This is a genomic window from Pseudomonas sp. LF-5 (assembly GCF_037626295.1).
Classification (GTDB): Bacteria; Pseudomonadota; Gammaproteobacteria; order Pseudomonadales; family Pseudomonadaceae; genus Aquipseudomonas; species Aquipseudomonas monsensis.
The window spans coordinates 792716-850386 of the sequence record NZ_JARKMT010000001.1; the positions used below are offsets into that span (position 1 = coordinate 792716).

52 protein-coding genes, 1 tRNA gene and 2 pseudogenes (1 of these 55 cut by a window edge) are annotated in these 57671 nt (G+C 58.7%); 24 read left to right on the top strand and 31 right to left on the bottom strand.

Annotated features, from left to right (window positions below):
- Positions 1-81: 81 nt before the first annotated feature.
- Positions 82-1371, top strand: coding sequence for a carbohydrate porin (locus tag PseuLF5_RS03660; protein ID WP_340132960.1), 1290 nt, complete (start codon positions 82-84; stop codon positions 1369-1371).
- A 74-nt stretch (positions 1372-1445) separates the two neighbouring features.
- Here PseuLF5_RS03660 and PseuLF5_RS03665 read toward each other — a convergent pair whose 3' ends face one another.
- From PseuLF5_RS03665 to PseuLF5_RS03680, 4 genes are all read right to left on the bottom strand, one after another.
- Positions 1446-2966: a sensor domain-containing diguanylate cyclase gene (locus PseuLF5_RS03665; protein WP_340132961.1), complete on the bottom strand. Its 1521-nt coding sequence runs from the start codon at positions 2964-2966 to the stop codon at positions 1446-1448.
- 174 nt (positions 2967-3140) lie between these two features.
- Positions 3141-5000 (bottom strand): ABC transporter ATP-binding protein, encoded by a 1860-nt coding sequence (locus PseuLF5_RS03670; protein ID WP_340132962.1) that lies wholly within the window; start codon positions 4998-5000, stop codon positions 3141-3143.
- Between the two features lie 169 nt (positions 5001-5169).
- A complete protein-coding gene (locus PseuLF5_RS03675; RefSeq protein ID WP_123468670.1) occupies positions 5170-5418 on the bottom strand; it encodes a hypothetical protein in 249 nt (82 codons plus the stop codon).
- 95 nt (positions 5419-5513) lie between these two features.
- Positions 5514-6101, bottom strand: a complete 588-nt coding sequence (locus PseuLF5_RS03680) for a TetR/AcrR family transcriptional regulator (RefSeq protein WP_185015825.1) — start codon at positions 6099-6101, stop codon at positions 5514-5516.
- A 148-nt stretch (positions 6102-6249) separates the two neighbouring features.
- On the opposite strand from PseuLF5_RS03680, the pseudogene PseuLF5_RS03685 reads away from it, so the two are divergent.
- The 6 genes and pseudogenes from PseuLF5_RS03685 to PseuLF5_RS03710 form a co-directional block, all read left to right on the top strand.
- Positions 6250-6375, top strand: a pseudogene (locus PseuLF5_RS03685) (alkene reductase); the annotation flags it as partial.
- 175 nt (positions 6376-6550) lie between these two features.
- Positions 6551-7339: an SDR family NAD(P)-dependent oxidoreductase gene (locus PseuLF5_RS03690; RefSeq protein WP_186745311.1), complete on the top strand. Its 789-nt coding sequence runs from the start codon at positions 6551-6553 to the stop codon at positions 7337-7339.
- A 40-nt stretch (positions 7340-7379) separates the two neighbouring features.
- Positions 7380-7478 (top strand): annotated as a pseudogene (locus PseuLF5_RS03695) (alpha/beta fold hydrolase); the annotation flags it as partial.
- 59 nt (positions 7479-7537) lie between these two features.
- Entirely contained in the window at positions 7538-8536 is a 999-nt protein-coding gene (locus PseuLF5_RS03700) for an NADP-dependent oxidoreductase (RefSeq protein ID WP_336346750.1), read from the top strand.
- Positions 8537-8912: 376 nt separating this feature from the next.
- The gene (locus tag PseuLF5_RS03705) at positions 8913-9449 is read left to right on the top strand and encodes a DinB family protein (RefSeq protein WP_336346751.1); all 537 of its coding nucleotides are present in this window, start codon (positions 8913-8915) and stop codon (positions 9447-9449) included.
- Positions 9450-9519: 70 nt separating this feature from the next.
- Complete coding sequence (locus tag PseuLF5_RS03710) at positions 9520-9822, top strand: hypothetical protein (protein WP_340132963.1); 303 nt, start codon at positions 9520-9522, stop codon at positions 9820-9822.
- Here PseuLF5_RS03710 and PseuLF5_RS03715 read toward each other — a convergent pair.
- Positions 9796-10653, bottom strand: a complete 858-nt coding sequence (locus PseuLF5_RS03715) for a DUF2971 domain-containing protein (RefSeq protein ID WP_340132964.1) — start codon at positions 10651-10653, stop codon at positions 9796-9798. The two genes, PseuLF5_RS03710 and PseuLF5_RS03715, sit on opposite strands and share 27 nt — an antisense overlap.
- A gap of 429 nt (positions 10654-11082) precedes the next feature.
- On the bottom strand, positions 11083-11619 hold the full coding sequence (locus PseuLF5_RS03720; protein WP_336346754.1) for a hypothetical protein: 537 nt from the start codon (positions 11617-11619) through the stop codon (positions 11083-11085).
- A gap of 371 nt (positions 11620-11990) precedes the next feature.
- Between PseuLF5_RS03720 and PseuLF5_RS03725 the strand changes: the two genes are divergently transcribed.
- Together PseuLF5_RS03725 and PseuLF5_RS03730 are read left to right on the top strand one after the other, a co-directional pair.
- Complete coding sequence (locus tag PseuLF5_RS03725; RefSeq protein WP_336346755.1) at positions 11991-12416, top strand: bleomycin resistance protein; 426 nt, start codon at positions 11991-11993, stop codon at positions 12414-12416.
- A gap of 404 nt (positions 12417-12820) precedes the next feature.
- Positions 12821-13102, top strand: coding sequence for a hypothetical protein (locus PseuLF5_RS03730; protein ID WP_336346756.1), 282 nt, complete (start codon positions 12821-12823; stop codon positions 13100-13102).
- Positions 13103-13514: 412 nt separating this feature from the next.
- Here the strand turns inward: PseuLF5_RS03730 and PseuLF5_RS03735 are convergent, their stop codons facing one another.
- Both PseuLF5_RS03735 and PseuLF5_RS03740 read right to left on the bottom strand, forming a co-directional pair.
- Positions 13515-13925: a hypothetical protein gene (locus PseuLF5_RS03735; RefSeq protein ID WP_336346757.1), complete on the bottom strand. Its 411-nt coding sequence runs from the start codon at positions 13923-13925 to the stop codon at positions 13515-13517.
- 153 nt (positions 13926-14078) lie between these two features.
- Positions 14079-14456, bottom strand: a complete 378-nt coding sequence (locus PseuLF5_RS03740) for an Ltp family lipoprotein (protein ID WP_336346758.1) — start codon at positions 14454-14456, stop codon at positions 14079-14081.
- 279 nt (positions 14457-14735) lie between these two features.
- Between PseuLF5_RS03740 and PseuLF5_RS03745 the strand changes: the two genes are divergently transcribed.
- The 3 genes from PseuLF5_RS03745 to PseuLF5_RS03755 all read left to right on the top strand — a co-directional run bounded on the left by PseuLF5_RS03745 (position 14736) and on the right by PseuLF5_RS03755 (position 18101).
- The gene (locus PseuLF5_RS03745) at positions 14736-16016 is read left to right on the top strand and encodes a hypothetical protein (protein ID WP_313872084.1); all 1281 of its coding nucleotides are present in this window, start codon (positions 14736-14738) and stop codon (positions 16014-16016) included.
- The gene (locus tag PseuLF5_RS03750; RefSeq protein ID WP_336346759.1) at positions 16017-17126 is read left to right on the top strand and encodes a hypothetical protein; all 1110 of its coding nucleotides are present in this window, start codon (positions 16017-16019) and stop codon (positions 17124-17126) included.
- Between the two features lie 645 nt (positions 17127-17771).
- Positions 17772-18101: a DHCW motif cupin fold protein gene (locus tag PseuLF5_RS03755; RefSeq protein WP_340132965.1), complete on the top strand. Its 330-nt coding sequence runs from the start codon at positions 17772-17774 to the stop codon at positions 18099-18101.
- Positions 18102-18301: 200 nt separating this feature from the next.
- On the opposite strand, the gene PseuLF5_RS03760 is transcribed toward PseuLF5_RS03755, so the two are convergent.
- The 3 genes from PseuLF5_RS03760 to PseuLF5_RS03770 form a co-directional block, all read right to left on the bottom strand.
- Positions 18302-18751 (bottom strand): hypothetical protein, encoded by a 450-nt coding sequence (locus PseuLF5_RS03760; RefSeq protein WP_336346761.1) that lies wholly within the window; start codon positions 18749-18751, stop codon positions 18302-18304.
- A 149-nt stretch (positions 18752-18900) separates the two neighbouring features.
- A complete protein-coding gene (locus PseuLF5_RS03765) occupies positions 18901-19644 on the bottom strand; it encodes an SDR family NAD(P)-dependent oxidoreductase (protein ID WP_340132966.1) in 744 nt (247 codons plus the stop codon).
- Between the two features lie 11 nt (positions 19645-19655).
- A complete protein-coding gene (locus PseuLF5_RS03770) occupies positions 19656-20066 on the bottom strand; it encodes a DoxX family protein (protein WP_186745302.1) in 411 nt (136 codons plus the stop codon).
- Positions 20067-20161: 95 nt separating this feature from the next.
- On the opposite strand from PseuLF5_RS03770, the gene PseuLF5_RS03775 reads away from it, so the two are divergent.
- Positions 20162-20542, top strand: coding sequence for a winged helix-turn-helix transcriptional regulator (locus PseuLF5_RS03775; protein ID WP_128614456.1), 381 nt, complete (start codon positions 20162-20164; stop codon positions 20540-20542).
- Between the two features lie 237 nt (positions 20543-20779).
- On the opposite strand, the gene PseuLF5_RS03780 is transcribed toward PseuLF5_RS03775, so the two are convergent.
- The 6 genes from PseuLF5_RS03780 to PseuLF5_RS03805 form a co-directional block, all read right to left on the bottom strand.
- Positions 20780-21640, bottom strand: coding sequence for a hypothetical protein (locus PseuLF5_RS03780; RefSeq protein ID WP_267794766.1), 861 nt, complete (start codon positions 21638-21640; stop codon positions 20780-20782).
- 185 nt (positions 21641-21825) lie between these two features.
- Positions 21826-23172, bottom strand: coding sequence for a glutamine synthetase family protein (locus tag PseuLF5_RS03785; protein ID WP_267794768.1), 1347 nt, complete (start codon positions 23170-23172; stop codon positions 21826-21828).
- A gap of 21 nt (positions 23173-23193) precedes the next feature.
- Positions 23194-23751: a helix-turn-helix domain-containing protein gene (locus tag PseuLF5_RS03790; RefSeq protein WP_123468651.1), complete on the bottom strand. Its 558-nt coding sequence runs from the start codon at positions 23749-23751 to the stop codon at positions 23194-23196.
- A 15-nt stretch (positions 23752-23766) separates the two neighbouring features.
- Entirely contained in the window at positions 23767-25056 is a 1290-nt protein-coding gene (locus PseuLF5_RS03795) for an NAD(P)/FAD-dependent oxidoreductase (protein WP_340132967.1), read from the bottom strand.
- A gap of 228 nt (positions 25057-25284) precedes the next feature.
- Positions 25285-26613 carry an ATP-binding protein gene (locus PseuLF5_RS03800; protein WP_267794772.1) on the bottom strand — a complete coding sequence of 443 codons (1329 nt, stop codon included), beginning with the start codon at positions 26611-26613 and terminating at the stop codon, positions 25285-25287.
- Entirely contained in the window at positions 26610-27317 is a 708-nt protein-coding gene (locus PseuLF5_RS03805) for a response regulator (protein ID WP_123469184.1), read from the bottom strand. The genes PseuLF5_RS03800 and PseuLF5_RS03805 overlap by 4 nt, the downstream gene beginning before the upstream one ends.
- Positions 27318-27483: 166 nt before the next feature.
- On the opposite strand from PseuLF5_RS03805, the gene PseuLF5_RS03810 reads away from it, so the two are divergent.
- From PseuLF5_RS03810 to proP, 3 genes are all read left to right on the top strand, one after another.
- A complete protein-coding gene (locus PseuLF5_RS03810) occupies positions 27484-27807 on the top strand; it encodes a hypothetical protein (RefSeq protein WP_123468646.1) in 324 nt (107 codons plus the stop codon).
- A 55-nt stretch (positions 27808-27862) separates the two neighbouring features.
- Complete coding sequence (locus tag PseuLF5_RS03815) at positions 27863-28513, top strand: DUF3313 domain-containing protein (RefSeq protein ID WP_429540956.1); 651 nt, start codon at positions 27863-27865, stop codon at positions 28511-28513.
- A gap of 190 nt (positions 28514-28703) precedes the next feature.
- Positions 28704-30209 (top strand): glycine betaine/L-proline transporter ProP, encoded by a 1506-nt coding sequence (gene proP, locus PseuLF5_RS03820; RefSeq protein ID WP_123468643.1) that lies wholly within the window; start codon positions 28704-28706, stop codon positions 30207-30209.
- Between the two features lie 148 nt (positions 30210-30357).
- Here the strand turns inward: proP and PseuLF5_RS03825 are convergent, their stop codons facing one another.
- Positions 30358-30963, bottom strand: a complete 606-nt coding sequence (locus tag PseuLF5_RS03825; protein ID WP_340132968.1) for a TetR/AcrR family transcriptional regulator — start codon at positions 30961-30963, stop codon at positions 30358-30360.
- Between the two features lie 158 nt (positions 30964-31121).
- Here PseuLF5_RS03825 and PseuLF5_RS03830 point away from each other — a divergent pair, with 158 nt between their 5' ends.
- From PseuLF5_RS03830 to PseuLF5_RS03840, 3 genes are all read left to right on the top strand, one after another.
- A complete protein-coding gene (locus tag PseuLF5_RS03830) occupies positions 31122-32504 on the top strand; it encodes an aspartate aminotransferase family protein (protein ID WP_336346767.1) in 1383 nt (460 codons plus the stop codon).
- A gap of 244 nt (positions 32505-32748) precedes the next feature.
- A complete protein-coding gene (locus PseuLF5_RS03835; protein WP_340132969.1) occupies positions 32749-34452 on the top strand; it encodes an amidase in 1704 nt (567 codons plus the stop codon).
- Between the two features lie 544 nt (positions 34453-34996).
- Positions 34997-36292: an OprD family porin gene (locus PseuLF5_RS03840; RefSeq protein ID WP_340132970.1), complete on the top strand. Its 1296-nt coding sequence runs from the start codon at positions 34997-34999 to the stop codon at positions 36290-36292.
- A 199-nt stretch (positions 36293-36491) separates the two neighbouring features.
- Here the strand turns inward: PseuLF5_RS03840 and PseuLF5_RS03845 are convergent.
- The 7 genes from PseuLF5_RS03845 to fdnG all read right to left on the bottom strand — a co-directional run bounded on the left by PseuLF5_RS03845 (position 36492) and on the right by fdnG (position 45563).
- Positions 36492-36587 (bottom strand) — tRNA-Sec (locus tag PseuLF5_RS03845).
- Between the two features lie 6 nt (positions 36588-36593).
- Positions 36594-38510: a selenocysteine-specific translation elongation factor gene (gene selB / locus PseuLF5_RS03850; protein WP_340133267.1), complete on the bottom strand. Its 1917-nt coding sequence runs from the start codon at positions 38508-38510 to the stop codon at positions 36594-36596.
- Complete coding sequence (gene selA / locus PseuLF5_RS03855) at positions 38507-39910, bottom strand: L-seryl-tRNA(Sec) selenium transferase (protein WP_340133268.1); 1404 nt, start codon at positions 39908-39910, stop codon at positions 38507-38509. Before selA ends, selB begins: the two co-directional genes overlap by 4 nt.
- A gap of 45 nt (positions 39911-39955) precedes the next feature.
- Entirely contained in the window at positions 39956-40882 is a 927-nt protein-coding gene (fdhE, locus tag PseuLF5_RS03860) for a formate dehydrogenase accessory protein FdhE (RefSeq protein ID WP_336346770.1), read from the bottom strand.
- Positions 40883-40885: 3 nt separating this feature from the next.
- The gene (locus PseuLF5_RS03865) at positions 40886-41551 is read right to left on the bottom strand and encodes a formate dehydrogenase subunit gamma (protein WP_340132971.1); all 666 of its coding nucleotides are present in this window, start codon (positions 41549-41551) and stop codon (positions 40886-40888) included.
- The gene (gene fdxH / locus PseuLF5_RS03870; protein ID WP_267794786.1) at positions 41548-42483 is read right to left on the bottom strand and encodes a formate dehydrogenase subunit beta; all 936 of its coding nucleotides are present in this window, start codon (positions 42481-42483) and stop codon (positions 41548-41550) included. The genes PseuLF5_RS03865 and fdxH overlap by 4 nt, the downstream gene beginning before the upstream one ends.
- A 14-nt stretch (positions 42484-42497) precedes the next feature.
- Positions 42498-45563, bottom strand: a complete 3066-nt coding sequence (gene fdnG, locus PseuLF5_RS03875; protein ID WP_222832939.1) for a formate dehydrogenase-N subunit alpha — start codon at positions 45561-45563, stop codon at positions 42498-42500.
- A gap of 357 nt (positions 45564-45920) precedes the next feature.
- Between fdnG and PseuLF5_RS03885 the strand changes: the two genes are divergently transcribed.
- The 4 genes from PseuLF5_RS03885 (at position 45921) to PseuLF5_RS03900 (ending at position 49976) form a co-directional block, all read left to right on the top strand.
- Positions 45921-47075, top strand: a complete 1155-nt coding sequence (locus PseuLF5_RS03885; RefSeq protein ID WP_340132972.1) for a MalY/PatB family protein — start codon at positions 45921-45923, stop codon at positions 47073-47075.
- 113 nt (positions 47076-47188) lie between these two features.
- Positions 47189-48046, top strand: coding sequence for a glucose 1-dehydrogenase (locus PseuLF5_RS03890; RefSeq protein WP_340132973.1), 858 nt, complete (start codon positions 47189-47191; stop codon positions 48044-48046).
- Between the two features lie 98 nt (positions 48047-48144).
- Positions 48145-49488, top strand: a complete 1344-nt coding sequence (locus PseuLF5_RS03895) for a cation:proton antiporter (protein ID WP_336346773.1) — start codon at positions 48145-48147, stop codon at positions 49486-49488.
- A 191-nt stretch (positions 49489-49679) separates the two neighbouring features.
- The gene (locus PseuLF5_RS03900; protein ID WP_123468620.1) at positions 49680-49976 is read left to right on the top strand and encodes a hypothetical protein; all 297 of its coding nucleotides are present in this window, start codon (positions 49680-49682) and stop codon (positions 49974-49976) included.
- Between the two features lie 56 nt (positions 49977-50032).
- Here PseuLF5_RS03900 and PseuLF5_RS03905 read toward each other — a convergent pair whose 3' ends face one another.
- The 4 genes from PseuLF5_RS03905 to PseuLF5_RS03920 form a co-directional block, all read right to left on the bottom strand.
- Positions 50033-50569, bottom strand: coding sequence for a hypothetical protein (locus tag PseuLF5_RS03905; protein WP_064118033.1), 537 nt, complete (start codon positions 50567-50569; stop codon positions 50033-50035).
- Between the two features lie 77 nt (positions 50570-50646).
- On the bottom strand, positions 50647-52566 hold the full coding sequence (locus PseuLF5_RS03910) for a hybrid sensor histidine kinase/response regulator (RefSeq protein ID WP_340132974.1): 1920 nt from the start codon (positions 52564-52566) through the stop codon (positions 50647-50649).
- A 5-nt stretch (positions 52567-52571) separates the two neighbouring features.
- Entirely contained in the window at positions 52572-54890 is a 2319-nt protein-coding gene (locus tag PseuLF5_RS03915; RefSeq protein WP_340132975.1) for an ATP-dependent DNA helicase, read from the bottom strand.
- Positions 54887-56539: a VRR-NUC domain-containing protein gene (locus PseuLF5_RS03920; RefSeq protein WP_340132976.1), complete on the bottom strand. Its 1653-nt coding sequence runs from the start codon at positions 56537-56539 to the stop codon at positions 54887-54889. The genes PseuLF5_RS03915 and PseuLF5_RS03920 overlap by 4 nt, the downstream gene beginning before the upstream one ends.
- Before the next feature lie 194 nt (positions 56540-56733).
- On the opposite strand from PseuLF5_RS03920, the gene PseuLF5_RS03925 reads away from it, so the two are divergent.
- The gene (locus PseuLF5_RS03925; protein ID WP_123468612.1) at positions 56734-56958 is read left to right on the top strand and encodes a YgdI/YgdR family lipoprotein; all 225 of its coding nucleotides are present in this window, start codon (positions 56734-56736) and stop codon (positions 56956-56958) included.
- Positions 56959-57041: 83 nt separating this feature from the next.
- Here PseuLF5_RS03925 and PseuLF5_RS03930 read toward each other — a convergent pair whose 3' ends face one another.
- Entirely contained in the window at positions 57042-57419 is a 378-nt protein-coding gene (locus PseuLF5_RS03930) for a hypothetical protein (RefSeq protein WP_123468610.1), read from the bottom strand.
- Between the two features lie 182 nt (positions 57420-57601).
- A protein-coding gene (locus PseuLF5_RS03935; protein WP_322374499.1) for a polyurethane esterase crosses the window boundary here: on the bottom strand, positions 57602-57671 show its 3' end. Its footprint extends 1784 nt past the window's final position; 70 of the gene's 1854 nt are visible here — the last part of the coding sequence; its start codon lies beyond the right edge, outside the window; the stop codon is at positions 57602-57604.

The following is a 57671-nucleotide window of genomic DNA, read 5'->3' on the forward strand; positions in this document are numbered from 1 at the left end:
GGGCACTTTCTTTTGCGCGCGGCACCTGAGGGTGCCGCGCCGCTTTGCGCTATCGCCCTAGATTTGAGCAGGAAGATCTCCATGTTTCGTTTTTCTCATACCGGCTGGCTCAACGGCGTGCTGTTGGGCCTGACCTGCAGCGCCACCCTGCCCGCCTTTGCCGACACCGATGCCAACCTCCTCAGCCGCAATACCCTGACCGGCGACTGGGGTGGCCTGCGCCACCAGATGGACGAAGACGGCATCAAATTCACCGGTGACTACACCGGTGAAATGGCCTACAACGCCGACGGCGGCCTGCATCGCTCGGGCCGTTACTCGCAGAACATCAAGCTCGGCGCACAGTTCGACCTGAGCAAGCTGTATAGCGTGGAGAACGCCGGCAAGGTCCAGTTGACCATCAACGACCGGCGCGGCAACAGCGCCTCGGAAGACCTGGTCGGCAACCGTCTGCCGATTCAGGAAAACTACGGCGGCCTCTACACCCGCCTGACCGAGCTCAGCTACGAGCGCAGCCTGTTCACCCCGGCGCTCAACGTGAAGCTGGGTTACATGGCCATGGGCAACGACCTTGGTGGCCTCGACAGCGGCATTCTCTGCAACTTCATGAACGCCGGCTTCTGCGGCCATCCGTTGAACATGTCCGGTGGCAGCGGCTGGACCAACTACCCCAATGCCCATCTGGGCGTGCGGGTGAAGTACGACCTGTCGTCGGCGTGGCAGTTGCGCGTCGCCGCGTTCAATGTCGATCCGCAAAGCAACGGCAATTCCAGTCGTGCCTGGCACTTGGGACCGAAGCATACCACGGGCACTGTGGTGCCGATCGAACTGGTCTACAAGCGCGCGGGGCAGTTGCCCGGCGAATACAAGCTTGGCTACTACTACGACAGCTCCGACGTGAAACGCATCGGCAGCGATAAAGAGGTGTCCGGCCGCGGCGGTCATTACCTGCTGATCGACCAGGCCGTGTGGCGTTCGGCATCGTCCGAGGGCCGCAGTCTGCACGCCTTCGGTCAATACTCGGCCGCCAGCGAAGCGGCTTCGCCGTTCAGCAAGTGGTACGGCACTGGCGTGGTGCTATACAAACCGTTCGAAGGGCGCCCGCGTGACACCCTCGCGCTCGGTTATGGCCGGGCCGTGCCGAACCCGCGCAGTCGTGACGTGCAGCAAGAGGCGGCGCTGGCCAACGGCGCGGCATTCCCGAACCTGGACAGTGCCGAACAGTTGATCGAACTCGGTTACGGTTACCAGGCCACCCCGTGGCTGACCTTGCGCCCCAATGTGCAATACATCATCGAGCCGGGCGCGTTTTCCGGGCAGGACATCGACAATGCATTGGTGTTTGGCTTGCAGGTAAAAGCGGCGCTCTAAGGCATTCGCAGCATAAAAAAACCGGCGCAAGGCCGGTTTTTTTATGCTCGACGATAAACCGAGGTCTGACGACGTTACCCGGATTCGCTCTCACTGCTACCCCGCACGAAACGGTTACGACCCTGCGCCTTCGCGCTGTACAACGCCTGATCTGCCATCTCGATCAACCCCTGCACATTGTCCAGTCGAGAACCGCTAGCGGTCGCCATGCCGATGCTCACACTGAGCCGGCCGAACGGACTGGTGTCGTGCGCAATATGCTCTTGCTGCAAACGGTCGAGGATCACTTGCGCCACCACGGCGGCACCGTCACTGTCGGTGTCAGGCATGATGATGCCCATCTCTTCGCCGCCATAGCGCGCCACCAGATCCGACGGCCGCCTGACACACGCTTCGAGAATGCGGCCCACCCTCTGCAGGCAGGCGTCGCCAGCCACATGCCCGAAGGCATCGTTAAAGCGCTTGAAGTAGTCGATATCAATCATCAGCAAGGCCAGCGTCGTGCCGTCACGCTGTGCTCGCCGGGCTTCCATCGCCAGGCTCTCATCAAACCAGCGCCGGTTGGCCAGACCGGTCAGGGCGTCTTTCATCGCCAGCAACTCAAGTTGCCGGTTTGACGACAGCAACTGCTGCTGAGCCCCGCGTAATTGATCCTCGGCCGCCGTGCGCCGGCGGATATCGAGGATCAGAAACCAGCCGATCAGCCCCGTCAGGCCGAGCAATCCGGTGACCACCACCGCCGACAGCAACGCCTCCATTCGCCACGCGGCGAGGGCTTCGCGCTTGCCGAGGGCGACGGTCGTGATCAGCGGCAGCCGGTCGCTCTTGCGAAAAGCGTAGAGCCTTTCCACGCCGTCCAGGCTGGAGGTGAACGACGCAGTGCCGACGGAACGATCAACCAGGTACTTGGCGTAGATGGGCGATTTGGAAAAGTTGCGGCCCATGTCCTGTTCGCGGAAAGGATAGCGAACCAGCAACGTGCCATCGGTATAGGACAAACCGATCGCGCCCTCCTGCCCCACATCGATTTTTCCAAACAGTCGCAGGAAGTTTTCCACCCCAAGGGTCACCGCCACCACACCGGCGAACTCGCCATCGGGACCATTGAAGCGACGGCTGACGGTGATCACCCATTCCTGATTGGAGCGGCTCTGGATCGGCGGACCGATAAACGTCTCGCGGGACGGATCGTCACGGTGATGGATGAAATAGACCCGATCACTGCTATTCGCGCCGGCTGGAATCTGCCGGCTGGAGGACATCAGCCAGCGGCCCTGAGTGTCGTAGATCGTGATGCCACTGAGCTGTGGCATCAACGATTCCTGGCGCTCGACCAATGCGGCCAGTCGCTGAATCTGCGCAGGACCGCTGCCTTCGGTCTCCAGGCGCTCGACGAGCCCGAGCAAAAGCAGCGAACTCTGGCGGACAATGCCCTCGGAGTAAGTCGCCAGCGCCTGGGTCAGGTTCAAGCCATGGACATTCACCTCCTCCAGCGCCCGCTCACGGGAGGCCAATACCTTCCACACCGTCAATGACGCGAGAGAGCAGCCAATGACCAACAGCAAAAGCACCACCAGGTGGGAATCACGCTTCACGTTACTACCTTAAGGAAAGTCCGGTTTTCCATTCCAGCAACATTGGGTCAGGGCAATAGCGGCAGCCATCCATCCTTCTTCTGGCCAAGAATACAAGCAGCGCTGAAACGATGCAGTAACTGAAAGGTACATTTTGCAAAGTAATCAGCTGAATTCACCCGCCGCGCTCCGCATTCACGCCGGGTCCACCGCCTCGATCACGCCCTTGTCCTCGCCAAGGAAGCCACCGCTTTGATGCGCCCACAGCCGCGCATACACGCCGTTTTTCTCGAGTAGTTCGCTGTGCGTGCCCTGTTCGATGATGCGCCCGTCGTCCATGACGATCAGCCGATCCATCGCTGCAATCGTCGACAGTCGGTGGGCAATCGCGATCACGGTCTTGCCTTGCATCATCTCATCGAGGCTTTCCTGAATCGCCACTTCGACTTCCGAGTCCAGCGCGCTGGTGGCTTCGTCAAGCAACAGGATCGGCGCGTTTTTCAGCATGACCCGGGCAATCGCAACGCGTTGCCGCTGACCGCCGGAGAGCTTGATGCCCCGCTCGCCCACCAGAGTGTCGTAACCGGTATGACCCTGACGATCGCTCAACTGGCTGATGAACTCATCGGCCTGCGCATTGGCCGCAGCGCGGCGCACTTGTGCGTCGGTCGCATCCGGTCGGCCGTAGGCAATGTTATCGCGAATGGAACGGTGCAGCAGCGAAGTGTCCTGGGTCACCATGCCGATGGCACTGCGCAGACTGTCCTGGGTCACGTGCGCGATGTTCTGCCCGTCGATGCGAATTTCCCCGCTGTCGACATCGTAGAAACGCAGCAGCAGGTTGATCAGCGTGGATTTGCCGGCGCCGGAGCGGCCGACCAGACCGATTTTTTCCCCGGGCCGGATGCTCAGGCTGAGGCCGTCGAACACCTGACGCTCGCCGTTGTAGTTGAAACGCACCTTATCGAACGTGACCGCGCCGCCAGTGGTCACCAGCACACCGGCATCCGGTGCGTCCTGGACTTTGGCGCCTTGGGTCAGCGTCGCCATGCCATCCTGAACAGTGCCGATGCTTTCGAACAGCGAAGTCATTTGCCACATGATCCAGTTCGACATGCCATTGATGCGTAACGCCATCGCGGTGATTGCCGCCACGGCACCTGCGCCGACGTCACCCTGGTGCCACAGCCACAACGCGTAACCGCCGGCGGACATGATCAACGCCACCACCAGAGCCTGGTTGACGATCTCGAACAGACTCACCAGACGCATCTGGCGAAAACCGGTCAACTTGAAATCTTCCATCGCCGCCCGGGCGAAGTGCGCCTCACGGTTGGAGTGCGAGAACAGTTTCACCGTGGTGATGTTGGTGTAGGCGTCGGAGATCCGCCCGGTCATCATCGACCGCGCATTGGCTTGCTCCTGCCCCACTTTGCCCAGACGCGGCACGAAGTACCACATGGCCAGCCCGAAAAACACGACCCACGCCAGGAACGGCAGCATCAGTTTCAATGCAAAGCCGCCGGCCAGCGCGATGATCGCAATGAAATACACACCGATGCCGGGCAGGATCTCGATCAGGGTAAACAGCACATCACGCACCGCCAGCGCGGTCTGCATGACCTTGGTGGTAACCCGGCCGGAAAACTCATCGGAAAAAAACGAAAGGCTCTGCCGCAGCATCAGCCGATGGAAGTCCCAGCGCAGGCGCAACGGCAGGTTAATCGCCAGAATCTGGTGCTGCACCATTGTGCGCAACGCCACCAGCCCGACACTGAACACCATGACGATGCCCATGCCCCACAACACTCGACTCTCCTGCACAGCGGCTTCACCGCCGGCCTGCCAGGTCGACAACAGATCCACGACCTGTCCAAGGAAGGAAAACAGCCACGCTTCATAAATCGACACGGCCGCACTGAGCAATGCCAGCGCCAGGACATAACCGCGCGCGCCGCGCGTGCAGGCCCAGAGAAAGCGGGCCAGTCCGTTGGGGGGTGGTGGGACCTCGTCAGGAGGAAAAGGGTCGAGTCTTCGTTCGAACACACGAAGCATGGTGGTCTCCAAAACTTTCAAGTTAAGGGGATTCTGCCATCGAATGGTTGCCGGGAGGTCTTTGTGAAAAAGTGTGAGTTTGCCAAGGGCCGGTGTCGGCGCACAGATCAATAGTCGTCGGCCACGGCCTGAGCAAGCCAGGGCGCAATGCCCTGGCAGATCAAAGTGGTCACTTTTTCTTTTTCGCGGTCTTTTCGGCCTTCTTCGGTTCCTTGGCCTTATCGGGTTTGCTATCGGCTTTTTTGGCAGATTTTTTCGGTTCGACGTCTTTTTTCTTGTCTTTCTTTTCGGAAGATTTTGAAAGCGCCGCAGCCGCCGCAGATTTCTTCGCCGGCGAGGCCTTTTTGTCTTTCAAGTCCTTGCTGGCTTTCGAAGCTTCACCTTTGCTTTTCTTTTCGTCTTTAGCCACGTTGACCACCTCTCGGAATGTGCCGGTATTGGCACGGTGCCTGCGCGATTAACCACAAGCTGATCATTAGGCGAGCACGTCCCTGAAGCGGTTCAAATTATTTTCTACACCGCCGTCTCGTCATCCACGGGCAATGAAGCCAGCATCTCGGCGCGGCACACCTGAAGAATCTCATCCGCCAGCGCGGAATCATCCGGACAGGCGCGCGACAGGATAATCGCACCGGCAGCTCGCGACAGCAGGTCGATCATTTTCCGCCGCCCCTCACCCGGCGCGGCATCCGGGCCTGTCGGGTATTTGTCGCCGAGGGTTTGCAGGGTGCGTTCGATGCCTTCGGCAAACGTCGCTTTCACAGCGTCCGGTTGCCGCGCCGCGTCGCCACACAACGCGGCCATGGTGCAGCCGCTGCTGCGTCCATCCCGATGTGCGCGGGTCACATAAACATCAATGAAGCCCGCGACATCGAGCGCTTCCGCGCCGGCCAGCGATTTGGCCAAACCGCAGGCCGAGGCTTCGGCCATCAGATCGGCCTTCGATCCGAAATGTTTGTAGAAGCCTCCGTGGGTGAAACCGGCCGCCGCCATGAGATCGGCCACACCGACACCGTCAAAACCGCGCTCGCGGAACAGTTCTGAAGCCGTTTCAACGATGTGCTCTCGATTGGCTTGCGCCTGGGCCTTGGTCACTCTCACGTGCAATACCTCGTGTCCGCTGGGAAATCCTGCGCCGATGATACATAGATGCTGGTCATAATCAAAACCGTTGACAGTTTAGATTTCGATCATCATCCTAATTGCACGCACCACCGATCTTCATTAACGGACACGGAAGAAACACCAGATGACCGAGCCGAAACTGTTCACCCCTTACACCCTCGGCGCGCTCACGCTGTCGAACCGCGTCGTGCTTGCGCCGCTGACACGCAACCGCGCCGGTCACGGCTTTGTACCCAGCGAGTTCGCGGCCCTGCGCCAGCGCTTCAAAAACACCTACATCGGCAACAACGGCTCCGACCTCGACCTGGCGACAGCGCGGCGGGGTACATCGACTACCCGACGCAGGCTGAATCGAGCACTGCCGCACGCTGAGCAATCCCTGATCGCGTTTTCTGTTTTTCCCATCCTGAAAGAGAGATGAACCCATGAACACTCGCCCTACTGTTTTGATCACTGGCGCCTCCACCGGCATTGGTGCCGTCTACGCCGATCGCTTCGCGCAACGCGGCCACGATCTGGTCCTGGTCGCCCGTGATTTGGCGCGCCTGGAGGCCCTTGCCACCCGGTTGCGCCGCGAGCACGACGTCGCCGTCGATGTGATTGCGGCTGACCTGACCCAAGCCGGCGATCTGGCCACGATTGAGTCCCGTCTGCGTGATGACGCCCGGATCGGCATCCTCGTCAATAACGCCGGCGCCGCGCTGTCCGGTCAGTTCATTGACCAAAGCACCGACAAGGTTGCGCAATTGGTCGCCCTCAACACCACTGCACTGGTGCGACTGGCCAGCGCCATCGCTCCACGCCTGGTCAAAGCCGGCGACGGCGCGATCATCAACATCGGTTCGGTGGTGGGTCTGGCGCCGGAGTTCGGTATGACGGTCTACGGTGCGACCAAGGCCTTTGTGCTGTTCCTTTCCCAAGGCCTGAGCCTGGAACTCTCGCCACAGGGCGTCTACGTGCAGGCCGTGCTGCCGGCCGCCACCCGCACGGAAATCTGGGATCGCTCCGGCGTCGACATCAACACCTTGACCGAAATCATGGAAGTGGGCGACCTGGTGGATGCCGCGCTGGCCGGTTTCGATCGTCGCGAACCGGTGACCATTCCGCCGCTGCACGAAGCCGAACGCTGGGATGACCTGCAGACCGCACGGCAGGCCCTGCTGGGGCAGATCCGCCAGTCTGCAGTCGCCCAGCGCTACCAGACGCCAGAGTGATCCCCAAGTAGCGAACACCCGTACCGGATTCGATGCAGCCAACGCACAACTGGTGATTTATGAGGATGCCGGCCACGGCGGGATTTTCCAGCAGCACCTTGATTTTGTGACCAAGGCGTCAGCGTTCCTCGGTGCCTGACAACGCGGTGCCGCGACACCGCAACTACGCTCCCTGCAACCGACAAGAGCCACACCGCAATGAAAGCATTTCTGATTGATCGCTATGGCCAGAACGGCGGGCGTATTGGCGAAGCACCGGCCCCTGTGGTGGGCGCCCACGACGTCCTGATCGAGGTGCACGCCAGCAGCATCAACGTGCTGGATTCGAAGATCCGCACAGGCGAATTCAAGCTGATCCTGCCCTACTCGTTTCCGTTGATACTGGGCAACGATCTGGCCGGCATCGTCGTTGACGTGGGTTCAGCGGTGACCCGCTTCAAACCGGGAGACGAAGTTTATGCTCGCCCACCAGAAACGCGGATCGGCACGTTCGCCGAATTAATCGCCGTGAACGAAGACGCGATGGCACTGAAACCTGCCAATACTCATATGGCACAAGCCGCGTCCATCCCTTTGGTGGCACTGACCGCCTGGCAAGTGCTGGTTGAAACCGCCCGACTGAAAAATGGTCAGAAAGTGCTCATCCATGCCGGATCCGGCGGCGTGGGCACCGTGGCCATCCAGCTCGCCAAACACCTCGGGGCCTTTGTCGCCACCACCACCAGCACCGCGAATGTCGCATGGGTGAAAGCGCTGGGGGCCGATCAGGTGATCGACTACACACAGCAGAACTTCGAAAGCGTCCTGCACGACTTCGACGTGGTATTGAACAGCCTTGGTGCCGATGTATTGGAGAAATCCCTCAAGGTGCTCAAACCTGGAGGCCAGCTAATTTCCATCTCGGGGCCACCCACTGCGCAGTTCGCCCGGGAGCAAGGGTTGTCCTGGCCTTTGCAACAAGTCATGCGCCTGCTGAGTTTCAGTATCCGGCGCAAGGCGCGCCAGCGCGACGTCAGCTACGCATTCGTCTTCATGCGGGCCAATGGCGCGCAACTGCAGCACATCACCGCGCTCATTGAGGCCGGCATCATCAAACCGGTGATTGACCGCACCTTCCCCTTCGAATCGACAGCTGAGGCGTTGCAGTACGTCGAGCAGGGCCGCGCCCAGGGCAAGGTGGTGGTGACGATGAAATGACCAGGCCGTGTGTTGATGAGCCAAGCGCAGAGGCCGCACAACGATTGCCGCTTCGGCCTTCGTCATCCGAAGCTACTTTGCCAGCGTTGAGTAAAAAGGAAGAGCAGCTACCGGAGGCGGTATCGGTTGAAGCACCGGTGATTCTCTGGCGCAGTCTGATGCTTGAACAATAGGTTCTGACCGTTCCCGAGTCGCTGTGAGACCTACACGTCGCGACGAGCAAACCTGCCGTGCCTTCGCATGAGTGGTCTGCGGGGCTGGATTCGCTCTGACGCATCATTGACTATAGCCATCGCTGGCGATGCCGTACCGACCGTTTAGAAGGGCTCGGTTTCACCCTGTACCAGGGCGCGTAAAAGAACCAAGGGCGAAAACAATGAATCGTACCGACCATGTCTGCTTGATGGCGACTTATAACGAATGGATGAACGCAAATATTTATGAAGCGGCCAAGCGCTTGTCAGATGAAGAGCTTTCACTGAATAGAAACGCATACTTTGGTTCTATTATCGGGACGCTGAACCACTTGGTGGCGGGAGACGTTATCTGGCTGCAGCGATTCGCCGGGCACCCAGCGAACTACTCGGCTCTGAAGCCGATTCAGCAACTTCCTGCCCCGAAAAGTCTCAACCAGCTGACGTTCTCAAACATCCGCGATTTGTCGGCTCATCGGATATGGCTCGATAGAGTAATTGTGGAGTGGTCTCGCTCCATTACAGAGGCACATTTAGATGACACCCTGAGTTACACAAACATGGCAGGGACGCCCGCAGACAAAAGTTTCTTTGGTTTGCTCATGCACTTCTTCAACCACCAGACTCATCATCGCGGGCAAGTCTCTACCTTGCTTTCACAAGCGGGTGTCGACATCGGCAATACAGATCTGGTTCTCCTCATTCCATCCGAACCCTGAATACAGTAGAGAGTCCAGGTGCTGTATCGGGTTTCGTCCCATTGGATCGGAACTGCCAAGCAGTGCGGCCATGCAAGATGGTGTCGAGTGCCGAGTGGCGGCAATCGGCCAAAATCGGACACTCATAGCGCTGAAGGAAGCAGTGGCTTTCCATATCCACCTCGTTCGATCAGGCGGTGGTGCTAGCCAAGCTTTGGTGCTTCGCTTCAGCCACGTCAGCAGCGCATACATCGCCATCGCCATCGCCATCGCCATCGCCATCGCCATCGCCATCGCCATCGCCATCGCCATCGCAAAACAGTACCCTTGCCTTTCGTTACCGTCACCTACAAAAATTAAACAAATATTATTTTTGATTTTCAAGTTTCTGTAAATCTATCAGCCGAGAGCCAAAACTAAACGTGCCGGGGATGTTAAAGGCTTTCTTCAGTCTCACATGAGCGTAGTCAGGGTTGGAAAGTAGCTCTCTAACTTTCCCCTCGTCAGCCTGCGATGTTTTAGCGCCAATAATAACCTCTACTAATGCAGTGCTCGGAAATGAGCGGTTTCCGGGGGCTGACGTCAACCTGAACTCTTTCTCATACCTCCAATCCTCTGATTTTGTGTACAACCCTATCTCAAGCATTGCGTCAACCTGTTTATTATAAAAATTCTTCCCTTGCTCCTCAGTAAAATGCAACCCGTCCCAAGGCCGGCAGAACTCACCGAACTCATCAGTTAGCTCCAAGAATTTTTCCATGTAGGGCGGATTAGGTAGGTACTTCACGTCCCCCGTACCAGTGACACCATCGATCTGTAAGATTTCCGAATTGAATCCGAGGCATACTCCTCGATGGCCGTCTGCGTAATGGGACCAAAGCAGCGCATCATGGGCAGTTTTCGACAGTGAAAGTACACCTCTAGTCTGCATGAATAGATAGAGGGCTCGGTTTAAATATATGTCCTTACCATTCTCATCCACCCCCTTTCTGATACTGTCAAGCATAGTAACTAGAAATGATCGACGCCCTTCGGGATGCGTATCTGTATTATAAACATGTACTTTCGCACGCTCATACTCAGACTGAATATCAATAGATACATCTAGAGGATCGTTCAGGTTCTGAGGTAGCGAGAAATACAATTCCCGATTAGTAATTATGTCCCAAGTCCTATTGAAGCACCCCCGATACTTGTAGTAGTTTAGCCCATGATCGTTACTCATATTCTAGCTACCTCCAATATATTTTATTTTACTACTTAAATAACACATCAAAGATCAAAAGCTTAGGCCGCAGGAATATCATAGGAAACGATAATTACGCAATAATAGGAAGATTACATATAAAGCTGCGCAAGACGGCATAGCTCTGTCTGAGCAGACACACCGGTTGTTGTACCCGCAGGACGCACGCATGATGCCGCTTCGATAGTCCACGGTCGGGATAGCATGAACAACCTCAAAATCAAGAGACCACTTCGGGTCGACTGCGGCCCTTCGCGACAGGCAGAAATCGGCTAAAAGGAGACAGTCAGACCCTTCTAGCAAATCAGGAACAATTCTGTTTTCCTATAACCTTTTAGTATGTCTGGAGCTTTTATCGTTAAGAGGTTAAATGATGAAAAAACTGCAGAAAAATCAAACAACAATAAATCATATAAAATCATCTTCGAGCTCAGATATATTGAAGTCTGTAAGTTTGGCATCAGAGATTTCTAAAATTACTTTTCTAGCGAAAACTTGGCAATCAGCTTGATCGTAACGAGGGTGCAGACTGTGGATTTTTTTAAAAGCCTTTATTACATCCTTGCACATGAACCCGCCCTTGCTACTAAAAGATTTTAGTGTGTTTGCGGTATAGCCATTGCCAGAGGTTTCGTAAGCTCCGATTTGGAATGTATCCTCACCATTCGTCCTGGATACTCTGATGTTCACGCCATTCACTAGTTTTATCAGAACCTCGTGATGGGTGCCAGTGATAAAAGAATCTCCCCTTAGAAGAATACCGTCCAGTTTTATTAGCTCAAAATTCTTGTAAAATTGTGGCTTAAGCCACTCTCTGTTTGTGTTGGATTTTTTTATTGTATTGGGAAGCATGAAATTCCTCACTTGGCGTGGCGTTGAAATGGAAGGATTAAGAGAATGCGTGAGCTCTTCATTTCTTAAAGACGCAGTTACGGATTCTGTCAAGCCATCTGCTTTGATCAGAGGTAGCTTTTGGCCCAGAGCGTGTAAAAACGCTTAGCCAAAATTGAAATGCGCGCGTCTACGTTAAATCTGAAATTTATCGGCACGTCAGCAGATGTGGATTTCGCATAGAAGCGCCATTTACAGTCCGGTTTTGAGTACCTCTCGCGCTCAAAAAGGTTTTTACACAGCCTCGGCCGTTTGCAGCCCTTCGTGACAGGCAGCAATCGGCCAGGAGCTGTCAGTCAACGCGACTCGATAATTCCCACCCGAGCGTGCATCATCGCGCTAGCCACGATCCCGTCGTGCATGGAAGCCATCAGTGCAGAACCTGCACGCCCGCAAAACGAGCCTTTTGAAATGGAAGTCATCTCATGTTCGAACGTAACAAACTGGTTCCGGAGTTAATGGTCACCAACCTAGATAGCAGTCTGGCTTTTTGGGTTTCTTGCTTGGGGTTCAAAATAGCTTATCAACGCCCGGAAGATGGATTTGCATACCTTGATTTGAATGGTGCTCAAGTGATGCTTGAGCAGGTTGATTCGGACGCGGGTCAATGGCTGACTGCGCCGTTGACTAAGCCGTTTGGAAGAGGCATCAACCTACAAATTGATGTTGAGGCTGTCGCACCCATCATCCAAAAACTTGCTCAGACTGGATTTTCACTCTATCAAGAATGCAAAGACACTTGGTATCGGGCTGAAAATGTAGAAGTAGGCCAGCGAGAATTCATCGTCCAGGATCCCGACGGTTATCTCGTAAGGTTGGTAGAGCGGTTGGGTGAGAGACCGGCTTGCTGAATCTGAAACGGAGCCAAGCCGACCGTCAACTTCCGGCCATAAGCGGACATCGGCACGCGACTGCTGACGGCCAAAAGCAGCCTGTCAAACGCCTCGAGAAAGTCAGGAAAACTCAGTCATGTGGCTACACTCTTGGGGTGCTGGCTTAAGTTTTAGCGATGTGTGCCGAAATAGGCTGAAGACTGTCGCCATGGAAATGGGGTCGGTGCCAATGTTTAAATAAGGACTGATACTATGTGGGCAAAAATCGTAGGCATTTTCTTGTCACTATTTGAAATGTGGTCAAAGCTACCCGACGAAACGAAAGACAAAATTATAGATTCGATTGTAGATATGTTTACAGACATATTTCGTCAGCAATACAAGTCATCAAGGGATGATTCAAACAAGGAGGAGAAGACAGCATGAGCGTAAAAGACTACTTGGTTACCAAAGCTAGCGCTCCAGTTCTAGCCAATGCACTGACAGGTGTGAAATCTGCGGTCGGATTGGCAACTGTTGGATCTTTAGGGAAAACAAAAGCCAGTGAGTTCGCTGAAGAGGTTGTAGCACTTGTAAGTAGCGAAGAGTTTGTCATTCAGCTAAGTGATGACATTGGCGAACCTACCGAACTTGAAACTGAAGAGCAATTCATAGCACGTGCTAAAAAAACCATGAAAGTTCTTTTGAAATCAAAATTGAAGTAGCCTTTTTAAGGCTGAGTTTCCTGAACAGAATCACACCTCGATTCTACAGGGTAAGGCAAAGTACGCAGAGTCAATGAAACTGGGCACTTCTTTATTTTGGAATGCCTGGATTACACTCTGTGGCTCGCCCCTTGTTTCATCGATACCGTGATCGGCCGGTCTGGGTCGATTTCTGCTCGTCACGACAGGCAGTAATCGGCCAAAAGCAGCCGCTCGGAAGTGTGGTCTTTCGACCAAAATCAGACATAGTCAACTTCATAAGCAGCCGAGCGGATGACTACATTACGCTCAAAGCTGTCAGGCGCATCGGGGTTATTATTGGACTGCATGCGGTCACCTGCTTGATCTTGGGCAGCGAAAAGCGTCCCTCTTTAAGACAGTTGTTTACCATGCGCTGTGCACGGTGCGGAGATTACAATTTAAAGACTCGATCTAGAAACTCCTCAGATGCCTTATCTTTCGAAATTTCCGAACGTGTAATACCTTGTCTTCTCCAACTACAAGATAACTGCTCGAAGTATAATTCCTCAAGCCTACCTGAATCTGCACCTTTAACTTTATCTAACTCCTCAATGAAAGCTGCCACTTTCACACACCTCAAATAATTATTAATATAATCAAGACTATTTAAAGGTAAATATGCAACTTCTGTATGAGACCAATACAACACGACGCCCTCTTCCCGAAGCCAAATACTCACTTCACCATCTTTTTTAGCCTTTAGCAACTCGATATGCTCTGCCGCTTTTTTTTGATGTCTATCTACAAGACTTTTGACATAATCTATAGTTAACATTATCCCCCCCATTTCCTGCTGGTTCACGTTGTCCGCAGCGGCACGAGCCAAATCGGCACGGGCAAACTATGCTTCGTGGTGGCATTGGTCAACATCTTGCTATTTCAGACCAACTGCCTAGAACGATGGTTGTAGGCAAATTCGATTCCAATGTGACTATCGTTTGAACCACGCCGTTTTTCAGCAACCATCTGCATGTTTTGCCCCGTAGGTTGCTTGGTCCACAGTGTATTTTTCTCCAGCACTCGAGGAAAGTTGCTTAATGAGGCCTTTGCACGAGAAGCCCATCATCTTGAGATACTGCTTCGCAGACCTCACCGCCTGCTGGTTCCAATCAATGTTCATGCTGTCCACCGCTATCGTAGCGTCAGAAACGTCGAAACCCTCTCCAGCATCAGATGAAAGCTGATGAATAAGCCCATTCCGTGAGAAGCCCGTCATGCTGAGATACTGCTTCGCTGATCTGATTGCATTATTTTGAGGTCCAGTCAAATCTCCAGCCCATGAGGGCCCAGCAGCAAAAAAAGTGACGGCGAATATTACTTTCAAAAAATTCATCGAGATATCTCCAGAACCCATGCAGCGCCTTTAACGGTCTTAACATTCTTGTCTTACGGGTTGGCTTTACATGACACGTCCCTTTGAGGGGGCTCAGCGAATTTCCTCGGCTTTCAAGCCCCTAAAAAGGATAGGGCCTTTGGTTCAGAAGGCCAGTTCAATTTGGGACTTGCGCGATCTAAGGAACTGTGGCGATATGCCATCTTCCGTTGATTAAAGCCCCCTGCTGATGCGAGCACAGGGAAGGCAGATCCCCCCGCATTTCCACAGGAATTCATCATGGATCGAAAAATAATTGTTGCGCGTTGCCACGAAATTCAGCTGGCAATGGGGACCAAGGATCACTCTCGGCTTGAGCGCATACCTGAAATGGGCATGGCCGTTCAGCTTGCTCTGCATATCCGTGGCTTGCCCCTGCTGGAATACTCACTTGTTAGGCTAGTAGCATCCAGTCTAATAGGAATTCCGACATTAGCTGTGGAGAGAGTCACGAGGCTTTTGGCTGAAATTGGCTTCGTCCGTCTGATGCAAGATGGAAAAAGCATCAAGTCAGTCTTGCCTACCGTTCCTTTTTTTGAAGAACTCTACGATGGACTCGGAGAGTATTTTGTGAACGAGTCAAAGGCTGACGAATTTGAGACGATGACCTTGCAAATCGTGGATAGGTTGGCAGGAGCCCCCCAAAATGCCGATTCGCTAGCATCCGCGCTGGGAGCCGCTCGCAAGGATTTTGACAACAGCATCGAACTGGGCACGAAGAGCAGTTATCTTTTAAAGCAGCGCCACCGTTCTCGCGACATCCTGATGAACCCTACCTACTTCACAGAGAATGCGGATATTTTTGCTGATCAGGTGGCCAAGTCGGGGGCAAAAACCGTTCAAAACACGCTGACGCTACTCAAACGCGCTCAAGGCTGGCCGCTTAAGCTTATTGAGGCGACCGGTGAGATTGGCGGCACAAAGGTCTCCGTCGATGAGATCGCGCTACTCAAACGTTTGGCGCAGGATGGTATGGTTAAGCCGCCTTCGATCGTCACCTCTCACGCCGGTACTTCAATGTTCATGTTCACGCCTACGCCTGGGCTAGTGAACATCAGTCCACTGAAGCGAGAGCAATATGAACGCGCACTGGCAATTGTATCTGCTGTGAGGCAGGGGGAACTGCTTCCTAATAAATACGCCATTCGAAATCCTGGCGCGCTGCTGTACAGACTGATGACCGACTTGGAGCTCAGACCGACAAGCGACTACGCCGAGCAATATCAGAATCTGGTGTTTTTACGGATTGCGAAACTTGAAAAACTGAGCAACGGCTGGCACCAGCTAAAAGTTATCGATACCCCTGAAAACCGGGAGTCATTACGAATCGCTCACAAGCTTGTTCAAGGTGACAAAATCTCTGATCTTGCCATCGACAAAGAGGCTGTAACGGCGATGACGGGCAGTCAGTCATATGTCGAATCGCTTGTAAGCGCCAAGGTTCTACGCGAACGTGAGACAATTACACTCTCTACTGAGACTCAAAATGAACTAGCCCAATTGCTCCTGGAGGGAATTTAGATGCTGAAGGACAGAGCTCAGAAGGCTACAGCACTTAAATTCTGCGTGTCTAAACGCTGGCTACCTCAGTTGGAGGTGGAGATTGAGCCAAACAATCGAATTGAGCGATCGCGATACTTGCTGACGGATCTTGATGTGCTGGCCATTTCTGCGTCCCCGGTCGGAATGCATAGTAAGCTCGTCTTTGACTGCAAGAGCGGCATGAGAGAATCTGCAATTGGCAGAGCATTTTGGCTGCGGGGTGTTATGTCCAAGGTTGGCGCAGACCATGGTTTTGTCGTGCTAAATGCCAACCTCAAATTGTCCCGCGATCATCGGGCCAGCGCATCTGAGCTTGGCGTGTCTCTGCTTCATGACACTGAATTTGAGGACTTGGCCCACGGTCTACAAGGTGCGATCCATCTACCAGAAAACTACTCACAAGTAGCCGAAATCGAAGCCTGGGAGATGTTTTTGGGTTTTCGCTCGAAGTCACCAGCATTTGCTGAGTACATGAGCTACGCCGCGAGTTCCTTCTGGACGATTAAAGACTATGGTGAGCAGTGTCGTAAAACTGTCGCACGCTTACGTATATTGAGGCCTGAGCTGGACCCTTCGAAAAGCGATCACGTCGCAATATTTGGCGACGCTCTATGTCTGTTTTTGACCTCGCTTTCCAGTCTCGCCAACAAGCTATTTCTGTTGCTAATGCGCCCATCAACAGCCGAAGACTTTTCATCTGCACTCCTCTCGTCCGTATATGGTGGGTATGAAAATCTGCAAACTGCAAAAAAAATAAGGCAGCTTGCTACGGGACAAAGCGACGACTCAGTAAGTATTTTTCCCGATATTGAGCGATTTGAGCAACTCGTTCGCGAGATTGTGCAGGCCCCTCAGCAAGCGCTCCCAGCCGCTTTGCTATCCAAGGAGATCGCCTTTGCCCACATGAGGAATATGCCAGAAACAGGACTGCAGATGGACATTGCTCGAGAGTCACCCTACGCGCCGAAGTTCGTCCTTTTGGCAGCAGAGTACTTACAGCGAGCGGTAAAACTCCCGCCAGAATTCTCAGCACTCTACGCGGACATCGCTTTCTCACTGATGTCGAGAGCGGTGCACAGAGTGATCTGAGAGTTCTAAAATGAAGATGCATTTACCAAGGCACCGGTGCGGTGCGCCTCGAAGGCTTTTTAGGAACGTCTCGACGTCACCGCCAAATCCATATCTAAGGTGGCAATAGTCCCGACTAAGTGGTCAATTTTGCATCAGCGACAACAGGTCAACATCTTTCGGTCTTTGACTCGTCGTGTGCTCGTCAAGTCAGATGTAAACGACAGCAAGGCAGAATGCAATTCTCCGTCGGGCCAGAACTGGCCAGCATCCGAGCCGAAGTTGGTTTCCGTTCTCATAAACCACTACATAAGCCGTTGATAGATTACCGGAGGGAGACGGACTAGGGGGTGAGATAGGGTTTGAATCGCCCCTGATTTCATAGGCGCGTTCAATGGTCTGACTTTTGCCAATTAGGCGGTTCTGAATGACGGAAGCGGGTCGGAACCGACTGACACGACCGGCGGCTTTTGGCCGGAAGCAGACTTAGGTGGGCGTACGCTATCGGCAAGAGCGGAAGTTTTGAGTCGAGAAATCAAATCCGTTCCCTTTTATCTCAAGGCTGTTTCCCCCTCCCTGTATCCCATAAATGCGGGCCGTCTGTATCTGTCGGCAGCATCGCCCGAATGATACGGTCTGCATTTATTGCATATCGATGAGGCAAAAATGGATCTCACTGCAATCCCATTTGGTATCACCGATTGGTCAACGATAGAGCCGGTGGCGCATGGCGGTCAGACAGGCACAGCCTATTGGCGTACCTGCCAGTTTGGATCAGCGCGTGTGCGGATGGTCGAATACAGCCCTGGATATTTGGCTGATCACTGGTGTTGGAGGGGGCACATACTGTTGTGCCTGGAGGGTCAGTTGCATACAGAACTGGAAGATGGTCGTCAGTTCTCACTGACGCCAGGTATGAGCTATCAGGTAGGCAATAATGCTGAGGGACATCGTTCATTCACCACGATCGGGGCGAAGTTGTTCATTGTGGATTAGTCGTGGGGACGACTTGTAAAACGCCCCCCTCCAATCCGTTGGCAGTTGAAGCTCCCGCAATCTGGGACCTGAAATATACCTATACCTGTGCGTACGACTGCTTCTGGCCGATTTCTGCCTGTCGCAAAGGGCCGCAGCCGACCCAAAGCAGTCATAACAGCACGCGTGGCGAGGTCATTAGAACGCTTGGCTTTCCCGGCCTAGTCACTGCTACTGCCCATCAAAATCCATCTTTTCCCACCATTCTGAATATCGAAAGCGAAGTCCCAGAACACCGGGTATGACGGATGGCCTTTGGTTAGCCAAAATGAGGTTATGGTGCTTGCTTGGTCGAGGCGCACATGTACGAATAGGTCTTCAAGAAGACTAAGGATTTCGGAGCGCTTAGCATTTAGGTCAAGTGGGCCGTAACCGCCATCCCCGACGTGCAGCAGTTGCTCGGTAACCTCGCCGCGTGCCTCGCTTGCAGTCACGCAGGACTGCCCGCCAATGATCACTTCGTTACCAGTGCAATGAGCGAGTTGCTCGTGGAGCGTTCTATTTAGGTCGAAGGGCCCGTAGGTGTTAACCCAGACCGAATAGTTGAAACCCTCCAAGAGATGCTCAAGCCTGAGAATTTCGTTTGCGCGTAAATCTTGGGTGATACGCATGCTGGCTCCTCGAATCAGTGCTTAGAAGCCTACCTGAATTGCCTCAGCTTTTGTTGATACTCGATGACCGCTTCTGGCCGAAAACAGTCTGTCGTGACCGGCAGAGATCGGCCCAATTTCCGTTGGGTCGTGGGGTTTGAACAGGACCGTTAGCGGGCGCTGTCGATGATTTGGCCTCCGTCCGGCGTGAGACTGTATCCCGTCAAGAACTGCGCATCCTTGCTAGCGAGAAACAACACCACCGGCGCAATATCCTCTTCCGGTGATCCATAACGGCCAAGTACGTTAGTGGGTGCAGGTACATCGACCGCTGCTTCCCAAGTGTCAGCGACCGGCATGACATTGTTGACAGTGATCTTGTCAGCGCCCCACTCCCTGGCCGCCGAGCGAGTCAAGGCACGTACCGCCTCCTTTGCCATGTTGTAAGGCGCGTAGCCCTGCATGCCAACTACACCAGCCAGAGAAGCGAAATTGATAACCCTGCCCTCACCACTGGCTTTGAGATGGGGATAGCACGCCTGCATCGTTCGCAGATAAGCAATGGGGCCCATTTCGAAATTACGCTGCAACTGCTCGGCTGACAGCTCGACCACCGATGAAAACACCACCGAGGGATCGAAAGCATTATTCACCAGTATGTCGATCCGCCCATAGGCAGTCATCACCTTGTCGACAGCGGCAGTAATTTGATCAGGGGCAGCGATGTCGCAAACGATTCCGAGGGCGGCGCCGCCAGCGGCCTGGATATCGGCAACCACCTGATCGACATTTTCAGCCGTGCGCGAAACGACCGCGACTTTCGCACCCTGCATCGCGAAAAGTCTGGCGGTAGCTCGGCCGATACCACGACCGGCGCCGACGATAATCGCAACTTTTCCACTGAGTCGAGTCATGGCGATCTCCATTATTTGAGAGTCGTCTGGACGACCGCTGACGGCGGTGCGTACGGCGACGGATATTCGCGAACAGCGTTTTGTGTCACGAAGGAGGTGGCCAGGAGAATGAGTCCCAAGGCTGCCGGGATAGAACCTTTGGGCTTGTGAACACCCAGGTGCGCTGAAGCTGAAAGCAGCAGGTGATAAAACATGCCGGCATAAGCGAGATCACTGAGTGCTGCATTGAAGCGCCACAAAATCGCGGCGGGCCCCAGTATCTTGACCACGATCATCAAAGGCACAAGGTGGGAGGCTGAATAGCCCAACTCCGCTTGTGCGCTTCGCACATAGTCTCCTTTGGCGATGTACATCAAGGCCGAGGCCAGATAGAGCAGCGAAAGCAGGACCGTGCTAATCCAGTAAATATAATGTTCGATCATGAGGTTTTCCCAAGCAGGTATTGTTACGTCGACTTAGGGCAAATATCTCGTCTAACATGAAAACCCACAAGTAGGATGAAAAGCCGGTACTTAGTATGGAAAACCAGACTAATGATGAAGAGCAGATCAATATGCACGAGGAAATGCGGCGTGCATTTTCGCTACTTTCAGGCAAGTGGAAGCTGGAAATAATGTGGCTGCTAAACCAGCGGATTTATCGTTTTGGGGAACTGCGAAAGGCGATTAACGGCGTCACCCAACACATGCTGACAGCACAACTTCGGGAGCTTGAGAACGATGGCCTGATCTCGCGAACAGTCTTCGCAGAAGTGCCCCCGCGTGTTGAATATGAAATGACAGCAAAAGCACGTGCACTCGGGCCGACGATGGAGGCGCTCGCTAAATGGTGGAGCGAGTACGGCAAAAGCGTGCCGGTGAAGCCTGCCTCACGCGGCCGCAAAGTAAAAAAAACCTAGGCGGGTCAGAGACGTATTTGAGTCGAACTTTGCTCAGCCTGAAAGGCTGCAATGGGTCCAGGCTGAGCATCTCTTCGGGACGCTCAAGCAATGGAGGGGTTAGCGCCGACGCATGGGCGGTGACGAATTTATCGTTCTACTGCCGGACCAGTTGTGTGACGAGGATGCTGTACCGGTGGCCGAACGCTTGATGGCCAGCATTACCAGCCCCAACGTGCCTCGTTCGATGGCGCTGCTCTACAAATTTCCGTTGTTTGAGTTGCATCGCCCTCGGCATGTCAATTCGTGCGCAGGGTTTACCGTCGGAGCAAAGGCAGGATATTGGTTGCGATAGGTATATTTTCTGTTTCCATACATTCTCGACAGAATATTTAAACCTTCGCTACCGGTATCCACTCTTACGGAATTCCGCAGTAAATGCCTGATCGTCGCGTCATAGGCACTCGCGTGCCACTCGGCAAGCCAGGCGGCGCGATGAGTGGCGCTGCAGCCAAGATCGTCGAATAACAACTGCGCCATTTCACCCGCCGGTTGTGTTTGTTCCACACCATGTCGCGCTTCAATCAAAGAAGGCAGGCTCCAGTACCTCACTGCTGTCACCTGGTCGCTGCCCGCGACATCCCATGAGTAATAGAACGTTGAAAGTTGCGACTTCAGTCTGACGATGTAGTACTGGCCATCTTGCGCCGCAACCGTTGTAGCCAGGGGCTGGATGCTCAGAATGTCGATCGGTTGCATGAGTTCTTCCCGGGCCTCTCGCTCGATGACTTGTTGATCCGTCTCCCGGACATAACCCAAGGCCGTTATTCGCAGATCTCTTGCTCCGCCGACGCAGATAGGAACAGGCAGTATATAAGCGCCAGCGTTGTACTGACGCCCGACAGGAACATAGATCCCGCATCCGTTGTTGGCTTCTATCACCCCATATACCCGGGGTGAGTTGCCCCCTTCGTAGGCTGCATCGAAGACAATTTCGCCGTTGACGTCATGGGCCTTGAACAGGCCCCATTTATTTCGGGAAAAGACGTTGGTGGGAACAGCGACCAGTGGGCACAGTCGTTGTTTCAATGCGCTGACATTGCAGAAATTCATGAGCATTTCCCGTCCTCCCTGACATGGCCGGTACAAACAGGGTAGTCAGCTTTTTCTCTATTTCAACTCCAGGTCAAAGGGCGAACAGGCTGCACTGCCATGTAAAGTCTGCTCCCGAAATCCAGTCAGGCTGTGGGAATGTGCGGTCTTGAAGCTATGACCGCAGACTCTCCCTGCATCGGCGCCACAACTTACAGATACCAGCGATACTCCCGCGCACTGATCTCTTGCATAAATGCCAGATGATCCTGCCGTTTGTTCTCGCAATACACATCGACAAACTCAGCGCCCAGCCCTTCGCGCAACTGCGCCTGAGACTGCATCGCCCTCACCGCTTCAAACATTTCCGTTGGAAAGCCGATCCCGCTGTTGCGATCTTCATTCAACGGTGCGATTGGCTCCTTGCCCGACTCCAGCCCATGCTCCAGTCCCACCAGAATCGCCGCCAACACCAGATACGGATTGGCATCTGCTCCCGCCAGTCGATACTCGATGCGCAGGTTCTTCTCGTCCGACTCGGGAATGCGCAAGCACGCATCACGGTCCTCGAATCCCCAGCTCGCTTTGGTCGCCGTGTTCACTGTACCGCCCAGACGCCGCATCGCATTCTGGTTCGGCGCGAAGATCGGCATGCTGTGCGGCAACAGTTCCAGGCATCCGGCCACCGCATGGCGTAGCGGTTGTTGTTGATTGGCCGCCAACAGATTGTTGCCCTCGGCGTCGTACAGGCTGACATGCACATGCATGCCACTGCCCGGATGCTGCAAGTACGGCTTGGCCATGAAACTGGCGCGGTAGCCGTGTTTGAGCGCGACGCCACGGGTGCTGCGGCAGAACAGCGCGGCCCAGTCGGCGGCACGCAAGCCGTCGTCGAGGTGGCCGAAGTTGATTTCGAACTGACCAGGGCCGAGTTCCGCGGTGATGACCGTGGCGTCGATACCTTGGGCGCGCGTCGCTTCGACCATTTCATCGAGCACCGGGGCGAAGCGTGACAGGCGTTCGATGTGCATGTTCGGCTGGTCATCGGCGTCGTCGGTCAGGTCGTCGCGGGGGAATTGCGGCAGGCCGTCGCGCAAGGTCTTGTCGAACAGGTAGAACTCCAGTTCGAACGCCACCACCGGATGAATGCCTTTACGCGCCAGGCGATTGAGCACTTGCGCGAGGACTTCGCGGGGTTCGAATTCGATTGGCTTTTCGGTGCCGTCCGAGGTGATCAGCATCTGCCCCAGCGGCTGCGCTTCCCAGGTCACCGGTTTCAGTGTGCCCGGCACCAGGCGGCGCACGGCGTCCGGGTCGCCGTCGTTGAAACAGTAGTCGCCAATCTTGAACAGGCCGCCCTGGACGCCGAGCAAAACGCAATTTTGTGGCAGTTTGAGGGCACTGCCCGCGGCAACCTTTTCGAGCATGTCCACGGGGTAACGCTTGCCGTAAAAATGCCCGGGAATGTCCAGCGAGATCAAGTCGACATAACGGACCTCGGGGTAGCGTTGGCGAAACGCCCGAACTTCGGCGAGCAGGTCAGCGCAGACAGCGTCCATCGTGTTCATCCTTTGTGGTTATCAGGTGTAGACCCAGAGCACGCGGGTCAGGTGCTCGGTGAGGTTGCCGTAACGGCAACGGGTGTGACTGTCGAATTGAAAGCTGTCGCCGGCCTTGAGCGTGACCGGGTCTTGATCGTCGCCCAGCCACAACGTCAGTTCGCCTTCGAGGACGTAACCGCCCTGCTCCGAGCTGTCGGTCAGATGGCGGTCGCCGCTGCTGGCGCCGGCCTCAAGGTGACTTTCGAGCATGGAGAATGATGCGCGGATCTGCGGCGACACCAGAATGTCGGTGATGCCGTTGGCGAAATACAACGTGCGCCGCTCGTCCGGCCGGGTGACCCACGGCAGTTCCTTGGGTTTGGGCAGGCTGTAGAAATAGGTGGTCGGCACGCCGAAGGTTTCGCTGATCGCCGTCAGGTCCGCCACCGTCGGCCGTGACAGGCCGCGCTCCACTTGCGAAAGGAAACCTACGGAGCGGCCGATCTTGTCGGCCAGCTCTTTGAGGGTCCATTTCTTGTGCTTGCGCAGGTCGTGAATCAGGATCGCCAGCGCCGCGATTTCTTCTTGCTTGTCCATCACAGGGATTCCAGGTCAGAGGCTGTCGCGCAGTCGGTACCAGGCCTTGCCGATCGCTTCGAGCGGCGCCGCGAGGTATTTGCCGCCGGGAAAGCTGCCATTACTCAAGCCTTGATACAACGCCAATTCATCCGCGTTGCCGAGGATCGCGTCGGACACTGCACGTGCGGCAGCCAGTGTCGGCAGCACGCCGTGGCCTGAATAGCCTTGCAGCCAGTAACGATTGCGCTCGCCGCCGACATCCGGTGTGCGGTTGATCGTCAAGTCGATATGTCCGCCCCAGGCGAACTCGATATCGACACCCGTGAGTTGCGGGAACACCCGTTGCAGGAACGGCCGGGTGGCTGCCGCGATGTCTTTGGGCATGCCCCCGAGATAGGTGCAGCCGCCACCGAACAGCAAACGGTTATCCGGGGTGCGGCGGAAGTAGTCGAGGACGAACTGGTTGTCGGTCACGCAGACATTGCCTGGCAGCAGCGCCGTCGCTTGCTCCGGCGTGAGCGGTGCGGTGGCGACTTGATAGGTGCCCACCGGCAGGATGCAGCTCGACAATTGTGGATCGAGTTCATCAAGGTAGGCGTTACACGCGAGGACCATCACATCGGCGCGAACCGATCCGTGCTCGGTGTTGACCCGCCAGCCTGTGCCCTCCTCCTGATAACTCAAGGCTTTGCTTTGCTCGTAGAGGCGGCCACCGGCGCGCTCGATCGCCATCGCCAGACCCGACGCCAGTTTCAGAGGATTGAGGTGCGCGCCTTCGGGGTCGTACAGCCCCGCCTGATAACGCTCACTGGCCACCCATTCCGGCAACTGTTCACGCGGGATGAACTGCAGCGCATCGTGGCCCCACTTTTGGCTGGCCTCCTCCTGCCATTCAGTGAGCAGACTGACCCGACGCGGCATCACCGACGTCCACAAATGCCCGGGTCGATAATCGCAGTCGAAACCATGCCGCCCAGGCAACTCGCGTAATTCCCGAGCCGCCCAGCGCATGCCGTCCCACAGCCGTCTGGCCCGCTCACGCCCCAGCGCGGCTTCCAGCGGCGGCATGTCGCATGACCAGCCAAGAATCGCCTGTCCGCCGTTACGCCCCGAGGCCGCCCACGCGACGCGACTGGCTTCCAGCAGTGTCACGCGCTTACCGGCCAGCGCCAGACGCAATGCGGTGTGCAGGCCGCTGAAACCAGCGCCGACGATCACGATGTCGGTGTCTTGATCGCCCTGCAGCATCGGCCGATCGCGCAGGAGATCGGCGCAACTGTGGGCGTAATAGCTGTCGACGTGCTGGCTGGATTGCAGAAACATGCGCGGCCTCATGAAATTTATTTCTTATAATTTCATGAAAATCTACAGAATAAATTTCACGCCAGCAACTCAAAATGCGCAGCGGCAGATCCGAGATCGGTCCATTTTCAGGTTGCTAAGTTGCGAGAGCGGACCAAGGCGTGCGGATGGCCGTGGTGTTTTCAGGGACGCTTCTTATCGGGACAGGAGACCTGTTAACCGCCCGCAACGCGCAAATGCTTCAAGGCATTACAAAGGCAGTTCGACCCGCGCGATCAGACCGCCGCCGCTGCGGTTGCGCAACGTCAACGTCCCACCCTGCTCCCACACGATCGCCCGCGCAGCGGACAGCCCCAGCCCGACGCCGCCGGTGTTACGGTTGCGCGAGGTTTCGAGGCGAAAAAACGGATCGAAGACCTTTTCCAACGACTCTTCAGCAATGCCAGGCCCCGTGTCACTGACTTCGATACTGACCAGGCGCTCGTTCGCGCGAAGTTCGATGCGCGGCTGTTGCGCATATTTTTCGGCGTTTTCCAGAAGATTGACAATCACTCGCTTGATACCCAGCGGCCGCCCCTCATAAACCAGATGCGCGGGCCCCTCAAAGTCAACGCTGATGTGTTGATCGCGGTAGTCATCGACGATCGTTTGCAAGAGTTCCGACAGATCGAATGCAGTGGTCTCCTCGCGGTGCGTGTCTTCACGGAAGAACGCCAGCGCCGCGTTGATCATCGACTGCATTTCTTCGATATCGCGGATCAGCTTGCCCTGGTGATCGAGGTCTTCCATGAATTCGCTGCGCAGGCGCATACGGGTCAGCGGTGCGCGCAAGTCATGGGAAATCGACGCCAGCATGTGCGTGCGTTCGCTGATGTAGTGCTGAATCTGCGCCTGCATGGTGTTGAAGGCGATGATCACCTGGCGGATTTCGTTCGGGCCTTCGATCTTGATCGGCGGCGCGCGCAGATCACCGCCGAAACGGCGCGCGGCGCTGGCGAAACGCTGCAGCGGTTGGGCCAGTTGGCGGGTGGCAAGCCAGGCCACCAATACCGTGGCAATCAGGCCCAGAGCGATGATGATCGCGATGCGTGTGCCGATGTCCAGTCCCCAGGAGCGCTCGCGTGAAGCGAACAGCAACCAACTGGCATCCGGCAGTTGAATCAGCGCCGCGTAGCGGGCCTGCGGACTGCCGCTCGGCCAGTCCGCGGGATTGAACACCTGAATGTGTCGATCATCGCCCAACAACTGATGCAGCACCGACGCCTTGTTCGCGATGAGTGGCGTACCACCCGCCGGCAATCCGAGTTCGGCGCGTTGCGCACTCCACGTCACTTCCTGGGTCGGGCCACTTGCCGCTTGGGCCAGTTGCCGGCGTAAAGGTGCCGGTGCGGCTTCGATCACTTTGACGGTGGCGGCAATCTGCTCCAGCAACCCGGTGCGTTCAATGGGCGGTCGCGCCCAGGTCCCCGCCACCTCCACGAACAGGAAATTCAGCGCCAGCGAAGCGAGCATGGCCGCGACAATGGTCAGGGCAATCCGCCGACTCAGCGGGTCGCGCTGCAGCCACCGGCGGATCATGAGCGCGTGACCTTGGCGGTGAACATATAACCGCCGTTGCGCACCGTGCGGATCAGGTCCGGGCGTTTGCTGTCCGGCTCGATCTTGCGCCGCAAACGGCTGACCTGCACGTCGATGCTGCGATCGAACGCGTCATGGCCCTGGCCACGGGACAGGTCGATCAGTTGCTCTCGGGTGAGGATGCGCTGCGGGTGATCGAGAAACACCACCAGCAGATCGAACTCGCCACCGGACAGCGGAATCATCACGTTTTCCGGCGAGCGCAGCTCGCGGCAAGTGATGTCCAGATGCCAACCGGCGAAGGCGATAACCGGGCGTGAAGGTTCCAGCGCCGTTCGCTGTTCTCCGGCCCGACGCTGCAAGGCGCGCACGCGGGCCAGCAGTTCTTGCGGGGCAAAGGGCTTGGTCAGGTAATCGTCGGCGCCGAGTTCCAGCCCGACAATGCGGTCGCTCAACTCGGCCATCGCCGTGAGCATGATGATCGGAATGCCCATCTGCGCGCGTATTTTCTGGCACAGACTCAAACCACCTTCGCCGGGCAGCATCAGGTCGAGAATGATCGTGTCCGGCCGCTGCTGCGCAATCGCCGCCCACATCGCGACGCCGTCGGCGGCGACATCAACCTCGTAGGCGTGCTGGACGAAGAACTTCTTCAGCAAGGCGAGAATTTCCACGTCATCGTCGACGATCAGCAGTCTGCTCACGTTCACAGGATCCTCAGGCCAGAAAAAGAACGCATCTAAAACTATTCCGGCGCCCGGGTCATTTATTTCAATCGGGCAACATTCCTTCGCCCCGGACATCAAGCGGACATCCTGCGGCAAAAACCCTCGGGCACCCTGCAGACCATCGAAAACAGGGGGGCATTTCATGAAGGCTTTGCACAGCAGGTATACCGCCGAGGGACACGACGCCCGCTATCCGTTGATCCTCAGCCAGCGCACCACCGCACCCGAACCCGATCAGCCGCTGCTGTTTCAGGAGTTCTGCCTGGGCCTGGCGAATGATCAGAGCCGGATTGTCCTGCGCCGCTATTTCGAGCAGTTCGGCCCCACCAGCGCCCAATGGGTCGAGTACGTCCACTCGATTCCGGCCGCCGATCTCATCCACTGGATCATGACCCACGGAACGCTGCACATCGAGTGTTCGGACAACACCGCGCCACTCGCCTCCTCGACCACCGCCCACGACTGAACCTGCGGGCAATAGACGTAAAACAAGGAACTCCATGATCAGAAGCCATTGCTTGATGACGCTGCTGTGTACCGCGTCCCTGAGCCTGTCGGCCTGCAGCAGCAAAACCGTCGAGCCTGAAAAATACAGCGGCTTTCTCCACGATTACAGCGTACTGCGCGAGCACCAGTCGCCATCGGGCCTGCCGGTTCTGGGTTGGGTCAGTCCGGCCCTGGCCCGTGGCCGTTATACGCAGGCCTATCTGGCGCCGAGTCAGTTCTACCCGAGCGCCGAGCCGACTGAACGCATCCCGCTGAGCACGCTCGCCGGCGTAACCGATTACTACGACGCCGCCCTGCGGCTCGAACTGGGCAAGGTACTGAAACTGGTCCCGCACCCCGGCCCGGACACGCTGACGGTCAGACCGGCGATCACCCGTGTGGCCGCCAGCACCCAGGGTTTGCGGTTTTATGAGTGGCTGCCGGTCACCTTGATCGCCGCCGGAGTGAGCAGCGCCACCGGCATCCGCGATCAGGACAGCGAAATCGCCACCGAAGTGTCGTTCGAGGACGGTTCGACCGGTGAAGTGGTCGCCGAAGTCGTACGCAAGGGCACTGGCGTGGCGCTGGAAAACGACCGGCAGGTGCTGACCGCCGATGACGTCAAAGGCGTGCTCGACGGTTGGGCCAATGACCTGGGCAAATCGTACGCGGCGATTCGCAAATAGTGGCGACGGGACTTACCCCGTTCGGCTGCGCCCTCATCACGCTCTGCACTCACAGGGCAGTTAATTCGGTGACACCCGGAAAAAATTCAGCGAGCGCTGAATTTTTTCGTGTCTTCTTGTATCAGAGCCAATAAGTCCATGCCATCAAACAGATAGCACCGATACAGCTCAGGTACAGGGAATACGCCACATGACATCCAGCAAACCCGCGGTCAGTCCGATCAGACTGAAAGACATCACCATTGTCGACGACGCCAAGATGCGCAAGGCCATCACCGCCGCCGCGCTCGGCAATGCGATGGAATGGTTCGACTTTGGCGTCTATGGCTTTGTCGCCTACGTGCTCGGCAAAGTGTTCTTTCCGGGCGCCGATCCGGGCATTCAAATGATCGCCGCATTGGCGACCTTCTCCGTGCCGTTTCTCATTCGGCCACTGGGTGGCCTGTTTTTCGGCGCTCTGGGCGACAAGTACGGACGCCAGAAAGTCCTCGCGGCCACCATCGTGATCATGTCGCTCAGCACCTTTGCCATCGGCCTGATCCCGTCCTATGCCTCGATCGGCATCTGGGCGCCGATCCTGCTGTTACTGGCGAAAATGGCTCAGGGCTTCTCGGTCGGTGGCGAATACACCGGCGCCTCAATCTTCGTCGCCGAATATGCACCGGACCGCAAACGCGGGTTTCTCGGCAGTTGGCTGGACTTTGGCTCGATTGCCGGTTTCGTCCTCGGCGCCGGCGTAGTGGTGTTGATTTCCACCACGCTCGGCGAAGCGAAGTTCGAGGAATGGGGCTGGCGTCTGCCGTTCTTCCTCGCGTTGCCGCTGGGCATGATCGGCCTCTATCTGCGTCATGCCCTGGAAGAAACCCCGGCCTTCCAGCAGCACGTCGAAAAACTTGAGCAAGGTGACCGCGAAGGCCTCGCCGGCGGCCCGAAAGTCTCGTTCAAGGAAGTGGCGACCAAGCACTGGCGCAGCCTGATGACCTGCATCGGCGTAGTAGCAGTGACCAACGTCACCTACTACATGCTGTTGACGTACATGCCGAGCTACCTGTCGCACAACCTGCACTACAGCGAAAACCGTGGCGTGCTGATCATCATCGCGATCATGGTCGGCATGCTGTTCGTGCAGCCGGCGATTGGCTTCATCAGCGACAAGATCGGCCGCAAGCCTTTCATCGTCGTCGGCAGCATCGGTCTGTTCATCCTGGCAATTCCGGCGTTCATGCTGATCAATAGCGGCAAGATCGGCCTGATCTTCGCCGGCCTGCTGATGCTGGCCGTGTTGCTGAACTTCTTCATCGGCGTCATGGCCTCGACCCTGCCGGCGATGTTCCCCACGCATATTCGCTATAGCGCCCTGGCCAGTGCATTCAACGTCTCGGTGCTGATCGCCGGTCTGACCCCGACCGCTGTCGCCTGGCTGGTAGAAAGCACCAATAACCTGTACATGCCGGCGTATTACCTGATGGTCATTGCCGTGATCGGCCTGATCACTGGCGTCACCATGAAGGAAACCGCCAACCAGCCGTTGCGTGGCGCTGCGCCGGCGGCTTCCGATCTTGAGGAAGCCAAAGAGCTGCTGCAGGAGCATCACGATAATATCGAGCAGAAAATTGAAGATATCGACGCGCAAATTGCGGAGCTGGAGGACAAGCGCAAGTTGCTGGTGCAGCAGCATCCGCGCATCAACGAATGAGTTGAATTAATTCCCCTTGTGGCGAGGGAGCTTGTCGAATTGTCGTCCGTCCCGCTGGGGGGCGGAGCGGCGTTTCTTTCAAAAGCATGGGTTCGCAGTGCAGTGCAGTGCAGCGGACGTAAGCGCCCTCGCCACAGGGTTGAGTTATTCAGTTCACCAACATGCCGTGACACATCAAACTCAAAACGCTGCGCATATGCCGCGCATGCGCCTCTCTGTCCGGCGTCGCCTCGGTCGCCAGGCGAATAAACGCCACATTCGCATACTGGTTAAACAGCGTCGCCGCGACATTTATGTCGATGGATTCGCGGATTTTACCGACGCGCTGAAAATGCATCAGCAATGCCTTGGTCTCTTCGATCACCGCGGCGTTCCATGGGTCCAGCGCGCGGGCCAGTTCGCCGGTGAACAGGAACGGCGCCAGTTCCCGCCATAGCGAAGCCGGCATCGCTTGCAGCTGGTAGTGAGTCATCAGGCCCTCGAACTCGCACAGCGCCTCCAGTGGATCACTGTCGTCATCCAGATTGGCCCGCGCCTCGCGCATGGCCTGCTCGTCCGGTTGCTTGAGCAGCGCCAGCAGAATCTCCTGCTTACCACCGAAATAGTTGACCACGGTCGGCGCGGACACGCCGGCCTGCACGGCGATCTGGTCGAGGGTGGTGGCGGCGAAACCATTGCTTTTGAACAGTTCCAGCGCCGCCGTTGCGATGGCTTCCCTGCGCTGTTCCTTTTGCCGCTCTCTGAGTCCGCTCATGTTGCCTCTGTTGATCCTTGCCAATGGCCCCCAGCCTACGGATATCTTTTTTCACCGACAAATATTTTCTTTACAAAAATATTTTTAAGTGACAAAACTTTACCCGTGCACCGCTGGAATGAACGCACCCACTCGTCCCGTTTATCTGGAGATCCGCCATGTCCGCCGAATTCGATCCTGCCCGCAGCACCCGCGATTACCAGGCCGCCGACGCCGCTCACCACATTCACGCGTTCGTCGATCAGAAAGCCCTTAACGAAGAAGGTCCGCGGGTGATGGTCAGCGGTGATCGCCTGGCGTTGTGGGACAACGACGGCAAGCGTTATCTGGACGGCATGTCCGGCCTGTGGTGCACCAACCTCGGTTACGGACGCAAGGATCTGGCCGCCGCCGCGACCGCGCAGCTGGAGCAACTGCCCTACTACAACATGTTCTTCCACACGACCCACCCGAAGGTGATCGAGCTGTCCGAGTTGCTGTTCAGCCTATTGCCGAAACACTACAGCCACGCGATCTACACCAACTCCGGCTCCGAGGCCAACGAGGTGCTGATCCGCACCGTGCGCAAGTTCTGGCAGGTGCTGGGCAAGCCCGAGAAGAAAATCATGATCGGCCGCTGGAACGGCTATCACGGCTCGACCCTGGCCGCGACGGCGCTGGGCGGCATGAAGTTCATGCACGAAATGGGCGGCACCATCCCCGATGTTGCGCACATTGATGAGCCTTACTGGTTCGCCCATGAGGGCGACCTCAGCCCGGAGGCGTTCGGCCTGCAAGCGGCGCGGCAACTGGAAGACAAGATTCTCGAGCTGGGCGCCGACAAGGTTGCCGCGTTCGTCGCCGAGCCGTTCCAGGGCGCGGGGGGCATGATCATTCCGCCGGCAACGTACTGGCCGGAAATTCAGCGCATCTGCCGTAAATACGATGTTTTGTTGTGTGCTGACGAAGTGATTGGTGGTTTTGGTCGCACGGGCGAATGGTTCGCCCATCAGACATTCGGTTTTGAACCCGACACGCTGTCGATCGCCAAAGGCCTGACCTCGGGTTACATCCCCATGGGCGGTTTGATTCTGTCGCGGCGCATGGCCGAGGCGCTGGTGGAAAAAGGTGGCGTGTTCGCTCACGGCCTGACCTATTCCGGGCACCCAGTGGCAGCCGCCGTGGCGATTGCCAACCTCAAGGCATTGCGTGATGAAGGCGTGGTCGCGCAGGTGAAGTCCGACACCGGGCCGTATCTGCAGAACTGCCTGCGCGAGGTGTTCGGCAATCACCCGTTGGTGGGTGAGATTCAGGGCGTGGGCCTGGTCGCAGCGTTGCAATTCGCTGAAGACAAGGCCAGTCGCAAGCGCTTTGCCAATGAAAACGACATCGCCTGGCGCTGCCGCACGATTGGCTTTGAAGAGGGGTTGATCATTCGTTCGACACTGGGACGGATGATCATGGCCCCAGCGTTGATCGCCACGCGCACGGAGCTGGATGAGTTGATCGACAAGACGCGGATTGCGCTGGATCGTACGGCGCGGGAGTACGGCGTGCTGTGATCGGCTGAGGGCATATCTGTCTTCTGTGGGCGCAACAAACTCGTGTGGCAAGCCAGCTCCCGCAGGGAATGATTGGGGCCTGAAAGGATTAAATCGGTGGGAGCACCATCCCGCCGATTACTCCGCGCGCCGCTTGGTGTTAAATAGGCGCCAGTCTTAACCTTGTCGCTTATAGCTGTGCCACGAGAGCCGATATGAACACCCATTCCAGGAAAAGAACCCCAATTCAAACGGCGGTGACCGCATGATCGAAGTCACCGAAGTTTCCATTGCCCAACTGCGCGCCGCGCTGGAATCCGGTCAGACCACTTCGGTGGAGCTGGTACAAGCCTATCTGGCGCGCATTGATGCCTACGACGGCGCCGACACCCCGACAGCGCTGAATGCCGTGGTGGTGCGCAACCCGGAAGCGCTCAACGAAGCGCGAGCGTCCGATGCCCGTCGCGCCAAAGGTGAAATCCTTGGCCCACTCGACGGCATTCCCTACACCGCCAAAGACAGTTACCTGGTCAAGGGCCTGACCGCTGCGTCCGGCAGCCCGGCCTTCGCCGACCTGATTGCCTACCGCGATGCGTTCACCATCGAACGCCTGCGTGCCGCCGGGGCGATCTGCCTGGGCAAGACCAATATGCCGCCGATGGCCAATGGCGGCATGCAGCGCGGTGTCTACGGTCGCGCCGAAAGTCCTTACAACGCCAATTACCTGACCGCGCCATTTGCTTCAGGCTCGTCGAACGGTGCCGGCACTGCCACTGCCGCGAGTTTCGCCGCGTTCGGTCTGGCTGAAGAAACCTGGTCGAGCGGGCGCGGCCCGGCTTCGAACAACGGTTTGTGCGCCTACACCCCGTCACGCGGGGTGATCTCGGTGCGCGGCAACTGGCCGTTGACGCCGACTATGGACGTCGTCGTGCCTTACGCGCGCACCATGGCCGACCTGCTCGAAGTCCTCGACATCGTTGTCGCTGAAGACCCGGACACCCGTGGCGACCTCTGGCGTCTGCAACCGTGGGTGCCGATCCCGAGCGTCAACGAAGTGCGCCCCGCCGCTTACGCCGAGCTCGCCGTCGATGCCAAGGCGCTGGCGGGCAAGCGTTTCGCCGTGCCGCGCATGTTCATCAATGCCGATCCTGAAGCCGGCACCAGCGAAGCCCCGGGCATCGGTGGCCCGACCGGCCAGCGCATCAACACCCGCGCCTCGGTGATCGACTTGTGGAAGCAGGCGCGTCAGGCCCTCGAAGCCGCAGGTGCCGAAGTCATCGAAACCGACTTCCCACTGGTCTCCAACTGCGAAGGTGACCGTCCCGGCGCACCGACGGTGTTCACCCGCGGGCTGGTCTCGAAAGAATTCCTCCACCATGAGCTGTGGGACCTGACTGCGTGGGCGTTCGACGATTTCCTGCAAGCCAACGGTGACCCGAAACTCAATCGACTGGTCGACGTCGACGGGCCGAAAATCTTCCCGCACGATCCGGGCACCCTGCCCAACCGTGAAGGCGATCTTGCCGCCGGCATGGATGAATACGTGCGCATGGCCGAACGCGGCATCACGCCGTGGAACGAGATCTCCACCGTGCCTGATGGCCTGCGAGGTCTGGAACAAACCCGGCGGATCGACCTGGAAGACTGGATGGACGCACTCGGCCTCGACGCAGTGCTGTTCCCGACCGTCGCCGACGTTGGGCCGGCAGACGCGGACGTCAACCCGGAATCGGCGGACATCGCCTGGAGCAACGGCATCTGGGTGGCCAACGGCAACCTCGCGATCCGCCACCTAGGCGTACCGACCGTCACCGTGCCGATGGGCTTGATGGCCGATATCGGCATGCCGGTGGGGCTGACCTTCGCTGGCCGGGCGTATGACGATTCGAACCTGCTGCGATTCGCGGCGGCCTATGAATCGACCGGCAGCAAACGCCAGATCCCGCCGCGCACGCCGCCACTGTTTTAAATGCTGGGAGTGCGGTGTGTCTGTCAGCAGAAATGTTGCCTGACACACCGCCATCGCTGGCAAGCCAGCTCCCACAGGTTTCTGCTGCAGTCACAAAACCCGTGTTGAACGCAAATCCCTGTAGGAGTGTGTGTGGTCATCATCGGTGAGCACAGCCTGAATCCCTGTGGGAGCTGGCTTGCCAGCTCCCACAGGTTTCTGCTCCAGTCACAAAACCCGTGTTGAACGCAAAACCTGTAGGAGTGTGTGTGGTCATCATCGGTGAGCGCACCCTGAATCCCTGTGGGAGCTGGCTTGCCAGCTCCCACAGGTTTCTGCTGCAGTCACAAAACCCGTGTTGAACGCAAAACCCTGTAGGAGTGTGTGTGGTCACCATCGGTGAGCGCACCCTGAATCCCTGTGGGAGCTGGCTTGCCAGCGATGGCGTCAGCGCCTTCACCACCTCATGACCTGACAGCCACAGCAATTCAGCACACCCGCTCAATCGCCCTTCCTGCATTCCCGCGATCATCCCGGTCACCTTAATTGCCGCTGGCCACTGACCATGATCGACTGCGTCCCCTCGCGCCTCACCCTGCTCGCGCTGCTCTGCGGTCTCACTACAACCGCCCACGCCAGCGGTTTTTTCGACGATGCCAAAACCGAAGTGCTCAGCCGCAATTTCTTCCTGAGCAACGACTACCGCTCGCCCTCAGCGTCCGGTAAAAACTACAAACAGGAATGGGCTCAGGGGTTTATCGGCACCTTCTCATCCGGTTTCACCCCCGGCACAGTCGGTTTCGGCATCGACGCCCACGCCTTCGCCGGGCTGAAACTGGATGGCGGCAAGGGCCATTCCGGTACCGGGTTGCTGCCGGTCGACAGCGATGGCCGCAGTGAAAACGACTACTCCAGCGCGGGCGGTGCGCTCAAGTTGAAAGCGTCGCGCACCACCCTCGCCTTCGGTGAAATGACCGTGGAAACCCCGGTGTTCGACACCTCCGACAAACGCCTGCAACCGGAATACGCCACCGGTTTCCTGCTCAACAGCGCCGAGTTCGACCACGTCAATCTGGTGTCTGGGCATTTCACCTCGTTCAAGAATCAGGACAGCTCATCAGGCAAGGGCGATTTCTACGGCTATGGCGCCAATACCGAGGCCGGCGGGATCAGTTTTCTCGGCGCCGATCTGTTCAGCGACAGCCCGATAGGCGGCGCGTTGTATGCCTCGGACCTGAGCGACACCTGGCATCAGTACTACGGCAACCTGCACCTCAAGCAGTCCGGCGTGCTGCTCGACGCCAACCTCTATCACACGCGCGACAGCGGCCGGGCACTGGCCGGCGCCATCGACAACACCGCGTTCAGCCTTTCCGGCAAATACACCTTCGGCCCGCACGCGGTGATGCTCGGCTGGCAAAAGATCAATGGCAACACACCGTTCGACTTCGTCGGCGGCGACTCGATCTACCTCGCCAACTCGATCAAATACGCCGATTTCAATGGCGCCAACGAACGCTCGTGGCAGGCGCGCTATGACCTCGACCTGGGCGCCTTCGGCATCCCCGGCCTGAAGTTCATGACCCGCTACGTCAGCGGTAGCCATATCGACGGCACCCACGCGCCCAAGGGCGGCGCCTACAACCCGTTCGATCCTGACAGCGGCAGTTACCAGCCGCAGCAAGGTGACGGCGGCAAACACTGGGAGCGGGATATTGATTTGAAGTACATCGTTCAGTCGGGCGCGGCGAAGGACCTGTCGGTGCAGGTCTCACATGTATCGCACCGGGCCAATGAGGCGCAGGCCGGCGATGACATTGACCGGATCTATGTGGTGATCCAGTACCCACTTGGTTTCTAACCCACCGCCCATCCCGATTTGAAACGCTATCCCCTGTAGGAGTGAGCCTGTTCGCGATAGCGTCTTTTCAGCAACATTCATGCTCACTGATACACCGTTATCGCGAGCAGCCTCACTCCCCCAGGTTTGGGTTTCAGCCAAATATCCGTGTACGCAACACACCTTTCACGGCCAGCCATGTAGGTGCTGTTGATTGAAATGGCGGAAGGCAGCCGGAGTCGAACCTGCCCGGGAACGGATGCCGTCCCCAACCGGGTTTGAAGCCCGGCCGCGCCACCGGGCGCGATTGCCTTCCTTGAACTCATTGGGCGTCGGCGTCGGCCAGCGCGTTGTCGGGGCGGATCTGGCGGGATTCGCCGAGGCGTCGGGTCAGGCCGACGCGGTCGAAATATTCGAGGTACTGAATACAGCGTTTGCGTCCCAAGCCTAGCGCATCGCGGAAGGTTGTCACCTGGATCTGCGGATTTTCCCTGGCCAGTTTGAGCAACACTTCCGCCATTTGGCGCAGTTGCACGTCGCTCAAAAACAGGTCGCGCACTATTTGATGCATCAACCCCAAACGCGCCAGTTTACGCAGCAACAAGCGCACGACCGCGTCGTCCTGCCCCAGCACTGTCGCCACGTCACGCACCCACGGCGGATCGAAACCGGCCAGTTCGAACAATGGCTGCAACCCTAGCCAGAGGCTTTCGTCCTCGGCATTCAGGCGCACCTGATGATCCGGCAGGTGCAGCCACGGACCGCTCGCCTGGATCGAACCGGCCGTCAGCAATTCATCGAGCAAGCTCGCGAATGTCGAACGTTCGAGTGCCAGCCCGCTGAAGCGACGCAAGCGATCGCGATCCGGGCCCATCTGGTCAGGTTCCCGTTCATGGAACTGCGCGAGGTGCTCCAGCAGCGTGAACTTCAGCTGCGCCCAACGCTGCACATTGAACAGCACCGGGCCTTGGCGGGTGTCGATCAGGCGCACGTTGTCGGCTAACGACCAGGTTGAGCGCGGGCGATTGAATTGACGCTCCAGTCGTTGCGGGTCGAGGCCGCCAGCGCTGTGATTGAGCAGCACCGGCAAGGCTCGTTCAAGGCTATCGCTGGCAGCCAGGGCTTGCAGTTGCGCCAGACGTTCGGGGCTGCGCCGTTGTCGTGCCGGTGCAAACGGGTCGAGGACCTGACCGCCACCCAAGGTCCGTTGCGCGCTCTGGTCACGCAGAATCACCCGATCGCCCTTCAACGCCTGCACCGGCACATTGATCAGCAATTGCGCGAACATCCGCTCGCCGGGACTCAAGCGTGGCCCTTCGAGCAAGGCCACCCGGGCGATGACATCCTGCGTGCCGAGATGCACATGCACCGGGTGAAAGTGTTCGAAGGTGCGTTCGCCGGGCAATAGGTGAAAGTCGATGTCGACCCGTTGTGTCGGGGCGTGCAACCACTCGCTCAGCAACCATTGGCCGCGATGGATCTGCGCCAGTTCGAGGCGTTCACCGCTCAGATTCAACGCCACCCGTTGCCCCGCGAAGGCCTGTTCGGCGGCTTGGCTCTGCGCGTGCAAGCCGCGCACCCGCACGGTTTTCCCGGATGGCCCGAGGGTCAGTTTGTCGCCGACCGTAACTGCGCCCGACAACGCCGTGCCGGTCACCACAATCCCCGCGCCCGCCACGCTGAACGCGCGGTCGATGGCCAGGCGAAATCCCCCTTCACGGCTACGCTCATGTACCTCGCTTTGCGTCTGCACCAGCAGCTCGCGCAGTGCTTCAATGCCCTGCCCGCTCAAGCTCGACACAGTCATTATCGGCGCCTCGGCAAACGGCCCCGGTGCGAGTAGGTCCAGCACTTGACGTTGTACTTCTTCCACCCTGCCCGCCTCGGCTCGATCGCATTTGGTGATCGCCACCACGGCCCGCGAAATGCCGAGCAATTCAACAATCGCCAGGTGTTCGCGGGTTTGCGGCATCACACCGTCATCCGCCGCCACCACCAGCAACACCAGATCAATGCCTTGCGCACCGGCGAGCATGTTATGGGTGAATTTTTCGTGGCCAGGGACGTCGATAAACCCGGTCAGCCCCGTGCCAGGTTCAAGTTCGGCGTAGAGATAACCCAGGTCGATGGTCATGCCGCGCTCGCGTTCCTGCGGGCGGCGGTCGCCGGTTTGCCCGGTCAAGGCTTGCAGCAGCGACGTCTTGCCGTGGTCGATGTGCCCCGCCGTGCCGACAATCACGAATCGACCTGCAGGTGCGGCAATTGCGCGAGCCACGCCGGTTCATCGTCGAGCTGACGCAAATCCAGCCACAGCGCATCATCGTCAATGCGTCCAAGCACCGGGATCGGCAAGGCGCGCAGCGCCGCTTCCAGAGTCAGCAGGCAACGCCCGCGCAAGCGCTTGGACACTTGCGGGCGCAGGCACAACGCCGCGCTCGGCAAGCGCGCCACCGGTTGGCTACCGCTGCCGATCATGCCCAAGGCGTGGACTGCGCTGACATTCCAGGTCTCGCCCAATACGTCGGCCAGCGCCGGCTGCAGCCGTGATGCCTGGGCGAAGATGTCGGCTTGCGGGCGCGTCAACAGGCGCAGGCTCGGCAGACGTTCAGCGAGGCGATCAGGGTCGCGGTATAACCCCAGCACCGCCTCCAGCGCGGCCAAGGTCAGTTTGTCCACCCGCAACGCGCGTTTCAGCGGGTTCTTCTTGATCTTCGCGATCAGTTCTTTGCGACCGACAATCAACCCGGCCTGCGGCCCTCCCAGTAATTTGTCGCCACTGAAGGTGACGATATCTGCACCATCGAGCAACGCCTGGCGCACCGTCGGTTCCGCCGGCAAGCCCCAGCGCGTCAAGTCCAACAAACTGCCGCTACCGAGATCTTCCAGCAACGGCAGGCCATGTCGGTGGGCCAGCTCGGCCAGTTCCGCTGTCGGCACGCGGGCGGTAAAACCTTCGATGCTGTAATTGCTTGCATGCACGCGCATGATCAAGCCGCTGCGCGGGCTGATCGCCGCCTCATAGTCACGGGCATGGGTGCGATTGGTCGTGCCGACTTCGTGCAGTCGCACGCCGGCGCGGGCCATGATGTCGGGGATGCGGAACGCGCCGCCGATTTCGATCAGCTCGCCACGGGAAATGATGCCTTCCTTGCGTGCGCCGAGACTGTTCAGGGTCAAGAGCACGGCGGCGGCATTGTTGTTGACCACGGTAACGGCTTCGGCGCCGGTCAGTTCGCGGATCAGGCCTTCGATCAAATCATCGCGATCACCGCGCTTGCCGCTGGCCAGATCGAACTCCAGATTGAGCGGATAACGCGCGGCCATGTGCACGGCCTCAATGGCTTCGTCCGGGAGCAAGGCGCGGCCGAGGTTGGTGTGCAACACCGTGCCGGTCAGGTTGAACACCCGCCGCACGTTGCTGCACTGTTGCCGGGCCAGGCGTTCACCGACGCGGCCGGCGAGCACTTCGGGGCTGATTTCGACGGCGGACAATTGCCCGCTCAAGACAGCGGAACGCAACTCATCGAGCAACTGGCGTAAACCCGCCAGCAGCGACTCACGTCCATGACGCTCGGCCAACGGCAGGCAGGCCGGGTGACGCAACAACCCATCAATGGAAGGTAACCGCAGGGACATCAGCCACTCCTGGAGGCAGATCACTGGGCCAGAGTGTAGACCCTGCGTTCACTCATCTCCCGGAGCCAGCAAGAGATTCGGTGCCAGCCGCTGATAACCGTCCTGAGCCAGACGCATATCCAGCAGCAAACTGCCGAGATCTGCCGACAACGCCTCGGCATCGGCATCGTTCTCCAGATAAACCAGTTTCAGGTAGCTATTGCAGCCCGGACAGACCTCAGCCCTTAACGGCGCCTGATTGGCCGCATGCCGATCATCCTCAAAGCTCAAATAGTCGAGCCCTTTGCTCGACTCGCAATACACGCACTTGACCCGCACCACATGCCATTCGCAGGCACACAGCGAACACACCAGATAACGCAGACCGTTGTGTTTGCCGCGATGGCGGATCACCCCGGCCATCGCCGGTGACCCGCAGGCCGGGCATTGGCTGAGGCTGTCGCCGGGTTTCAGTTGCAGGTCGTGCACGCTGAGCAGCCAGTGGCTCCACGCCACTTGCAGTGCGGCGCCGAGAAACGGCACCAGTTGCGCCGGCACCAGCGAATACTGGCCACTGACCAGAGCCACGGCCCACGCACGCAACTGACCGGGACTGGCGGCGCGCAGCGTGTCGAGCGCATCCATAACCGCAGGTTGATGCGCCGGCTCATAACGCTGCAGCAACGCGAAAAGCCAAGCCTGCCAGCCCTCTTCGCGCACCAACGTGTCGGCGGCGAACGGCGGTAAACCATGTTGCTGACAGGCAGCAATCCTTTGCTGATCGATCCGCGCCGTCTGCGGTGGGTCGTCGAACACCTGTTGCTGAACACGGCACAACCCGGCAATCAACCGCAGGTACTCAGCCAGTGGATGCCCCTCGGCCAGTTTTTCCAGTCGATCGGCGCGGAGCGCAAACAGGTCAGGCGGCGGCAGATGCAGAAACGGCGGCGAACTGGCCGCCGCCTCGATGTCCCCGGGTTCAAGAATGGTTGCCAAAGGTCAGCCCTTTTTGGTGATCGGTCGTTCCGGCACGTCCGGACGCCGTTCGTCGCGGGTGATTTCGCGGTACCAGAGTTCATGGTGTTTCTTCGCCCAGGCGCGACTGACCCAGCCGTGCAGCATCGCCTCCACCGAGCCCTTGATCCACAGCCCGGCGTAAATGTGAATGATGATGCTCAGGATCAGCACAAACCCCGCCAGTGCATGCAGGAGCATCGCCCAGCGGATCACGGTGATGCCGAAATACGCACTGAACCAGGCCCGCCAGATCACCAGCCCGGTGAACAGCAACGCGAACATGCACAGGAGTAAAGTCCAGAACAGCAGCTTCTGCCCGGCGTTGTACTTGCCCACCGGCGGCACGCTTTCTTCGTCGTTGACCATCACCCGATTGATCCGCCGCAGCCACCGCCGGTCATTGGCGATGAAGAAATTGCTGCGCCAGAAGCTGAACACCAGGCCAAGGAACAACACGAACATGGCGATGCCCATGTACGGATGCAGAATCCGTGTCCACGGCCCGCCGCCGAACAGATTGGTCAGCCAGAACATTGACGGATGAAACAACGCCAGCCCCGACAGCCCGGCCATGAAAAACAGAATCGCCACCAGCCAGTGATTGGTGCGCTGGTTGGCGGTGTAACGCAGGATCGTCTTGTTGCTCATGGCCGGTCCTCCCCACGTGGATCGAAGGTGTGCACCGCCGGATCGACGGTATGCACCGAGGTGTCGGGTGGCGTTGGATGGTCATCCTCCTCGACCCGGTTCGGCCCGATGCGCACATAGTGGAAGAACCCGGCCAGCACCGCCGCGCCCATTGCCAGCAGGCCCAGGGGCTTGCTGATGCCTTTCCACAGGCCCACCAACGGACTGATGGCCGGCGCATCCGGCAACCCGGCGTAGATCTTCGGTGTGTCGGCATGGTGCAGCACATACATCACATGGGTGCCGCCGACGCCTTCCGGGTCGTACAGGCCGGCATTGTCGAAGCCACGGCTTTTCAGGTCGACGATGCGTTCGGCAGCGTGCTCCTTCATGTCGTCCTTGCTGCCGAAGACAATCGCGCCGGTCGGGCAGGTTTTCACGCAGGCCGGTTCCAGCCCCACCGCCACCCGATCCGAACACAACGTGCATTTGTAGGCCTTGTGATCCTTCTGCGAAATCCGCGGAATGTTGAACGGGCAACCGGTGATGCAATAGCCGCAGCCGATGCAGTGGTCCTGATCAAAATCGACGATGCCGTTGGCGTGCTTGATAATCGCCCCCGGACTCGGGCAGGCCGCCAGGCAACCGGGCTCGGCACAGTGCATGCAGCCGTCCTTGCGGATCAACCATTCGAGGTTGCCGGCGTCGGTTTCGTGCTCGGTGAAGCGCATCAACGTCCAGGTTTCGGCGCTCAGGTCTTGCGGATTGTCGTAGGTGCCGTGGTTGTGGCCCACCTCGTCGCGCAGCTCGTTCCATTCCGAGCAGGCGACCTGGCAGGCCTTGCAGCCAATGCATTTGGTGGTGTCGATCAGCTTGGCCACCTCCTGCTGATTCCTCACCGAGGGCGGCACCGTGGTGGTGGCCGAGCGGGCAATGATGTCTTGGCTGGCCATTTAAAGATTCTCCATCAGAGCTTCTCCACGTTGACCAGGAATGACTTGGATTCCGGGGTCTGGGTGTTGCCATCGCCGAGGAACGGCACCAGGGTGTTGGTCAGGTAACCGTGACGCGTCAGGCCGGTGAACCCCCAGTGCAGCGGGATGCCGATCTGATGCACGACCTGGCCGTTGACCTGCAACGGCCGGATCCTTTTGGTCACCACCGCCACCGCTTCGATGAACCCGCGTTTACAGCTGACGCGCACGCGATCACCGGCGGCAATGCCCTTCTCTTTCGCCAGCACTTCGCCGATCTCGACGAACTGCTCGGGCTGGGCAATCGCATTCAATTTGCAATGCTTGCTCCAGAAGTGGAAATGCTCGGTCAGCCGGTAACTGGTGCCGGCGTACGGGAAGTCCTTGGCTTCGCCGAGGCTTTCCCAGACCGAATCGAAGATCCGCGCCGCCGGGTTACTGGTGGCCTTTTTGTTTTGCGGGTGCAGCGGGTTGATGCCGATCGGCGTTTCGAACGGCTCGTAGTGCTCGGGGAATGGCCCCTCGTTCATCTTGTCGACGGCGAAGAACCGCGCCACGCCTTCGGGGTTCATGATGAACGGGTTCATCCCGGCTTCCGGCGGCACATCGGCCTTGTAGTCCGGCACATCGGTACCGCCCCAGGCCTTGCCGTTCCACCACACCAGACGTTTTTTCGGGTCCCACGGTTTGCCGGCGACATCCGCCGAAGCACGGTTGTAGAGAATCCGCCGGTTGGCCGGCCAGGCCCATGCCCAACCCAGATGCTGATGCATGCCATAGGGATCGGCGTTGTCGCGCCGGGCCATCTGATTACCGGCTTCGGTCCAGCTGCCGGCGAAAATCCAGCAGCCAGATGCGGTACTGCCGTCATCCTTGAGCAAGCCGAAACCCGCCAGTTGCGTGCCGGCCTTGACCGCGACGCCGGTGGCATCGGTGAAGTCGGCGACGGCGCTGCCGTTGATTTCCTTGGCCAGTTCTTCCGGCGAAGGCTCGTCGGGGATCTTGTACGGCCACGACAGCTTCAGCAGTGGATCGGGGAACTTGCCGCCCTCGGCCTGATAGCGCTTGCGCAGGCGCAGGAACAGCTCGCTCATGATGCGAATGTCGGTCTGCGCTTCGCCCGGGCCATCGGCACCCTTCCAGTGCCATTGCAGCCAGCGGCTGCTGTTGACCAGCGAACCGTCCTCTTCGGCAAAACAGGTGGTGGGCAGGCGAATGACTTCGGTCTGGATCTCGGCGCTTTTCACGTCGTTGTACGGCCCGACGTTGTGCCAGAACTCCGAGGTTTCGGTGGCCAGCGGGTCCATCACCACCAGCCATTTCAGTTTGGCCAGTGCGCCCATCACCCGGTTCTTGTCGGGCAACGCAGCGATTGGGTTGAATCCCTGGCAGAAGTAGCCGTTGACCTTGCCCTGGCTCATCAGGTCGAACATCTTCAGGACGTCGTAGTTGGGGATGTCGAGTTTCGGCAGATGGTCGTAGCACCAATTGTTCTCGACGGTGGCGTTGGCGCCGTACCACGCCTTCATCAGGCTGACGTGGAATTTGCTGTAGTTCTGCCAGTACGACAATTGCCCCGGACGCAACGGCACTTGCGTGCGTTTGTGGATGAAGGCGTTGTAATCCTGCTCGGTGTCGGTGCCCAGCGTCAGGTAGCCCGGCAGCGCATTGGAAAGCAAGCCAAGGTCAGTCAGGCCCTGAATGTTCGAGTGCCCGCGCAACGCGTTGACTCCGCCGCCCGGCATGCCGACGTTGCCCAGCAACAGCTGGACCATCGCCGCACTGCGAATGATCTGCGCGCCGATCGAGTGTTGCGTCCAGCCGAGCGCATAGAGAATGGTCATGGTCTTGCCGGGCGTGGCGCACGTGGCAATCTCATCCCAGATTTTCTGCATGGCATCGACCGGCATCCCGCAGATCTGGCTGGCGAGGTCGATGTTGTAGCGGCTGTAATGCTGTTTCATCAGTTGATAGACACAGCGCGGGTCCTGCAGGGTCGGGTCGACTTTGACAAAGCCGTCCTCGCCCAGCTCGTAGCCCCAGCCGGATTTGTCGGTATAGCTGCGCTTGGCCACGTCGTAGCCGCTGAAGATGCCATCTTCAAAGCCATAGCCGGCCCTGACGATGAACGACATGTCGGTGTAGTTGCGCACGTATTCGTGCTGGATCTTGTCCGTGGTCAGCAGGTAATTGATCAGGCCGCCCATGAAGGCGATGTCGGTGCCGGTACGGATCGGCGCGTAATAGTCGGCCACGGACGCGGTCCGGGTAAAACGCGGATCGACCACGATCAGCCGCGCGGCGTTGTGCGCTTTGGCCTCGGTCACCCATTTGAAGCCGCACGGATGCGCTTCTGCTGCGTTGCCACCCATCACCAGGATCAGATTCGCGTTGGCGATATCGGTCCAGGTGTTGGTCATGGCTCCACGGCCGTACGTCGGGGCAAGACTTGCCACCGTCGGGCCGTGTCAGACACGCGCCTGGTTATCGAACCCCAGCATGCCGAGACTGCGGATCACCTTCTGGGTGATGTAGCCGGCTTCGTTGGACGCCGCCGATGCCGCGAGAAACCCGGTGCTCAGCCAGCGATTCACTGTTTGCCCGTTGGCATTTTTCTCGATGAAGTTGGCGTCGCGGTCGGCTTTCATCAGGTCGACGATGCGGTCGAGCGCTTCGTCCCAACTGATTCGCGTCCATTCGCTGCTGCCCGGCTTGCGCGTTTGCGGGTAGAGCAAACGGCCGGGGCTGTGAATGAAGTCGAGAAGACCTGCGCCTTTCGGGCAGAGGGTGCCGCGGTTTACCGGGTGGTCGGCGTCGCCCTCGATGTGAATGATATTTTGCGCGACGTTCTTCGCGGCATCGCCCTGGCTGTACATGATCAAGCCGCAACCGACCGAGCAATACGGGCAAGTGTTGCGGGTTTCATGGGTGTGGGCAAGCTTGAAGTGGCGCACCTGCTCGGCGAAGGCTGGCGTCGGGGCCATGCCCAACGCGCCCAGGCTAGAGCCTGCAAGGCCGATACCGGCGACCTTGAAGAACTGACGACGGCTGAGATCCATCGTGCACTCCTGATCAGGTGGAACCCGGTACTGGTGCCGGGCTTTTTCTGGACAAACACGGTTACGGCAAACGTGTGCCGACTTTTTCACTGTAGACAATGACCACACGGTCTGTGTGAAAACCGACCGTCGGCCGTTTGTCGGGTCTTTAACTGAAGACCACCAAACCCTGTGGGAGCGAGCTTGCTCGCCAAAGCGGTGTGTCATTCGACATCGATGCCGACTGACACGACGCCTTCGCGAGCAAGCTCGCTCCCACAGGTATCGTGTGAACCTTATAAGCAGCAAACTCGCCCCCACAGGGGATGGAGGCTTAGAATGGCCGGCAGGACCATTCCCGCCTTCACGAGACCGCGCATGACTTTCGATTTTGATCAGGTATTCGACCGCCACAACACCGGCAGCACCAAGTGGAGCCGCTACCCGGCCGACGTGTTGCCGATGTGGGTCGCTGATATGGATTTCGCCGCACCGCCGGTGGTGATCGAGGCACTGCAGCAGCGTCTGCTGCACCCGCTGTTGGGTTACAGCGTGGCGCAGGACAACCTGCGCGAGGCCATCGTTGCCGACCTCTGGAACAAGTTCGCGTGGCAGGTCAAACCTCAGGAGCTGATCTTTCTGCCGGGCGTTGAGTCCGGTTTCAACATGGCCTTGAAAGCGCTGGTGCAGCCGCAACAGAACGTCGTGGTGCAAGTGCCCAACTACCCGCCGCTGCGCCATGCGCCGGGCCACTGGGGCTTGAACAAGGTCGAGCTAAAATTCGTCGCACAGGCTGACGGCACTTACTTGACGCCCTTGGAGGGCTTGCGTGAATCACTGAACGGTGGCGGCGCGCTGCTGCTGAGCAACCCGCACAACCCGATCGGCAAGGTGTTCGGCCGTGAAGAACTGCAAGCGGTGGCGGATATCTGTGTTGCCCGGGACGCGTGGATCATCTCCGACGAAATCCACGCCGAGCTGTGCTTCGACGGTCGCGTGCACATCCCGACCGCTTCCCTGAGCCCGGAAATCGCCCGCCGCACCATCACCCTGATGTCGGCGAGCAAGGCCTACAACATCGCCGGTCTCAAGACCTCGTTCATGATCATCCAGGACGCCGCCCTGCGCGAACGCGTCAACCACGCCCGCTGCGGCATGGTCGACAGTGTCAACCCGCTGGGCATGGAAGCCACCCGCGTCGCCTACAGCGAAGCCGGGCCGTGGCTGGCCGAGTTGAAAACCTATCTGCAGGCCAACCGTGACTGGCTGGTGGACGCCGTGCGCCGCCGGTTGCCCGGCGTGACCCTCAACGTGCCGCAGGGCACGTATCTGGCGTGGCTCGATTGCTCGGCGCTGGATCTGGCCAATCCTCAGCAGTTCTTTCTGGAACAGGCCAAAGTCGGCTTGAGCGCCGGTCTGGACTTCGGCGACCAGCACCAACAGTTCGTGCGCCTGAACTTCGGCTGCCCGCGTTCAATGCTCGAAGACGGTATTGCCCGGATGGAGCGAGCCCTGGCTGACCGCAATACCTGAAAACACTTTGATTGATGTGGGAGCTGGCTTGCCAGCTCCCCAAATCTGATCGAACTCACGGCAAACCGCCCGGGTCAACCTCTCATACCTGCCATGAGACCCGGAGATTTGCGATGACCGACTATCCAAAACCCCCCTTCCCCAAACAGGCCCAAGCGGTGCCCGGCGAGCAAGGCAAAATGCAGCCTTATCCCGACTGCGGCGAACAGAGCTATGTCGGTTCCGGCCGGCTGGCCGGCAAGATTGCGCTGATCACCGGCGCCGACAGCGGCATCGGTCGCGCCGTGGCGATTGCCTTTGCCCGTGAAGGCGCAGACGTCGTCGTGGCTTATCTCGATGAGCATGACGACGCCAAAGAGACCGCACGCTGGGTCGAGCAGGCCGGTCGCCAGTGCCTGTTGTTGCCCGGTGACCTCGCGCAAAAGGCCCACTGCCAGGCGCTGGTCGACCAGACCATCGAACGCTTTGGCCGCATCGACGTGCTGGTCAACAACGCCGCGTTCCAGATGACCCACGAAACCTTTGAAGAAATCCCCGACGAAGAATGGGTGATGACCTTTGACGTCAACATCACCGCGATTTTCCGCTTGTGTCAGGCGGCGATCAAACACATGCGCCCCGGCGCGTCGATCATCAACACCAGTTCGATCAACTCCGATTTGCCCAAGCCGACCCTGCTCGCCTACGCCACCACTAAAGGCGCGATCGCCAACTTCACCGGTGGCCTGGCCCAGATGCTCGGCCCAAAACAGATCCGCGTGAACTGCGTGGCACCGGGGCCGATCTGGACCCCGCTGATCGTCTCGACCATGCCGGATGAAGAAGTCCAGAATTTCGGCAGCGAAACCCCGCTCGGGCGCCCCGGGCAACCAGTGGAAGTGGCGCCGATCTATGTGCTGCTGGCGTCGGACGAAGCCAGCTACATCACCGGCCAGCGCTACGGCGTGACAGGTGGCAAACCGATGCTCTGATTCCGCGCTATTCACACAGCAACACGACCCTGCAGGCGCTGCCGAAGGCTGCGCCTGCTCACAACGGCAGTCACACCCAATATCCAAGGCGGCATCTTATGAGCTTTACCGTGTGGGTCGCCGTGCTGGGCGCTGTGCTGTTGACCCTGGCGCTGACCTCGTCGTACCTGCGCTGGATGCCGGTGACCACATCGGCGGTCTGCCTGCTGCTGGGGATCGGCATCGGTCCCAGCGGCCTTGATCTGTTGAAACTGTCGCTGGACGACGCCTCGTTATGGATGGAGCACCTGACGGAAGTCGCGGTGCTGTTTTCGCTGTTCGTCTGCGGCCTCAAGTTGCGCTTGCCGCTGCGTGACAAACGCTGGCGGATAGCCTTCGGCCTCGCGGGCCCGGTGATGGTGCTGACCATCGCCGGGGTATGCCTGCTGTTGCATTGGGGCTTGCAGCTACCGTGGGGGCCGTCGCTGCTGATCGGTGCGATTCTGGCGCCAACCGACCCAGTGCTCGCCGCCCTGGTGCAGGTCAATGATGCGCGGGACGTCGACAGTGTGCGGTTTGGCCTGTCCGGTGAGGCCGGGCTCAATGACGGGATCGCCTTCCCTTTTGTGATTCTCGGGCTGTTGCTGATTCACGCTGACGGCACGACTGGCGACTGGCAGGGTTGGGTCTTGCGCAATCTGCTGTGGGCCGTGCCCGCCGGCCTGTTGACCGGTTACTGGATGGGCCGCGGCATCGGCCGTGTGACCCTGTTGCTGCGCATCCGCAATGACGACAGCACCCTGAGTCCCAACGACTATCTGGCGTTGTCGCTGATTGCCCTGGCTTACGTCGTTGCCGAAGCCATCGGCGGCTACGGCTTTCTGTCGGTCTTTGCGGCCGGCCTGGGCTTGCGTCAGGTTGAAGTGAAATCCACCGGCGCCAGCCAGCCGCCGGCCGAACACCTGGTGCAACCGGTGGTCGGCCACCAGAACATCGAGCCGCAACACGCGATGCACGGCGATACCGAACGGCTGGAAAGCAGTCAGGTCGCGGCCGGCATCATGATGGGCGATATGTTGTCGTTCGGCAGTCTGGTGGAACGGGCCATGGAAGTGTTTCTGGTCACCCTGCTGGGGGTGGTGCTGATCGCGCACTGGGATTGGCGCGCGTTGCTGGTCGGCGGTGTGTTGTTCTGCCTGATCCGTCCGGTCTGCGTTGCACTGATGCCGTGGGGTGGCCTGTTGCTGGGGCGGCAACGGCTGTTGATTGGCTGGTTCGGCATCCGCGGTATCGGCAGCCTGTTCTACCTGTTTTATGCCTTGAATCATGGTCTGACCGACGCTGTCGCCACGCTGTGTACCGACCTGACGCTGTCTGTGGTGGCCCTGAGCATTTTGCTGCACGGGGTCAGCACCCAGCCGATTCTTGCCCGCTACGAACGACGCCAGAAAGCCCTTTTATAGGAGCAGCCTGGGGCAGCTCCTCCCGCGGAATGGCAAGGTTAAAAATCCTGCGAAAAAAAATGGATCTCTGCGCGACGCTTGGCGGTCACAACGTTAACCCCTCGCCGAGCCCCTCGGCGGGGCCTGGCAGGTTCGGTTCCCCTGCGGCGAAACGCCTATGAAAAGGAATCCCGAAAAATAAGGTTACGGTCATGAAAGAATGCTCGACTCCTGCGCAAATCAAGGCTTGCAGAGCGCTGGCTCTGGAACGCAATCGCCAATTGTTCGAAGAGGCGCAGGCGCTGAACCTCGCGGCTCACGAACTGCTGGAAAGCCGAGAGATGGATATGGAACAGTTTGAACACTATCGCGCGTTACGGCGTAAAGCCGACCTGAAGTTTGCCGACGCGATCGAGCATTTGTGCGTGCTCAACGAAGACTTCCCGCCGATCCCCATGTCGCCGCACAACTCGCAGGGATTGCGTCGCCAGCTTGAAATTGCCGAGTGATCCCTCGCCCCAAAAAGCAGCCGGCAATCAGTGCCGGACTGCTTTTTGCCTGCTGATCAACCGCCCGGATTGGTCACCTGAATAAACACCGCATAACTGCCCAGCAATACCCAGAACGTGGCAAAGATCCACGGGGTGCGCACCGAGAACAGCAGCGACTTGCGGTACCCCTTGTGGCTCGACTCCATTTCGCTGAACAGCGGCGACTCGTCATATGCCAGTCCCATCAAGGGCTCGCTGTGCAACAGATGGCTCTGCTTGAAGTGCCAGTGATCAATGATGTCGTACGCGGCGCGAATGCCCGGCCAGGCATTGAGCGAACTGAGCAGCCCGAGCAGCGCCAGAAACGGCGGCACCACCAGGGTGAACAACTTGCCCCATTCCGGGTTGAGGTTGGCCATGCACGAGGCAAAGGCAATCACCAGAAACGACTGCGCCGCCAGGTAGGCGTCGGTGCGATTGGCGAGGATGCTGGTTTCGTACTGGATCTCCCGGCGATAGAAATCCAGCCGCTCCTTGGGCGAACCAAACATCTTGGCATTATGTTCGGTCAGGGTTTCTTCAGCGGTCGGCTGGGTCAATATGCGAGGCAAGAGACGCACGCTCCGGGGTAGGGAAAACGCTTAGAAGCGCGCGTTTGCAGACAAGTTCAGCCGGATTGCCCGCCGGGTCATTTCATTGCCTGGGCAATCACTTCCACCAGATTCAACTGGGTAAACGGCTTGGGCAGACGCGGCAGTTGCGCGGCGAAGCCTTCGAGCCGTTCGGCGTAACCGGTGGCGAGGATGATCGGCAGGTCGGGTTTGAGCAGGCGCACGGCGTGGGCCAGTTGTGCGCCGCTCATGGTCGGCATGGCCATGTCGGTGATCATCAGGTCGATGACTTCGCCCTCATCGAACAGCGCCAGCGCCCTGGCGGCGGACGTGGCATTGATCACCCGGTGCCCCAGGTCCTCGAGTAACAGGCTGGTGCTGGTCAAGACCAGCGAATCGTCGTCCACCACCAGTACGCTGAGCCGTGGTACTGCAATCGGTTCGACCGGCAGCCGCGAGGGTTTGGCCGTCACGCCCTCGCCGATCACCGGCAACCAGAGTTCGGCCGCCGTGCCGTGGCCTTTTTCGCTCTTGAGGACAAAGCGCCCACCGAGTTGCTCGATGAAGCCATGCACCATCGACAAGCCCAGGCCGGTGCCCTTGCCCAGGCCCTTGGTGGTGAAAAACGGATCCCTGGCCTGGGCCAGGGTTTCTGTGTCCATGCCCTCGCCGCTGTCGATCAGGCTCAGGCACACATAATGCCCCGGTGTCAGCGCCGAATAGCTCTGTTCAAGCACGACTTCCGGCTGCGCACTGATCACCACTGTGCCACCGTCGGGCATGGCGTCGCGGGCGTTGGTCGCCAGGTTGAGCACGGCCAGTTCCAGCTGGTTGCTGTCTGCCAGCACTGGCGAAAGGTTCGGCGCAAAGCGTGTCTCGATGTGAATTCCTGGCCCCAGCGAACTGCGTAACAGCCCGGTGATGCCTTGCACCAGTTGCGGAATATCGACCGGTTCGGTCTTGAGTTCCTGCCGGCGTGCGAACGCCAGCATGCGCTGGGTCAGCGACACACCGCGCAAGGCGCCCTGGGTGGCGTTCTCCAGTAAGCGGCTGATTTTCGGTTCGTCACCGATGCGTTTCTGCAGAATTTCCAGATTACCCAGGATCACCGTCAGCAGGTTGTTGAAGTCATGGGCGATGCCGCCGCTGAGCTGACCGATGGCCTGCATCTTCTGCGCCTGGAACAACGCCTCGCGGGTCTTTTCCAGGGCCAGTTGCGCCTCATGGGCTTGCGTCACGTCACGCGTGATCTTGGCAAACCCCAGCAGCGTCCCGGTTTCCCCACGAATCGCATCGACTACCACGTGCGCGAGAAAACGCGTGCCATCCTTGCGTACGCGCCAGCTCCTGTTCTCGAAGCGGCCTTCGCGGGTGGCGATGTCCAGGGCCCGCGCCGGCTCGCCGAGTTCACGGTCTTCGGGGGTGTAGAAAACCGAAAAATGCTCACCGATGATTTCTTCCGGCGTATAGCCCTTGATGCGTTGTGCACCCTGATTCCAGTTACTGACGCGGCCTTCCGGGCTGAGCATATAAATCGCGTAGTCGGTAACGCCTTGCACCAGCAGGCGGAACTGCTGCTCACTTCGCTTGAGGGTTTCCTCGGCCATTTTGCGATCGGTCAGGTCGCGGGTGATCTTGGCGAAACCGAGCAAGCGGCCATCCGGCGCGATGATCGGGTCGATCACCACGTGGCACCAGAAATTCGTGCCGTCCTTGCGCACCCGCCAGCCTTCGCCTTCATACCGTCCTTCGCGGACCGCCGTATCCAGCGCCCGCTGCGGCAATCCGGCAGCGCGATCGTCCGGGGTGTAGAACCTTGAAAAGTGCTCGCCGAGAATTTCCGCCTCTTCATAGCCCTTGAAGCGTTTCGCGCCGGAGTTCCAGCTGGTGATGATGCCGTCGGGGTCGATCATGTAGATCGCGTAATCGACCACCGCATCGATCAGGAGCCGAAATCGCATCTCCTCCATCGCCCCGGTCTTGCTGTTATCGCTCATTCCACTCACCGCACACTGATATGAGCAGGAGTATGCGTGAATCCGTCGATTTGGGAAGCGGCGGGCTCGTTATCGATCGCCCACCAGCGCGGCAGCAGTTGCTGAATGCGATGCTCGGCAAAGCGATCGTCGATCAGCATCACCACGCCGCGATCCTCGCGGGTGCGGATCACGCGACCGGCGGCCTGCACCACTTTCTGTACCCCGGGAAACAGGTAGGTGTAGTCATAGCCGGCGCCGAAAATCGCCGCCATGCGCTGCTTCATCTGTTCATTGACCGGGTTGAGCTGCGCCAGCCCCAGGGTGGCGATGAACGCACCGATCAGGCGGGCGCCGGGCAAGTCGATGCCTTCCCCGAAGGCGCCGCCCAGCACCGCAAACCCGACGCCCTGGCTGTCGGCGGTGAACTGATCGAGGAACGCCTGACGCTGACCTTCGGCCATGCCCCGTGATTGCTGCCACAAGGTGATGTGCGAGTGCCGTTCGGCCAGCAACTGCGCGACCTGTTGCAAGTAGTCAAAGCTGCTGAAGAACGCCAGATAGTTGCCCGGCCGTTCGCTGAACTGGCGAGCGATCAGCTCGACGATGGGCGCCAGCGAAGCCTGGCGATGGTTGAAGCGCGTCGAGATGCGGCTGACGATGTGCACCTGCAACTGCTCGGCGCTGAACGGCGACTCTACGTCGATGCACACGGTATCGGCGGGTGTCCCGAGCAGGTCGGCGTAATAGCGGCGCGGGCTGAGGGTGGCGGAAAACAATACGCTGCTGCGCGCCGCTTTCAGGCGCGGGCCGATGAACGCGGCCGGCACCACATTGCGCAGGCACAGTTGCGACAGCGGTCGCTTGCGATCGAGGTCGCGCTTGCTGATGTCGAACAGATAATGCTCGTCGTACAGCTCCGCGACCCGGCCAAATTGCAGCAGGTCGAAGTAGACATTCTGCAAACCGCTGTCGAGCCCTTGCGGGTGATCGTTGAGGTAATCGCCGATGGCCGCGCAGCACAGCGAGATCGCTTGCAGCAGTTTTTCCGGCGCCTTGTCGTAGGCCTGATACGGCGCCAGTTGCGGCGCATGCAACGCGTTCCACTCGCGGTTGACCCGTTGCAGGACGTTTTTCAGCGCCTGCGGGGCGGTTTTGCGCACGCTGCCGAAGGTGCCCTGATCCAGACTGGCGCTGTACATCTGCCGGCCGCGCTCCACCAGGTTGTGCGCCTCGTCTGCCAGGACGGCGACTTTCCACTGATTGAGCTGGGCCAGCCCGAACAGCAAAGCACTGAAGTCGAAATAATAGTTGTAGTCGGCTACCACCACGTCGGCCCAGCGGGCCATTTCCTGGCTCAGGTAATACGGACAGATCGAGTGTTGCGCGGCGACGTCGCGCATGGCTGCCTGATCAAGCAGGTTGATGCGACTGGCCGCTTCGCGGGCGGCGGGCAAACGATCGTAGAAGCCTTGAGCCAGGGGACAGGATTCACCGTGACAGGCCTTGTCCGGGTGTTCGCAGGCCTTGTCCCGGGCGACCATTTCCAGGACCCGCAAGGGCAATGCCGGCGTCTGATCGAACAACACCTGACTGGCGTCCAGCGCCAGTTTGCGCCCGGGGGTCTTGGCGGTCAGGAAGAACACCTTGTCCAGTTGCTGCGGCGCCAGCGCCTTGAGCATCGGGAACAGGGTGCCGAGGGTCTTGCCGATCCCGGTCGGCGCCTGGGCCATCAGACAACGACCGGTGCTGACGGCCTTGAACACCGATTCGGCCAGGTGCCGCTGGCCGGGGCGAAAACCGGCATGGGGAAAGCTAAGGTGCTGCGCCGCTCGATTACGCGCATCGCGGTGCGCCATTTCCTGTTCGGCCCAATGCAGAAACAAGCGGCATTGGTGCTCGAAGAAGTCCTGCAGGGTCTTGGCGTCGAAGGCTTCGACCAGGCAGGTTTCCTTCTCGCTGACGATGTCGAAATACACCAGCGCCAGGTTGATCTGCTGCACATCGAGCTTGCGGCACATCAACCAGCCGTAAACCTTGGCCTGCGCCCAGTGCAATTGCCGATGATTGGCCGGTTGCTTGCTCAGGTCGCCACGGTAGGTTTTGACCTCTTCAAGGCAGTTTTGCGCCGGGTCGTAGCCATCCGCCCTGCCCTTGACCTTCAATTGCAGGTACTCGCCTTCCAGCGCGACTTCACTTTGATACTGCTCGCTACGCCGCGAAGCCACGGTGCGATGCCCGGCAATGCCTTCCAGCGCTGTGGGAGACGGTGTGAAACGCAGGTCGAGGTCGCCGCATTTCGCAGTGAACTCGCACAGTGCGCGCACGGCAATGCTGTAGCTCAAGCACTCTGCTCCGCCCATTGCACGTAACACACGGCAACCGGCATCTGGTGTTGATGGCAAAACTCCAGCCAGCGCAGCTGGTTATCCTGCAAGCGGTCACCGGGGCCTTTGACTTCGATCATCCGGTAAGTTTTGTGCTGCGGCCAGAACTGGATCAGGTCGGGCATGCCAGCACGATTGGCCTTGATGTCGAGCAGCAGCCGGTTGAACCAGTGTTTCAGGTGTTCGGCCGGCAGACAGGCCAGTGCCTGCTCCAGCAAGGCTTCATTCAAGGCGCCCCAAAACACGAATGGCGACTGGATGCCCCACTTGGCGACAAATCGTTCGCGAATGGTCTGCGCATAGCGACCATCGTCGAGCTCAGCCAGACAGGCCTGGAACAGTTCGGCGCGGCGTTGCTGAAAGTCTTCATTCAGCAGATCCACCGGCCCGCGCTGGAACGGGTGAAAGAACGCGCCCGGCAGCGGCGCAAAAATCGCCGGCCAGCACAACAGGCCGAACAGCGAATTGATCAGACTGTTTTCCACGTAATGCACCGGGCCATCGTCGTCGTGCAGATGCGCCTGCACGTAGTACTCGACCGACAACCCCGGATCGCTGCGCAGCAGCTGCAGATCCAGGCGCTCCACCGGTCTGGCCGCCACGCGCTTCAATGGCGGACCACCGAGTTTGCGCCGCAGCCGTGGCACGATGCGTTGCAGGCCTTGTTGTTCGGCAGCACTCTCCACGGCCTGCTCCGCCACAGTGGCGAGTTCCAGGGCCAAGGCGTATTCACCGCAGCGCTCCAGCACCCGAATCATGCGCAATCGCGCGCCCGGGTAGGCACAGTCGCGGTAGATGTTCAGGGCCAGGGCAAACTCGGTGGTGCGCTCGCAATACTGGGCGATCTGGAACAGCACCTTGCCACGCCGCCGTTGCAGCCACGGGTTATCGAAATGCATGGCGCTGACCTGCTCGACAATGATCGCCAACGGTTCTCCGGCCTCGAAGCGCAGCTGGCAGGTGTGCAGAAACAGGCAGGCGTCAACGTCCTCGCGGCTGCGCAGACCACGGGAATCGGCGCAGAACTCGACTTTTTCGTAGGTGAAGATCCCGAGGTCGGCGAGGACGAACTCCGACCAGTCCTGGTACAGGTTGCCGAAGAACATCAGGCGCAAGCGGTCGCACAGGTCCATGATGGTCAGGCTGAACAGACGCTCGGCGAGCAACGGTGCCCAGTCGCACAGGCGGCGGGTTTCCGGGAACAGCCCGGCGAGTGCGGGCAGCCAGTCGTCCTTGCGGCCCTTGGGTTGCTCGATGAACGCGGCGAACGCTTGCAGGATTTCGGCCTTGAGCAACACCTCGAACACCTCGGCCAGCGCCAAGGGGGCGTGTTCATCCAGCCAGCCATGGGCCAGCAACGGTTGCGCAGCCTCGGCGATGTCACCGATCTCGGCATAAGCGAGTTTGCCGGCACGAAAATGCACGCCCTTGCGCATCACCATGCGCACCAGCAAACCTTGCGACGGTTTGGGCAATGCCTTGAAGTCGCGAATGAAGGCGTGCTCGGTTGCGCTCATCACATCGGCATAGCGCAGCTCAAGCCAGTCAAGTACTTGCCGGAAGTTGTTGAGGTAATAGAACGGATCGTCGAGGGGATTGGCAGTCACGGAAATTCAGGGCCATGGCGAGCGAGTACTGGTTATGCGTACAGATACCAGCTCTGCCCCGTCCGGTGCAAACGGAAAAGGATCAGTGGCATTTTTTGACCGGCGCATCGAACTTTTTCCCGCGTGATGGCACCAACCGCGTTAGAAGACCGACATTGCTCGGTATCACATGGAACGAGGATCTAGAAGTGGGTATGAAAATCAAGACGCTGGGCATTCCTCTGGCAGTTGCGGCTTTGCTGGCTTTGGGCGGTTGCTCGACCCAGACCGTGGTCACCCTGCAGAACGGCACTCAGTATTTGACCAAGGACATGCCGAAGACCAAAACCAAGGACGGTTTCTATGAATTCGAGGATATTTCCGGGGCCAAGGTGAAAGTGCGCGCCGATGAAGTCGCCACTGTTCGCGAAGAAGACTGACACCCTGCTGCCGTTCGTTCCCACGCTGTGCGTGGGAACGATCAAGATCGCCGCCTCGGCAGCTCCTGCACAGGCGTCTCGGGTTATTCGAACGCGGGCATGCCCGGGATGCTGTTGTCGCAACTGAAGTAGCTGCCGCCACGTCGTACCAATTCGCTTTGCAGGCGCTGGCAACGCTCCAGGTCCTGCTGGGCCATGCGGTCAATGCTCGGATTGCCGGTGGTTTGCGGCGGTGGTTTGCCGTCACCCAGGCGAATGGTCACGAAGGGCTGTTCGGGCTGGATCTGAAAACGGCTTTTCTCCTCGACCGGCTCGACCGCTTTGGTCTTGGCCGGGCTCGGCAGTTGCTCGCTGCTGATGCCGTAACGGCTCAGAATCGAGGTTTGAGGCAGATCGGCCCAGACATTGGCGGAACACAGCGCCAGTCCGACGAAACCGATAGACCCCTTGAAACTTCTCACGTGTGAATCTCCTGTACTCAATGGCGGCTAGCTATAGAACGTGTGTGCACGTGCTGGCTTTAGGCCGCTTTTCCTGTTTGCACAGGGTTTGAGTCAGAGAATGGCCATCGAGTCACTTCCAGCACCCGATTGTGGCGAGGGAGCCAGCGCCCTCGCCACAGGTTGTGTGTTGCCAATCAGTATCAGGCGATCACGATACCGTCGGCACTCAAGCTATTGAGCGCAACCCCGACCAGCGTCACCGAATCATTG

What these genes read in the sequence shown, in the direction of transcription:
- PseuLF5_RS03660 (WP_340132960.1), top strand. Translation starts at nt 82, where the DNA reads ATGTTTCGTTTTTCTCATACCGGCTGGCTCAACGGCGTGCTGTTGGGC.
- PseuLF5_RS03670 (WP_340132962.1), bottom strand. Translation starts at nt 5,000, where the DNA reads ATGCTTCGTGTGTTCGAACGAAGACTCGACCCTTTTCCTCCTGACGAG.
- PseuLF5_RS03690 (WP_186745311.1), top strand. Translation starts at nt 6,551, where the DNA reads ATGAACACTCGCCCTACTGTTTTGATCACTGGCGCCTCCACCGGCATT.
- PseuLF5_RS03700 (WP_336346750.1), top strand. Translation starts at nt 7,538, where the DNA reads ATGAAAGCATTTCTGATTGATCGCTATGGCCAGAACGGCGGGCGTATT.
- PseuLF5_RS03705 (WP_336346751.1), top strand. Translation starts at nt 8,913, where the DNA reads ATGAATCGTACCGACCATGTCTGCTTGATGGCGACTTATAACGAATGG.
- PseuLF5_RS03710 (WP_340132963.1), top strand. Translation starts at nt 9,520, where the DNA reads ATGCAAGATGGTGTCGAGTGCCGAGTGGCGGCAATCGGCCAAAATCGG.
- PseuLF5_RS03715 (WP_340132964.1), bottom strand. Translation starts at nt 10,653, where the DNA reads ATGAGTAACGATCATGGGCTAAACTACTACAAGTATCGGGGGTGCTTC.
- PseuLF5_RS03725 (WP_336346755.1), top strand. Translation starts at nt 11,991, where the DNA reads ATGTTCGAACGTAACAAACTGGTTCCGGAGTTAATGGTCACCAACCTA.
- PseuLF5_RS03730 (WP_336346756.1), top strand. Translation starts at nt 12,821, where the DNA reads ATGAGCGTAAAAGACTACTTGGTTACCAAAGCTAGCGCTCCAGTTCTA.
- PseuLF5_RS03740 (WP_336346758.1), bottom strand. Translation starts at nt 14,456, where the DNA reads ATGAATTTTTTGAAAGTAATATTCGCCGTCACTTTTTTTGCTGCTGGG.
- PseuLF5_RS03745 (WP_313872084.1), top strand. Translation starts at nt 14,736, where the DNA reads ATGGATCGAAAAATAATTGTTGCGCGTTGCCACGAAATTCAGCTGGCA.
- PseuLF5_RS03750 (WP_336346759.1), top strand. Translation starts at nt 16,017, where the DNA reads ATGCTGAAGGACAGAGCTCAGAAGGCTACAGCACTTAAATTCTGCGTG.
- PseuLF5_RS03755 (WP_340132965.1), top strand. Translation starts at nt 17,772, where the DNA reads ATGGATCTCACTGCAATCCCATTTGGTATCACCGATTGGTCAACGATA.
- PseuLF5_RS03760 (WP_336346761.1), bottom strand. Translation starts at nt 18,751, where the DNA reads ATGCGTATCACCCAAGATTTACGCGCAAACGAAATTCTCAGGCTTGAG.
- PseuLF5_RS03765 (WP_340132966.1), bottom strand. Translation starts at nt 19,644, where the DNA reads ATGACTCGACTCAGTGGAAAAGTTGCGATTATCGTCGGCGCCGGTCGT.
- PseuLF5_RS03770 (WP_186745302.1), bottom strand. Translation starts at nt 20,066, where the DNA reads ATGATCGAACATTATATTTACTGGATTAGCACGGTCCTGCTTTCGCTG.
- PseuLF5_RS03775 (WP_128614456.1), top strand. Translation starts at nt 20,162, where the DNA reads ATGGAAAACCAGACTAATGATGAAGAGCAGATCAATATGCACGAGGAA.
- PseuLF5_RS03780 (WP_267794766.1), bottom strand. Translation starts at nt 21,640, where the DNA reads ATGCTCATGAATTTCTGCAATGTCAGCGCATTGAAACAACGACTGTGC.
- PseuLF5_RS03785 (WP_267794768.1), bottom strand. Translation starts at nt 23,172, where the DNA reads ATGGACGCTGTCTGCGCTGACCTGCTCGCCGAAGTTCGGGCGTTTCGC.
- PseuLF5_RS03790 (WP_123468651.1), bottom strand. Translation starts at nt 23,751, where the DNA reads ATGGACAAGCAAGAAGAAATCGCGGCGCTGGCGATCCTGATTCACGAC.
- PseuLF5_RS03795 (WP_340132967.1), bottom strand. Translation starts at nt 25,056, where the DNA reads ATGTTTCTGCAATCCAGCCAGCACGTCGACAGCTATTACGCCCACAGT.
- PseuLF5_RS03800 (WP_267794772.1), bottom strand. Translation starts at nt 26,613, where the DNA reads ATGATCCGCCGGTGGCTGCAGCGCGACCCGCTGAGTCGGCGGATTGCC.
- PseuLF5_RS03810 (WP_123468646.1), top strand. Translation starts at nt 27,484, where the DNA reads ATGAAGGCTTTGCACAGCAGGTATACCGCCGAGGGACACGACGCCCGC.
- PseuLF5_RS03815 (WP_429540956.1), top strand. Translation starts at nt 27,863, where the DNA reads ATGACGCTGCTGTGTACCGCGTCCCTGAGCCTGTCGGCCTGCAGCAGC.
- proP (WP_123468643.1), top strand. Translation starts at nt 28,704, where the DNA reads ATGACATCCAGCAAACCCGCGGTCAGTCCGATCAGACTGAAAGACATC.
- PseuLF5_RS03825 (WP_340132968.1), bottom strand. Translation starts at nt 30,963, where the DNA reads ATGAGCGGACTCAGAGAGCGGCAAAAGGAACAGCGCAGGGAAGCCATC.
- PseuLF5_RS03830 (WP_336346767.1), top strand. Translation starts at nt 31,122, where the DNA reads ATGTCCGCCGAATTCGATCCTGCCCGCAGCACCCGCGATTACCAGGCC.
- PseuLF5_RS03835 (WP_340132969.1), top strand. Translation starts at nt 32,749, where the DNA reads ATGATCGAAGTCACCGAAGTTTCCATTGCCCAACTGCGCGCCGCGCTG.
- PseuLF5_RS03840 (WP_340132970.1), top strand. Translation starts at nt 34,997, where the DNA reads ATGATCGACTGCGTCCCCTCGCGCCTCACCCTGCTCGCGCTGCTCTGC.
- PseuLF5_RS03865 (WP_340132971.1), bottom strand. Translation starts at nt 41,551, where the DNA reads ATGAGCAACAAGACGATCCTGCGTTACACCGCCAACCAGCGCACCAAT.
- fdxH (WP_267794786.1), bottom strand. Translation starts at nt 42,483, where the DNA reads ATGGCCAGCCAAGACATCATTGCCCGCTCGGCCACCACCACGGTGCCG.
- PseuLF5_RS03885 (WP_340132972.1), top strand. Translation starts at nt 45,921, where the DNA reads ATGACTTTCGATTTTGATCAGGTATTCGACCGCCACAACACCGGCAGC.
- PseuLF5_RS03890 (WP_340132973.1), top strand. Translation starts at nt 47,189, where the DNA reads ATGACCGACTATCCAAAACCCCCCTTCCCCAAACAGGCCCAAGCGGTG.
- PseuLF5_RS03895 (WP_336346773.1), top strand. Translation starts at nt 48,145, where the DNA reads ATGAGCTTTACCGTGTGGGTCGCCGTGCTGGGCGCTGTGCTGTTGACC.
- PseuLF5_RS03900 (WP_123468620.1), top strand. Translation starts at nt 49,680, where the DNA reads ATGAAAGAATGCTCGACTCCTGCGCAAATCAAGGCTTGCAGAGCGCTG.
- PseuLF5_RS03910 (WP_340132974.1), bottom strand. Translation starts at nt 52,566, where the DNA reads ATGAGCGATAACAGCAAGACCGGGGCGATGGAGGAGATGCGATTTCGG.
- PseuLF5_RS03925 (WP_123468612.1), top strand. Translation starts at nt 56,734, where the DNA reads ATGAAAATCAAGACGCTGGGCATTCCTCTGGCAGTTGCGGCTTTGCTG.